This is a genomic window from Leucobacter sp. CX87, from assembly GCF_018682295.1.
Taxonomy (GTDB): domain Bacteria; phylum Actinomycetota; class Actinomycetes; order Actinomycetales; family Microbacteriaceae; genus Cx-87.
The window spans coordinates 569,343-627,013 of record NZ_JAFIRI010000001.1; the positions used below are offsets into that span (position 1 = coordinate 569,343).

Consider the following 57,671-nt stretch of genomic DNA (forward strand, 5'->3'; position numbering starts at 1 on the left):
TGTCCCATTCGGTCGCCGCGTTCGAGTGTACGAAGTAGAAACGTTCGTTCTCGATGCCGTCGAAGAGCACCGATCCTGCCGCCACCTCGACCGTGTTCCAGCCCATGTGCGGCAGCACCGGCGCCTCGAGCTCACGAACGGTGCCCGGCCAGCGAGCGAGGCCTGCGGTCTCAGCGCCGCGCTCGATGCCGCGGGAGAACAGAATCTGCTCGCCGACGCAGATGCCGAGCACCGGGCTGCCGGCGTCGAGCCGCCGCGCGATGATGGCGTCACCAGTCACGCTCTCGAGCTGCCGCATGACGGCGTCAAACGCACCGACGCCGGGAACCAACAGCCCGTCGGCCTCGGCGATCTCGACGGGGTCCCGGGTCAGGCTGACCTCGGCGCCGGCGCGCACCAGCGCTTTCACCGCAGAGTGCACATTGCCGGAACCGTACTCGAGGACGGCGACGCGCGGCAGGCTCACAGTGCGCCCTTGGTGGAGGGCACCCCCGCGACCCGCGGGTCCAGTTCCTTTGCCTGTCGGAAAGCGCGCGCGAACGCCTTGAACTCCGCCTCGGCGATGTGGTGCGGGTCGCGACCCTCGACGAGACGGACGTGCACCGTCAGGCGCGCGTTCAGCGTGATGGCCTCGAAGAAGTGACGCACCATTGAACCGGTGAAGTGACCGCCGATGAGGTGAAACTCGAAGCCGGCGGGCTCGCCGCTGTGCACGAGGTAGGGGCGCCCCGAGATGTCGACGACCGCCTGCGCGAGCGCCTCATCGAGCGGCACGAGGGCATCGCCGTACCGCGAGATCCCGCTCTTATCGCCGAGCGCCTCGAGCAGGGCCTGGCCGAGCAGGATCCCGGTGTCCTCGACGGTGTGGTGCACGTCGATGTGGATGTCACCCTTCGCGCGCACCGTGAGGTCGGTGAGCGAGTGGCGGGCGAACGCCGTCAGCATGTGATCGAAGAACGGCACGCCGGTCTCGATATCCGACTCGCCCGTGCCATCGAGGTTCACGGAAACGGTGATCTGGGACTCGCTCGTCGCACGCTCAAGCGTTGCGGTGCGGGGGGCTGCGCTCATGTGCACCATCCTAGCCAGAACGCCGGTCGCCCTAGCGGTCGTTCGGCGCCAGTTCGGTGAGCGCCGCGATCAGCGTCGTCGTCTCGGCTTCGGTTCCCGCCGTCATCCGCAGGTGGCCCTCGATCGCGAGATCGCGAATCAGGATGCCGCGTTCGCGAAGCGCCGTGAACGTCGCCGCCGGGTCAGCGAAGCCGCCGACGAGCAGGAAGTTCGCACCCGAGTCGTGGACGCGATAGCCGAGTTCCAGGAGCGCGACGGCGAGGCGGTCGCGCTGCACGCGAATGTCGGCCACCGTCGCGAGCATGGGGCCCGCGTGCCGGACGGCGGTGGTGGCCGCCGCCTGGGTGAGCGCGGACAGGTGGTAGGGCAGGCGCACCAGGCGGAGGGCGTCGACCACGGCGGCGTCCGCGGCGAGATAGCCGAGCCGCACGCCGGCGAAGGCGAACGCCTTGCTCATCGTGCGCGAGACCAGCAGGCGGGGGCGTCCGGGCAGCAGGGCGATCGCGCTCGGGTTCTCCGCGTCGAACTCGGCATACGCCTCGTCGACGATCAGGATCCCGTCGGTGGCGTCGTACGCCGCCGTAATGACGTCGGCCGTCGTCGTCGTGCCGGTCGGGTTGTTCGGCGTGCAGATGATCGTGATCGAAGGAGCGTGCTCGCGAATCGCCGCCTCGACGAACTCGGCGTCGAGCGCGTAGCCCTCGGGCCGCTCGATGCCGATCCATTCGGTGTCGGTTCCCGCGGCGAGCAAGGGGTACATCGAGTAGGTCGGGGTGAAGCTCAGGAGCGAACGACCCGGGCCACCGAACGCCTGCAGCACCTGCTGCAGCACCTCGTTCGACCCGTTGGCGGCCCACAACTGCGCTGCGGTCAGGCCGTGACCGAGATAGCCGGCGAGTCCCTCGCGCAGCTCGGTCGCCTCGCGATCGGGGTATCGGTTCACCCCGCGCACCGCCTCGACCAGGGCTGCTGCGATGTCCGCCACGACCTCTTCGGGCAGCGGATGGGTGTTCTCGTTGACGTTCAGGCTCACGGGCACGGCGTCTTGCGGTGCCCCATAGGGGCGCTTGCCCACCAGGTTGTCGCGGAGGGGAAGATCACTCAGGCTGGTCACCCAGCTAGTCTACGAGACCCGACCCCTTGACGACGCTCGGGTTGTCGGAGAACCGCAGCGGTACGGCCAGGGTCTGCCCGACCTCAACGTCGGAGCCCCCCAGCTGGTTCAGGCGCACGATCTCAGAGATCAGGTCGCGCGGATCGGCCTTCGGATCGAGCCCGCTCGAAATCTGCCAGAGCGAGTCGCCCGGCTGAACGACAAGGTAGCCGAACTCCTGCTGGCTCGACTCGCTCGACGCCTGGGCCTGAGCTGCGCCGAAGACCGCGCCGAACACGACGACGCCGAGGACGAGCAGCGATACGAACGCCGCAAGCACGATGCGCCCGCGGCGGGTAATCCGCAGCCGGGTGCGGGCGGTGGCTGATGACGCCGACATGCCCGACACGGGCAGTGAGATGACAGACATTGTTCCTCCTCGATCAGTACGTTCGAGACGCTCCGCACCAGTTCGATGCGAACATTTGTTTCGAATGTATCTTCGAACAAACGATTTCGCAAGCTCAAATTCGAACATCGTGACGATATATTCCTTGCGACACTCGAACAGATGTTTGTTTTTGCTCGAACATTGGGGCTAGTGTTTCGAACACGAGCTCACTGAACCACGGACCACCGACATTGACGTTTGCGCGGTGGTTCCGCCCGAAAGGACTGCACTATGGCCAGCTCCTCCACCCGGTCGAATGGCCGCGGTAAGCCGCTTTCCGAGAAGCAGCGGGCGATTCTCGAGTTCATCTCGCGCTCGGTCGAGAGCCGCGGCTATCCGCCGAGCATGCGCGAGATCGGCGACGCGGTCGGCCTCGCGTCACTGTCGAGCGTGACCCACCAGCTCGGCAACCTTGAGCTCGGCGGCTACATTCGCCGCGACCCAAACCGACCGCGCGCGCTCGAGGTGCTGGTCGAACTCGCCGAAAGCCGCAGCGCCCGCGAGGCCGAGAACGGCCCCGAGACCGGTGAAGCTCGCCTGGTTCCCCTCGTCGGCAGAATCGCCGCCGGCATTCCGATCACGGCCGAGCAGCAGGTCGAGGAGCTCGTGCCGCTCCCCCGCCAAATCGTCGGCGGCGGTCAGCTCTTCATGCTCCGCGTCGTCGGAGACTCGATGATCGATGCGGCGATCTGCGACGGCGACTACGTGGTGATCCGCCAGCAGAACACCGCCGAGAACGGCGACATCGTCGCCGCGATGCTCGACGAGGAAGCCACCGTCAAGGTCTTCCGGCAGCGCGACGGCCACACCTGGCTGCTCCCGCGCAACAGCGCGTTCGAACCCATCCTGGGCGACCACGCCGACATTCTCGGCAAGGTCGTAGCGGTCTTCCGCTCGGTCTAGGCCCGCACCGGGTCAGGGGTCAGCAGCCCGAGCTCTCGCAGCACCGCGAGCACCTGCTCGTGCCGGTTGAAGGTGTACAGGTGGATCGAGGGAGCGCCGCCCGCCAAAAGCTCGCGGGAAAGCGCGAGCGTGAACTCGACCCCGAGCTCGGGGGCGTACCCGCCCGCCTCTTCCAGCGCACGCTCGAGCGTTGCCGGCGCCGGTCGTCCGGCGAGCTGAGCCACACGACGCAGCTGCGCCGACGTCGACACCGGCATCAGCCCCGGCAGCACCGGGATCGTCAGCCCGGCCGCGCGCGCCTCGTCGACGAAGCCCAGGTATTCCTCCGCATGGAAGAACAGCTGCGTGATCGCGAGCGACGCCCCCGCCTCCTGCTTCGCGACGAGCCAGTCGAGGTCGGCCGAACGCGACCGCGTCGACGGGTGCCCGTTGGGGTACGCCGCCACGGCGGTGCGCCCCACGCTCGTAAACGCCGGGCGTTCGGAACGCACCTGCGTGACAAGGGCGGTGAGCTCGGCCGCCGAGATTGCGGAGGCAACGTCCGCCTCGCTCTGGCCCGCCGGCGGGTCGCCCCGCAGCGCCAAGAAGTCGTGAATGCCCGAGTCCATGAAGGCGTTGATCTGACGCCGTAGCTCGTCCCGGTCGTCCCCCACGGTCGTGAGGTGCGCGAGCGGCAACGCGTCGGTGTGCCGGCGCAGGTACTGCAACAGCTCCAGCGTGGCGTCTCGGTTCGTCCCGTTCGCGCCGTACGTCACCGAGATGAAGTCGGGCTCGGCCGCCGAGAGGTGCTGCACCGCGTGGCCGAGCGCGAGCGCCGCCGACGGCGTGCGGGCGGGAAACACCTCGAACGAGAATCGGGCGAGGGTTGGGCGGGATCCGGTGAGCAGCAGGGCGTTCACGAGGCAACCCCCGCGAGCTCGGCGCGTGCCAGCTCGGTGCCCCGAACGCGGGTCGCGATCTTCGCGAACGCCACCTCACGCGCAAAATCCGCCGAGCCATGACGCGGCTTGTCGTCGATGACGTACGGCGAGAAGCCGCAGTCGTCCGTTGAGCCGAGCCGCTCGGGCGGGACGAACCGGGCCGCCCGCACCAGTTGGTCGCGCACCTCCTCAGCCGTCTCGAGCCTCGGTGTGAGCGGGTTTGTGACGCCCAAGCGCACGTGCGGGGCCCGTTCACCCAGGCGAGTGATCTCGCGCCCCACGAGCGCGGCAACGCGATCGGGGTCGCGCTCGCTCGCCGCCTGCACGAGGAAGTACCCGGCCTCGATCTGGAACAGCTCCGGGATCAGTTCCGCGTAGTCCACCTCGGCGCTGTGCGCCGAGTCCCGGTCGCTTCCGGGACAGGTATGGACGCCGATCCTGGCGCGATCCTCGGCCGAGAACCGGTCGAGCACGCGGTTGATCAGCTCGATGAACCCACCGAGGCGCTCGCGGCCCGCCCACGGCTGCCGGGCGTCACGGCTCAGCGCAAGCCGGCCCTCGGTGAAGTCGATCGACACCCGGGTCGCGCCCGCAGCGAAGGCCCCGCCGATGTCGTCCGCGCACGCGTCGACCAGGTCGTCGTGGAACCGCTCGCGCGGGTAGTCCGGCAGCGCTCCCTCGAAGGGGTACATGAGCGACAGCATCGCGGGCGAGACGACCGCCTGCTTGAGCGGCAGATCGGTGTGCTGCCGGGCCAGGGTCAGGTCGTCCGCGGCCCATGCCCGGTACCGAAATGGCCCGAACGTCAGCCGAGGAAGCACGCGGTGATGCCCGTCCGCGAAGACCGCGAACACGTTCGCCGCGGCCTCCGCAGCGTCGTTGGCCCCTGAACCGCCGAGCGGATAGCTCGCGAAACTCTGCCGACGCTGCTCGCCGTCAGTGATGAGCGGCGACCCCGTCTCAGCAAAGCGGGCCAGCGTATCGGCGACGGCGTGATCCTGCTCGACTTGCAGCAGCGCAGGATCGGCGAGGCCCGCCTCGACGTCCAGCACCGTCCGCTGCAGACGCGACGGGCGCGGGATCGAGCCGACTGGTTCAGTGGGCAACACGACGGTGATCTCCTAGGCGCCGCGCACGGCGTGGGCCGCGCGCACGAGGTTGGTCAGGCTCTCGACGGTCTCGGCATAGCCGCGGGTCTTCAAGCCGCAATCGGGGTTCACCCAGAGCTGCTGACCGGGGACGTGCGCCGTGGCGATGCCGAGCAATTCGGTGAGCTCCTCGACGCTGGGCACGCGGGGCGAATGGATGTCGTAGACCCCCGGGCCGATCCCGCGTGAGAAACCCGTGCGACCGATCGGCTCAACGACGTCCATGCGGCTGCGCGCGGCCTCGATGCTCGTGACGTCGGCGTCAAGGCCGTCGACCGCGTCGATGATCTCGCCGAACTCCGAGTAACAGAGGTGCGTGTGGATCTGCACTCCCGCGGCCGCCGAACCCGTGGCGAGACGGAAGGCGCCCACCGACCAATCGAGATACGCGGCCTGACGGTCGGCATCGAGCGGCAGGAGTTCGCGCAGCGCCGGCTCGTCCACCTGGACAATGCCGGTGCCGGCCGCCGCCAGGTCGTCGATCTCGTCGCGCAGGGCGAGCGCGACCTGGGACGCCGTCTCACCGAGCGGCTGGTCGTCGCGAACGAAGGACCAGGCCAGGATCGTGACGGGACCCGTCAGCATGCCCTTCACCGGCTTCTCAGTGAGGGACTGGGCGTAGCTCGTCCATGCCACCGTGATCGGCGCGGGGCGCGACACATCGCCCCACAGGATCGAGGGCCGCGTCGCGCGTGTGCCATATGACTGCACCCAGCCGTGCTCGGTGACCGCGAAGCCGTCGAGGTGCTCGGCGAAGTACTGCACCATGTCGTTGCGCTCGGCCTCGCCGTGCACGAGGACATCGAGACCGATCTCCTCCTGCAGGCGGATGACGCGTGCGATCTCCTCGCGGAGGAAGCCGTCGTAGGCCACCTGGTCGATTTCGCCGCGGGTGAAGGCCGCACGTGCGGTGCGAATCTCGGTGGTCTGCGGGAAAGACCCGATGGTCGTCGTGGCGAGCTGGGGGATGCCGAGCGCCGCCTGCGCAGCGTGGCGATCGGCGTTCGCGGCGCGGTTGCGATCGGCCAAGCCGACTGCCGCCGCGCGGGCGCGCACGCCGCCGTCGCGCACCCCTGGGGCCGCGGCCCGGTCGGCCAGTGCCGCGTCGGTGTCGGCAAGCTCGACCTCGATGGCGTCACCGCCCTCGGCGAGTCCCTTGGCCAGGATCACGACCTGCTCGACCTTCTGGTCGGCGAACGCGAGCCAGGACGCGAGGCGGACGTCAAGCTTTGACTCCTCGTCAACGTCGTGCGGGACGTGTTGCAGGCTGACGGCGGTACCCGCGACGACCGCGATACCCGCATCCGCAAGCCGGGTCAGGGTGGCGAACGCCGCGCGCGAGTCGGTGCGCCAGACGTTTCGACCGTCGACCACGCCGGCGACGAGCTGAGTGCCCGCGAAGGCCTCGGCGAGCTCCCCCGAGGCGAGTGCTGATTCCGGCAACGTGCCGCGCACGAGGTCCGCCTGCACCGCCTCGACCGGGAGCCGGCCCAGTCGGGCCAGCGCCCGGGAGCTGTCGCCGTAGGGCGCGGTCAGCAGGATCGCGGGCCGGCTCGTGCGCACCTCGGCGGCGCCGAGCTGCGCGTAGGCGCGCTCCACGAGCGAAGCGATCTCTTCGCGCGACACGCTCAGCGAGTCCGAGACGAGCGCCGGCTCGTCGAGCTGCACCCAGGCAGCCCCGGCGGCGGCGAGTTCACGCAGCAGCTCGGCGTAGACCGGCACGAGCTCGTCGAGGCGCTCGATCGGGCGGAATCCCTCGGGCGCACCGTCTGCGGGCTTCGCGAGCAGCAGGAAGGTGACCGGGCCGACGAGCACCGGGCGCGACTCGACGCCGTCCTCGCGCGCTTCGGCGACGAGGGCCGTCAGCGCCGACGCGTTCGCCGCGAACGGCGTCTCGGCGTCGATCTCAGGCACGCTGAAGTGATAGTTCGTGTCGAACCACTTCGTCATCTCGAGGGGCTGGCGGTCGCGGTCACCGCGGGCGAGGGCGAAGGTGCGCTCAAGTGGGCTCCCCTCAATGCCGCGGAAGCGCTCGGGGATGGCGCCGACGGCGACGAGGGCGTCGAGCACCTGGTCGTAGTAGCTGAAGCTCTCGGGGATCGCCCCGCCGGTCGCGGAGAGGCCCAGGCCGGTCAGCCGGGCGCGCGTCGTCCGGCGCAGCGTCCGCGCGACGCCCTCGAGATCGGCCTGGGTCGAGGCGCCCTTCCAGAACGACTCGATCGCGCGCTTGAGCTCGCGACGGCGGCCGAGGCGGGGGTAGCCCAGGATGGTGGCGGGGGGAAGCAAGGGGGCAGACATCGGTGGCGGGTCCTCTGCAGTTGCTGCGTGGGCCGGGCTGACATTCCTGACAGGATCCCGGCGCCGTCGGGGTGAAATCCCTGGCGACAGGCCCAAGCTAACAACCGCATCGGCGCGCACGCACGCATGTGTCGTCCCGCGACATCACACGACGCAACACGGCGAAACGCTACGTCATATAGGGCGAAAGCTTGGCCAACATCTCGCCAGAAACAAACGCGTGCACGCGCGTGCCGTCCTCGACGTACTCGGTGTTCACCACCCGGTTGCGCTCGTGCATTTCAGCGACGAGTCCCCCCTTGTCGTAGGGCACCACGACGGTGACCTCGATGTCGGGCATGGGGAGGGTCGCGTCGATGCGCTCCTTGAGTTCCCGGAGGCCCTCGCCTGTGCGCGCGGAGACAAACACGGCGTCGGGGGCGAGCCCGTGCATGAGCAGGCGGCGGTCGTCGTCGATGAGGTCGGCCTTGTTGACCACCACGATCTCGGGGATCGCCTTGGCGTCTACCTCGGCGATGACATCGCGCACGGTTTTCAGCTGCGCTTCGGGGTCGGGGTGCGAGCCGTCGACGACGTGCAGGATCACATCGGCATCAGCGACCTCCTCGAAGGTCGAGCGGAACGCCTCGACCAGCTGATGCGGGAGGTTGCGCACAAAGCCCACCGTGTCGCTGTACGTGAAGGTGCGCCCGTCGGCGGTCTCGGACTGGCGCACGGCCGTGTCCAGGGTCGCGAACAGCTCGTTCTGCACGAGCTCGGCCGAACCGGTCAACCGGTTCAGCAGGCTCGACTTGCCGGCGTTCGTGTAGCCGGCGATGGCGACTGACGGCACCTCGCCGCGCTTGCGGTTCGCGCGCTTCGCGTCGCGGGCCGGAGTCATCTCCTTAATCTGCTTGCGCAGCTTGGCGATGCGCGTGTTGATCTTTCGGCGATCGAGCTCCATCTGCGTCTCGCCGGGGCCGCGCGAGCCCATGCCCGCGCCGGCACTACCGACCTGGCCACCGGCCTGGCGCGACATCGACTCGCCCCAGCCGCGCAGACGCGGCAGGAGGTACTGCAGCTGGGCGAGCTCGACCTGAGCCTTGCCCTCTCGGCTCTTCGCGTGCTGGCTGAAGATGTCGAGGATGACGGCGGTGCGGTCGATGACCTTCACTTTGACGACGTCCTCGAGCGCGCGGCGCTGGCTGGGCGCAAGTTCGGTGTCGGCGACCACGGTGTCCGCCTTCTGCGCGGCGACAAGTTCGGCGAGATCTGCGGCCTTGCCCTTGCCGAGGAAGGTCGCGGGATCTGGCTTGAGTCGACGCTGCAGCAGGCCGTCCAGCACCGTCGCCCCGGCGGTCTCGGCAAGCGCGGCGAGCTCGCGCAGCGAGTTCTCCGCCTCCTCGAGCCCGCGGGTCTGCGGGTAGATGCCGATCAAGATAATGTTCTCGATCCGCAACTCGCGGTTCTCAACCTCGGTGACGTCCTCGAGCTCCGTCGAGAGACTGCGCACACGCTTGAGCGACGCACGATCCTCGCGCTCCATGCGGATCGCGTCGAGATCGCTTGCGAGCTGATCGTGCGTGTCTGAGCCGAGCGCCTGGGCCCGGCCGTCGAGCACACCGCCCGAGCGGATCACGGGCGCCGGGTCTGACCCCGCGGCACGACCGATCACGCGATCAAGCAGGGCGTCCGTGCTGTCAGTACCCGATTCCTGGCTTGCAGCGGCCTCGTCGGTGGTTTCTCCGCGCTCGCGCGATTCGTGCTTCGTCATCTTCGTCCCAGTCTACGGGGCGCACGCGCCCATTTCGCGGGGAGCAGAATGCGGCTGCGCGCAGGATCCTGCCGGTGCCAGCCCCCACTCAATGGGATACTGGCTGACATGACGGATTCCGGGCAGCAGCACTATTTCTCAGCGACCCCGGAGGGCGAGTTCAAGACCCGCACCATCACGGCCGAACTCGCGGGCGCGCCCCGCGAACTCACCACCGCCGGCAGCACCTTCAGCCCCGAGCACCTCGACCAGGGCACCGAGATCCTGCTGCGCAAGATCCCCGAGGCCGAGGGTACCGGGGCGATTCTCGACCTCGGCTGCGGCTGGGGGCCCATCGCGCTCGCTGCGGCGCTCGAGGCGCCAGAGGTGACGGTCTGGGCGCTCGACGTCAACGAGCGCGCGCTCGAGCTGACGCGCCGCAACGCCCAGGCGCTCGGACTCGAAAACGTCCGCGCCGTGACGGCTGCTGAGATTCCCGACGATCTTCGCTTTGACGAGATTCGCTCGAACCCGCCGATTCGTGTGGGCAAGGAGGTCCTGCACGAGCTGCTGCGCACCTGGCTGCCGCGCCTCGTCCCCGGGGGCGTCGCCTACCTGGTTGTCGCGAAGCACCTCGGCGCCGACTCACTGCAGCGCTGGCTCGCCGAGGAGTTCCCCGAGCTCGAGGTGTACCGCCTCGGTCGCGACAAGGGCTTCCACATCATCTGCGCACAGGCGTAAACGCCCGTGGTCAACGGTCCGATGCGGCGCCTGGGCGCCCAGGGCCCGGCGCTCGTCATCCTGGCGCTGCTCTGCCAAGAGGTCGGCGCCTCGTTCGCGATCCTGGTCTTTCCCGTGGCCGGGCCGGTTGGCATGGTCGCCATTCGCCTGTGGTTCTCGGCGATCGTGCTCTGGATCCTGGTGCGCCCGAAGCTTCGCGGGCTGAGCCCCGCCGCTTGGCGGACGGTGCTCGGCTATGGCCTCGTGCTCACCGCAATGAACCTCACGTTCTATCTCTCGCTCGAGCGGCTGCCGCTCGGCACCGCGGTCACGATCGAAGTGCTCGGCCCGCTCGCGCTCAGCGTCATCACGGGGCGGCGCTGGCTGAGCCTCCTGTGGGCGCTCGTCGCGTTCGGCGGCGTCATGCTGCTGAGCTGGCAGCCGAACGCCGAACCGCTTGACCCCATTGGCGTCGGCTTCGCGCTCGCCGCCGCGGTGATGTGGGCGAGCTACATCCTGATGACGAAGCGCACGACCGAACACTTCAGCGGCATGACGGGGTTCACCCTCGGCATGACGGTCGGCGCGATCGTCGTCACCCCGCTCGCCGCGGCGACCACCGGGGCGAGCCTTTTCGAGCCGAACGTGCTCCTGATCGGCATCGCGATCGCGCTGCTTTCATCGGCCATCCCCTACGGGCTCGAGATGCGCGCGCTGCGTGTGCTGCCCGCGAGCACGTTCTCGGTGCTGCTCGCGCTGGCCCCCGCCATCGCCGCGCTCACCGGCGCGATCGTGCTGCAGCAGCACCTCACCCTCGCGGCCTATCTGGGAATCGCACTTGTCACCCTCGCCGGCATCGGCGCGGTGCGGGCTCGGCGTAGTCTGGAACAATCAGTCGAGGAGGCGCCATGAGCACATCAGTAGATTCCACCTATGACACGCAGGTTGCCGAGCTGCTGGCCGAGCTCGAATCGCTCGAGAACCCGAAGATGCGCGCCGTGAACGAAAAGCACGGCGACGACCACGGCGTGAACCTCGGCCAGCTTCGGGCCATCGCCAAGCGACTGAAGCCACAACCCGACCTCGCACGCGAGCTCTGGCGCACCGACGTGACGGCGGCGCAGCTGCTCTCGATCCTCATCAGCCGCCCCAAGCTGTTCACCGCCGACGAGCTCGATCAGATGCTGCGGGAAGCCCGTGCTCCCAAGGTGCACGGCTGGCTCGTCGAGTACATCGTGAAGAAGGGCCCGCACAAGGAAGGGCTCCGGAGGCTCTGGATGAATGATGCAGACCCCGTCGTCGCCAGCGCCGGCTGGGCGCTCACCAGTGAGCGTGCGGCCAAAGCCCCGGAAGGTCTCGACCTCCCCGCCCTCCTCGACACGATCGAGGCGGAGATGGTCGCCGCGCCCGAGCGCCTGCAATGGGCGATGAACCAGTGCCTCGCCGAGATCGGGATCGCGCACCCCGAGCTGCGCCCGCGCGCGCTCGACATCGGCGAGCGGCTCGAGGTACTGAAGGACTATCCCACCCCTCCGGGTTGCACCTCCCCCTTTGCGCCCGCCTGGATCCAAGAGATCGTGCGCCGCAACGAGGAAAAGGCACTCGCCGCGGGCGTCGTCTAGCGGGAAGCCACAACAACCGCGCGCGACTGCGGCGAGCGCTCCCTCCGCCACTACGCTGGCAGCCATGAGTGTCGTCGTCGCCCCACGTCAGGGATCAGCAGAGCGCCTGTCGCGCATGATCCAGCTGCCCACGGTCTCCGCCGAGTTGGCCGAGCGCGGGCGGGAGCCGTTCGAGGCGTTCGTCCTGCTCCTTGAGGAGCTGTACCCGCTCACCCACGCGGCGCTCGCGCGCGAGCGCATCACCGACTTCGGCCTCCTGTTTCGCTGGCCCGGGCAGGACGCGACGGCCGCGCCAGTCGTCCTGATGGCGCACTACGACGTCGTGCCGGTCGACGAGTCGGACGCCTGGACCTATCCGCCGTTCGCTGGCCGCATCGAGGGCGAGTTCGTGTACGGGCGCGGCGCGCTCGACGACAAGGGCCCGCTGCTCGTGATCCTGGAAGCGGTGGAGAACCTGCTCGCCTCAGGGTTCACCCCCGCCCGCGACGTCTACCTCTCGTTCGGCGGGAACGAAGAGAGCTTTGGCGACGCCGCGATTTCCATCGCGCAGACCTTCCAGGATCGCGGCATCGTGCCGTGGCTGGTGCTTGACGAGGGCGGGGCGGTTGTCGACGCGCCACTCCCGTTTGTCCAGGGCACCGCGGCCATGATCGGTGTGGGCGAGAAGGGTATTGCGACCGTGCGCCTCTCGGCTCGCGGCGACGGCGGGCACGCCTCTGCCCCGCCCAAGATCACCGCGGTGGGCCGCGTCTCCCGCGCCGTGCATCGGGTCACCCCCAGCACGTTCCCGGTGCGCACCCCCGCCGCAATCTCGCGCATGCTACAGCTCTTCTCCAACCGCACCCCGGGGCCCGCGCGGGCGCTCCTCCGGATCCTCGCCGCGGCGCGACCGCTCACGGGAGTGGTCTTCGCGGCCCTCGGCGGAGAGCCCGCGGCGCTCGTGCGCACGACGGTCGCCCCGACCATGCTGTCGGGAGGAACCGCGTCGAACGTGCTGCCCTCGCAGGCGAGTGCCACCATCAACCTGCGCATCGCCCTCGGCGAGACGGTGGCTGGGACGGCAGCGCGGATCCGGCGCCGTGTGCGCGACCCCTTGGTGTCCGTCGAGGTCGTCGAGGGCAGCGAGCCCTCGCCCGAGTCCGCGACGAACAATGCGCAATTCGCGATGCTCGCGCGCGCGGTGGGGGTCTCTCACCCCGAGGCGCAGGCGGTGCCGTACGTGATGATGGCGGCGACCGATTCGCGCCACTTCCACCGTTTCACGCCCGCCGTCTACCGCTTTGCGCCGCTCGCGATGTCCTCCGAGCTCCGAGCGACCATTCACGGCGTCGACGAGCGGGTGGCGATCGCCGAGCTCGCGCGCGGGGAACGCTTCCATCGCGAACTCATCGAACGGCTCGCGCCCGACACAAAGCGAGCAGCGACTGCAAGGGAGCAGTATGAGCACAACGGCTAAGTCCAGCACCACTCATGTCGCGAAGGTGACGCTGGGCACCCTTGCCAGCGTCGTCGGCTTTCTCGCCTTCGTTGAGTTCACGAGCGGGATCCTGCAGGGGTATTACACGCCCATGCTTACGGACATCGCGAGGCACCTCGGCATCCACGACGCCGACGTGAACTGGCTCGAAGGCTCGCAGCTCATGCTCTCTGCCCTCGTCGTGCCCGCCTTCGCGAAACTCGGCGACATGTATGGGCACAAGCGGATGCTCCTTATCTCGACCGCGCTCACCGCCGCAGCCTCGCTCGCGCTGCCCTTCACCGATTCGTTCGCGGTGTTCCTGGTGGCGTGGGCTCTCCAGGGCTTCTACGTCGTCTGGCTGCCCCTCGAGATCGCGCTGATCTGGTCTCGCAGCCGCGGGCGGGAGGGGCGTTCTCTCCTCACCGCCCGGTCCGCCGGCCTGCTCGTCGCCGCCCTCGAAGCGGGCGCCATCACCGGCGCGCTCCTGGGCGGTCAGCTCGTCGACACGCTGCCGCTGCGCGCCGTTTTGCTCGTCCCGGCAATCTGCGTCGTGCTGTGCTTCTTCGTGATCCTGTTCGGGGTGAAGGAGTCACCCGAGCAGACCCGCGGCAAGCTCGACCTCGTCGGGCTCAGCCTCATCTCGATCGCGCTCATCGCGTTCACGGGCGGCCTCAGCCTCATGCGACTGATGGGGCCGGGCAGCCTCGTCCCGTGGGGTGTCACCCTGCTCGGGGTACTCCTGGTTATTCCGTTCGCGCGCTGGGAGCTCAAGCACCCCGATCCGCTGATCGACGTGCGCATGTTCCGCTCCCCCGCGCTCGCCCCGGTGTTCCTCACCGCGGGACTCTTCGGCGTGAGCGTGCTCGGCGCCCAAGCTCCCCTGTCCACCTTCGCGCGGACCGACCCCGCCGAGGTCGGCTACGGTCTCGGCACCACCGGGTTCAGCACCTCGCTCATCATGGGCTTCTATCTCGTGGCCATGATCGTCGGCGCCCTCCTCTTCCCGAAGTTTGCGCGGCTCGCGACCCCGCGCGTCACTCTGATCTTCGCGGCCGCCCTCGTCGGCGTCGGCTACCTGCTGTTCGTGCCGTTCCACGGCAGCTACCTGCAGGTCACGATCAACATGGTCATCGCGGGCATCGGCTCGGGAGCACTCGTCGCCTCGCTGCCGGCCGCAGCGGCCGCCGCAGCCCCCGCGACACAGACGGGCGTCGCAACCGGGCTCACCAACTCGGTCAAGACCGTTGGTGGCGCGATCGCCTCCTGCGTCTTCGGCATCGCCCTCATGCAGGGAGTCGCGGGGGGCGCGTCAGAAACCGCGGGTTCACTCTCGGGCTATGTCACGGTGTGGCTCGTGTGTGGCCTGACCGCGCTCGCCGCAGCGGTGCTGCTGTGCTTCGTGCCGAAGAACGCGTTCCAGGATCAGTCAGCGGACGCGGTGCTGCCGTTGGGCGCGGCTTCGCCGTCTAGCGCCGCGTAAGGGTCGCCGGAAGTGCTACGCCGAGGTGCCCGCGCGCAGGTCGTCCAGAATCTCCGGCGCGAACGAGATCGTGTCGTGCACGGTGTGGACGAGGAGGCCGAGCCCCGGGGCGATGCCTGAGACGATGTCGCCGGCGCGCTTGGTCACTGCGAACCCTGCGAGCGCCGCAGTCTTCCTGAGCGCCTCGGTCGATGCCGCGACCACCATGAACGGCACACCCTCGATGTCCACGAACACGGGAGTGACCCCGGCCTCGCTGGGGTCAGTAGACGAGGGCAGCGCGACACTCAGCCCCAGAAACTCCGCGGCGAGCTCCGGTAGTTCCAGCCGGCCGGCCTTCGCTTCGCCAATCAATCGTTCCATGATGTCGTGATCGCTCATGCCCGCACTTTCCCTCGAGGTCACCCCTATTCTGCCAGGCTCCCCCGAGGGCGCGGCCCGCTAGACGATTCCGCGCGGGTTTCCGACGAATGCCGCCACTGAGGGCGGCACCGCGATGCCCGCGCGCAGGTCAGGCGCAGCCTCAGCCGTCGCACGCTGCGGCGCGAGCCGGATGACCCCGCCCCAGGCGTCCCCCGCGACGTCACGATCGTCGTCCTCGGCCCAGCCGTCCGAGATGCGCAGCGACCAGTCCGTGATCGGCATTTCAAGCAGCAGCGTGGCGGCGAGCTCTTTGCGCGAATTGCCGCGCAGTTCTTCGGACCGGCCGGGCAGGATCCGGTCTGTGAGCTGCACGAGCGCCGCGTCCAGGCGCTCGGGCTCCACCCGCGTGAAACGGCCGAAGAACACCGCGCTCTGGTAGTGAATCGAGGACTCGAACATCGAACGGGCCACAAGCACGCCGTTGAGGCGCGTGATGGTAACGCACGCGTCTTGCTCCTGGACCGCGCGCATCCAGCGAGAGCCGGTCGAGCCGTGGATGAGGAGCTTGTCGTCCTGGACCGCGAACGCCGTCGGCATCACCATGGGTCGCCCGTCGACGCTCAGCCCGACGTGGGCGAGCACCGTATCTGAGAGGAGCTGGTCCAGCGCGCCGCGGTCGCGGCTCATCAGTTCCGGCATCCGTTGCGGCTGCAGGTTCGGGCTTGAGGGTGCCTGGGTCATGACGTGTTCCTGTTCATATCTGTGCGCGCAGAGAAAGCCCTGCCCACCCAGAGTGGCCGAAGGCGGTCCCCCGCAACATGCCAGAACGAGTCGATACCACCGGACCAATTCTGACGAACCGCTCAGCTCTGCTGCGGCACCGGATCCAGCCTGGCCGCGCAGACTGCGCGGACGGCCTCGAGGCCCGCCGTGAGGCGCGGGATCGACTCCGCTCCGTACCCAATGACAAGCCCGTTCGCTCCTGGATTGCCGGAGGAGAACCCGCCCAGACTCTCCAGCCGCACTCCCCGCTCCGCCAGTTCGCGCACCAGCGCTCCGGCGTCAAGCTCGCGAGGCAAGGGGACGACGACGTGGAGCCCGCCCTCCGCGCCCGCCACGGGAATGCCGCCGGCACCGAGCACGCGCAAGACGAGGTCTCGGCGGTGCCGGTATTCGCGCTTGTTCCGCGCCACCGTGCGCTTGAAGTCGCCGTTCGACAGGTAGTCAGCCAGTGCGATCTGGGTGTGTGCGGACACGCTCGCCCCCGCGACAATGCGTGTGCCGGCGATCGCCTCACGCAGCGCGCCCGAGGCCCTGGGAAGCACAATCATTCCGCAGCGCAGCGACGGCGACAGCACCTTGTTGAGGGTCGCGATGTAGACGGTGATGCCGTGCGGGTCAAGCGACGCCATGGCGGGCAGCGCGGCCCCCGCATGCCGAAACTCGCTGTCGTAGTCGTCCTCGATGATGGTGACGTCGTGCCGGTGCGCCCAGTCGATCAGCGCCAGCCGCTCGTCCGCCGGGATCCTGCCCCCCAGCGGGTACTGATGGCTCGGCGTGAGCATCACCGCGTCGAGGCGGACGCGCCGGTGCAGCTCGGCGAGGTCGCGCACGGAGGTGCCATCGACCCCGACCGGCAGCGGGAAGAGCTCCGCCCCGGCACGCGACAGCGCCGCGGCACCCTCGGGATACCCGGGATCTTCCACGGCGATGCGGGACGACGCCCCGCCGCGCGCTTCGCGCATCGCGAGCCCCACCAGCAGCAGGGCTTCGGACGTCCCGGACGTGACGACCACGTCGTCCGCAGCGCAAGCCAGCCCCCGCGACACTCGAGCGTGCGTCGCGAATGCCTCGCGGAGGTGCGGGTCGCCGAGCGGATCGACCGAGTCCGAACTCCAGGGCACCCGCGCGGCGCGCGACAGCGCACGCACCCACGCCCGCGGCGCTTCGAGCGGGGCGAACGGTCGGCCCGCCGTCAGGTCGATTGGACGGGTCGATGGCACGCTCGCCCGCTCGGGCGCGCGGGGCGGAAGGCTAGCCGGAAGCGCTGTGTCCACCACCCAGCTCGGCAGCGTCGCCGAAACTCGGGTGCCCGCCCCCTGCCGGCTCTCGAGGAACGCCTCGCCCACGAGCTGCTCGTAGGCACCGACGACGACCGAGCGTGAGACGCCGAGCCGTTCGGCAAACGCGCGACTGGCGGGCACTGGCTCCCCCGGCCGCATGTGCCCCGCGGCGATCGCCGAGCGCAGCCCGCGCAGCAATTGCTCCGTCAGGGAGATCTCCGCGCCGCGGTCGATCGTGATCTGGGGAAAGGTGTCCATCGCGGCGCCCATCGTCGGGAAAATTGGTCTGCCAGAGCCTACCAAACTCGCCCGTTCACGGGACCACTGCACTCAGGCAGGATCCTGCTGCCCGTCCGCCGCGCGCTAGAGCGCAGGCAGCTGAATCTCGCCGCGGTACACGAGCTCTGCGGGGCCCGACAGCGAGACGTGCTCCCCCTCTTCCGTGGGGAACATGCGCACCGCGAGGCGCCCGCCGGGAATCTCGACACTCCAGCTGTTGGGCATGCCCTCGCCGCCCCAGTGCCGGAAGGCAAGCGCGGCCGCCGCAGTCCCGGTGCCGCACGAGAGGGTCTCGCCGACCCCGCGCTCGTGCACGCGCATCTTGATGCGCGCGACACCGTTGCTCACGAGCGGCTCTTCCGCGACGACAAATTCAACGTTCGCGCCATTCTCGGGCGTCGGATCAAGCACGGGGGCCACGCCGAGATCAATCGCATCCAGCTCGCCCTCGTGTGCGAGCGCCGTGACGACGTGGGGGTTGCCGAGGTCGATGCCGAGGCCCGGTCGGGCGACTTCGAGGCCCCGTGCGGCGACGAGGCGCTCCGGCGCGAGCCTCCAGCGACCAAGGTCGACCGTGTAGCCGGAGGCGCCCACCAGGACGTCCTTGACGCCCGCGCGGGTGCCGATCGGCAGTGTGTCGCGGCGCTCGGGCGCGACCAGGCCCTCCGAGATCAGGTAGTGCGCGTACACCCGCACCCCGTTGCCGCACATTTCGGCAGGCGTGCCGTCCGCGTTCCAATAGTCCATGAACCACTCGGCGTCCGGCTCCTCCGCCAGCACCGCCGCGCCCTCGGGAATCGCCCGCGAGCGCACGGCGCGAATGAACCCGTCTGCCCCCACCCCGAAGTGCCGGTCGCAGAGCCAGGAGATCTGCTCGGGGCTGAGGCTCAGCTCGCCCTCTGGGTCGGTGACGAGCACGAAGTCGTTGCCGGTGCCGTGGCCCTTGGTGAACGCGAGGGTAGTCATCCCCCAATTCTAGGCCGCGCGGAGCTCAGCCCACGCCTCCAGCAGCCGACGCATCACCTCAGGGTCGGAGCTTTCGGCGCTCGACACCCAGTGCACGTCGGGGAGCCGCTTGAACCAGCTCACCTGGCGACGCGCGTAGCGGCGGGTGAGCGCCTGCGTCGAGGCGATGGCCTCCGCCTCGCTGAGCTCACCGTTCAATTGTGCGAGCGCCTGCGCATAGCCGATCGCGCGCGATGCGGTCGGGCCCGCTGCGAGCCCCTCGGCGGCAAGCGCCTGCGCCTCGTCGAGCAGTCCCTCGGCCCACATCGCGTCGACGCGGCGGTCGAGCCGCTCGACGAGCACCGGGCGCTCCTCGTGCACGCCGACCACGAGACTCGGCCGCAATGGCACGGGCGCCTCGGGCAAGGATTCGGCGATCGGATGCCCGGTCACTTCCAGCACCTCGAGCGCGCGCACGACGCGGCGGGAGTTCTGCAGGTCGACGGTCGTTTCCGCAGCGGGATCGAGCGCGCGCAAGCGGTCGACCAGCGCGCGGAGTCCGCGCTCGATGAGGTCAGCCTCGAGTCGGGCGCGCACCACGGGGTCCGCGCCCGGAAAACGGAAGTCGTACAGGGCTGAGTTCACGTAGAGGCCGCTCCCGCCCACCAGGATCGGCACGTTTCCGCGCTCCCCGATCTCGTCGGCTGCGGCGCGGGCTGCCGGCTGGTACGCGGCGACCGTCGCTTCCTCTCGCACCTGCAGCACGTCGAAGAGGTGGTGCGGGATGCCCCGGCGCTCGCTCACGGGAAGCTTCGCGGTGCCGATGTCCATGCCGCGGTAGAGCTGCATGGCGTCGGCGTTGATGACCTCAGCGCCGAGCGCCTCCGCGTCGGCAAGTGCCTCGGCAAGCGCCAGCGCGAGCGCGCTTTTGCCCGTGCCTGTCGCACCGACCACCGCGATGAGCGGCGGGGGCGTGCGAGCGGTCATGCCCGGCGGACCGGGAGCCCGAGGCTCACGGGGCGCCGTTCTCCGGGTGCCGTGGGTGCGGGTGCGCCGCAGCTGTCGGCCTGCCGGCGGTCCCAAGCGTCACCGGCGCGGGTACGCCGAACGGCGTACGGCCCGGCCGGCGCGTGGTCGGCGATGAGGAAGTGCGGCGCGGCGCCCGAAATCAGCACCGTGACCACGTCACCCGGGCGCGGCACCTCTGCGCCGACCGGCACCTCGAAGTGCACGAGCCGCGAGTCTTCCGCGCGCCCCGACAGACGATGCGTCTGCTCGTCTTTGCGTCCCTCTCCGGCGGCCACGAGCACGTGCACCTCGCGGCCGATCTGGGCCTGGTTCTCCTCGTGCGAAATGCGCTCCTGCAGCTCAGCAAGGCGCACATACCGCTCCTGCACGACTGCTTTCGGCACTTGGTCGGCCATGGTGGCCGCTGGGGTGCCGGGGCGAATGGAGTATTGGTAAGTGAAAGCCGTCGCGAACCGCGAAGCCTCGACGACCCGCATGGTCTCGAGGAAGTCCGCCTCGGTTTCGCCGGGGAAACCCACGATGATGTCGGTGCTGATGGCGGCCTCGGGCATGCGCTCGCGCACGCGGTCGAGGATGCCGAGGAACTTCTTGCTGCGATACGAGCGACGCATCGCTTTGAGGAGCGCGTCCGAGCCCGACTGCAGGGGCATGTGGAGCTGCGGCATGACGTTGGGAGTCTCCGCCATCGCGTCGATGACGTCGTCCGTGAACGCCGCCGGGTGGGGGCTCGTGAATCGCACTCGCTCCAGGCCCTCGATCGCCCCCACTGCGCGCAACAGCTTGCTGAACGCGAAGCGATCGCCGAACTCGACGCCGTAGCTGTTGACGTTCTGCCCGAGCAGCGTGACCTCGATAGCCCCGTCGTCGACGAGCGCCTGCACCTCAGCAAGAATCTCGCCCGGGCGCCGATCCTTCTCCTTGCCGCGAAGGGTCGGCACGATGCAGAACGTGCACGTGTTGTTGCACCCCACTGAGATCGAGACCCAGCCGCTCGCAGCGGAGTCCCGCTTGGTCGGCAGGGTCGAGGGGAAAGTCTCGAGCGACTCGAGGATCTCGATCTGGGCCTCGGCGTTGTGGCGGGCCCGCTCGAGCAGGGCGGGGAGGGAACCCATGTTGTGGGTGCCGAAGACGACGTCGACCCACGGCGCCTTTTTCAGGATGACGCCCTGGTCCTTCTGGGCCAGGCATCCGCCGACCGCGATCTGCATTCCGTCGGGTCGTTCGCGCTTCTCGCTCGCGAGCTGGCCCAGGTTGCCGTAGAGCTTGTTGTCGGCGTTCTCGCGCACCGCGCAGGTATTAATGACCACCACGTCGGCGTCGGAGCCATCCGTCGAGGCAACATACCCGGCGGCCTCGAGCGAACCCGAGAGCCGCTCGGAGTCGTGCACGTTCATCTGGCAGCCGAAGGTGCGCACGTAGTAGGTGCGCGCACTCCCGTCCGCCCGCACGGCTGCTGGCGACGGCGAGATCTGAGGCGCTGCGGTTGCGGTCGTCATAGCCCTCATTCTATCGACGGACGCGGCTCGTTCCTCGCCACCGGAGCCCCTGCGCTATCGGCGCAGACCCACGGACTCAAGCGCCTCGTTCACGGCACTGCGCGCGGACTCGCCCGACCAACCGCGACGGGCGAGGAAGCCGAGCAGACGGCGCTCAGCTGTCACTCGGTCGAGATCACGCATGCGGCCGACCCGCTGCAGTGCGGCCTCCCGCACGAGCGCGACCTCGTCCTCGGCGTCCAACGCCGAAAGTGCTGCCTCGATCTCAACGTCGGGAAGCAATCGTTCCATGAGCTTGCGTCGAATCTGCGAACGACTCGCCTTGCTGCGCTCGCGGAGCGAAGAAGTGAGGGCGCGCGCTAGGTCTGCGTCGTCCAAGTAGCCGCTGCGGGAGAACTCAGCAAGAACGTCCTCCACTTCGGACTCGTCGTGCCCCAAGTCGAGCAGAGCACGCCTCACCTCGCCGGTCGAGCGAGCCCGGCGGGCGAGCACCCGCACCCCGTCCTCGGTCGCCGTGCGGGTCGGCGCGGAGATCTGCTCCGAGCCTCCCGCATCGGTGACCGCTCGGGGGCGACTGGACTGACGCTCGCTGGGAGCCCGGACTGCACTCAAGCGACGACGGGCTTCCTTGCGCGGAGGCTCGTCACCACCGGAGTCGCCCGGCCAGTGCTCGGCGTCGGTGCGTGCGACGGCGCCGAGCAACCGGCTGCGCAACTCGACCACCTCCGCGAGCCCCTCGCGCTCAGGCGCCGGATCGGGGTTCGCCTGTGCGTCCCGATCCGGCACCGGGAGAAACCGAACGACCATCGCGGGCTACGCGCCGATCCGTACCGGGGTGTCCCCCGCACCAGCGGTCTTAGCGGCCTTCGCGGCCTTCGCCGCTTCAAGGGCCGCGGCGTTCGCCGCGTCGACGGCGACCTGGCCGACGCCGAGCTTGACGAGGATCTTGTCCTCGATCTCTTGCGCGGTGTCGGGGTGCGAGAGCAGGAAACGACGAGCGTTCTCCATGCCCTGACCGAGCTGATCGCCGTTGTAGGTGAACCACGAGCCACTCTTCTTGACGATCTCGTGCTCGACACCGTAGTCGATCAGCGAGCCCTCGCGCGAGATGCCCGTGCCGTAGAGAATATCGAACTCGGCCTGCTTGAAGGGCGGGGCCATCTTGTTCTTGACGACCTTGACGCGGGTGCGGTTACCGACTGCGTCGGTGCCGTCCTTGAGCGTCTGAATGCGACGAATGTCGAGGCGAACCGACGCATAGAACTTCAGCGCCTTGCCACCGGCGGTCGTCTCGGGGCTCCCAAACATCACGCCGATCTTCTCGCGCAGCTGGTTAATGAAGATGATGGTGGTGTTCGTCTGGCTCAAGCCACCCGTAATCTTGCGCAGCGCCTGAGACATGAGGCGGGCCTGGAGGCCGACGTGACTGTCACCCATCTCGCCCTCGATCTCGGCCTTCGGCACGAGCGCGGCGACGGAGTCAATCACGATGAGATCGATCGAGCCGGATCGAATCAGCATGTCGGCGATCTCAAGCGCCTGCTCACCGGTGTCCGGCTGAGAAACGAGAAGCGCGTCGATGTCGACGCCAAGCTTCTGCGCGTAGGCGGGGTCGAGGGCGTGCTCCGCGTCAATGAAAGCCGCGATGCCACCCGCGCGCTGCGCGTTCGCAATTGCGTGCAGCGTCAGCGTCGTCTTGCCCGAAGACTCGGGCCCGTAGATCTCGACGACACGGCCGCGCGGCAGCCCGCCAATGCCGAGCGCGACGTCCAGCGCGATCGAACCGGTGGAGATGACCTCGACGGGCGCCCGCTCGTTGCTGCCGAGCCGCATCACCGAGCCCTTGCCGAACTGGCGATCGATCTGCGCGAGGGCCGATTCGAGGGACTTCTCGCGATCCTTGGGTGATGCCATAGTGCGTCTCCGATTCTTGCGGGCGGCTGAGCCACCGGGTTGCTGCCTACCGACTGTCGTGCACCGAGGTGGTGCTAACAAGGCTGGTGTCTGATGCCTGTAACGCTAGATCGCACCACCGACATTGAGCCGGGAGAATGCAATCTGCGCACAAGTCGCAATCAGGTTCACCTGTGAGTGACGATAGCAACCATCGAACACATATTCGAAGAACGCGCGGCGTGTCGCAAGAAAAACGGGTTAGGAGGGCGGGTCGACCAGGCCCCGGCCATGACGGCGGGAGACGGGGATTTGCAGGTCCTCACACAGGGCAATCCAGGCTTCGCGGGGACGGACGCCACGCGTCAGCGCGTCATCGACCGTTCCATCCAGCTGAGCGAGCCAGTGGTCGCGCGCGAGCACTCCCGCGTGCGCCTCGCCAAACTCTTCCGCCATCGCGCGACGGAACTCACTGAGCTTCACCTGCTACTGGCGCGCCATCAGCTCGCGGCCATAGCCAGAAACGAGATCGGCGGGAACCGTATCGGGGACACGGTCGCCCAGCTGGGCGCTCAGGCCCTCAACCAGAGCGAGGCGTCCGCTCACCTCACCCATGATCACGGAAAGAGGAGTATTGAGCGCGTCGGCAACCGCGGCGAGAATCTCGCTCGAAGCTTCCTTCTGGCCGCGCTCCACTTCGCTCAGGTAGCCGAGCGCAACGCTCGCCTCACCTGCGACCTGACGAAGGGTGCGACCCTTTTCCAGGCGGAAGTCACGCAGCACATCGCCAATCTCCTGACGCACTAGCACCATGTGCAACCTCCTCATTCACAACGATCTTGGATCGTTCGGGTTCTCTACCGTACTCCGAATACCTGCCATCAGCCTATTCGGTTCACCCGACATTTCACCTCGGGCGACACTGACTGTAACCACAGAATCCGCCGGGGTATTCCTGAGCATGAGCTGAATCTGCGTCAGAAGAGCTCAGCATTACCCCCGCGCGGTCCTCCCGATGGCGTGAGGCCCCTGAGTTCGTGATCCAGCGCGGCCAGCGCGGCCGCTACCGTGGCCGCGCGAATCTCCGCCCGCGAGCCGTCGAGCTGAAGCTCCACCGCACGCTCCCCCAGCGCTGAGCTCACTCCCACCCAAACCGTGCCCACCGGAGCCCCGGTCTGCGGGTCAGCATCGGGGCCGGCGACCCCGGTCGTCGCCAGTCCGACGTCCGCGGACAGCAGCTCGCCTTTCGGTCCAGGGACCGCGCACGCCCGGCGCACCCCGGCGGCCATCTGACGCGCGACTTCTGCATCGACTGGTCCGGTACGAGCCAGCAGCTCGCGGTCCACCCCGAGCAGGGTTGCTTTCAGCGCGGAGTCGTACGCGACGACGCCACCCGAGACGACAAGCGACGCGCCCGGAACTTCGATCAGCGCGGCGGCGAGCAGACCACCGGTCAGCGATTCCGCGACGGCGAGGCGCACCCCGAGCTCGGTGGCCCGCAGGATCGCGGTCGACGCGGCGGGCTTAGTCATGCAGCCGGCGACTTGCTCGGGTTTCGTCCGCGCAGGCGCCCCAGCTCGTAGTCAATGCCGCTCGCGATGGTGAGCACGACAGCGATCGTCATGGTGACCACGTTGATGGCCCAGAAGGTCACGGCGGGCCAGGAGCCCGCAGCAAAGAGACTGGCGAACGGGAACAGCGCGAACGCGATGGCCACCGACTGGGCGACCGTCTTGAGCTTGCCCATCCACGCGGCTGCCACGACGACCGAGTGCGCTTCGAAGAGCCGCTGCACGGTCACTCCGATCTCGCGGATCAACACGATAGCGGTGACCCACCACGGCAGCTCCGCGAGGATCGAGAGGCCGACCAGCGCCGCCCCCGTTAGGAACTTGTCCGCGATCGGGTCGAGGAGCTTGCCCAGGTCGGTGATGAGATGGTGCTTACGGGCGAGATAGCCGTCCCACGCGTCGGTCGCGATGGCGATCACGAAGAACGCCCCGGCCGCCCAGCGCAGGGCGCCCAGCTGTCCGTTGTCGGCCAGCAGCATCCAGATGAAGAACGGGGTGGCAACGATCCGCGCCGCCGTGATGATGTTGGGGGCGTTCCAGTTCGAGGGCTTCGCGGTCATATCTAGTCTCTCCCGGTGAGGCCCCAGGCGTCCTCGTCGGGTTCGGCCTCGACTTCTTCGAGACCCTCCTGGTGTCGCGCGATCGGGTCGTTATACGGATCGAACGCTGCGGTGACCTGCTGGTCAGGATCAGCGTATCCTCCTTGCGGCGCGAGCGGCTGTGCAGCGGCCGCCGGAGCCGGAGCGGCGGGTGCGGCAGGCTTTACTCCCCGCATGTCCGCGAGAACCCCGGCGAGCTGGTCGGGCGTGATGAGGACGTCTCGCGCCTTCGACCCCTCGGAGGGGCCGACAATGTCACGCGACTCCATGAGGTCCATGAGGCGGCCGGCCTTGGCAAAGCCCACGCGGAGCTTGCGCTGCAACATCGAGGTCGAGCCGAACTGCGAGCTCACCACTAGCTCGGCAGCGGCCATCAGCAGCTCGAGGTCGTCCCCGATATCCGCGTCGATCTCGCGCTTCTCGGCCACCTGGGCGACGTCGGCACGATACTCGGGTCGAGCCTGCTTCTTCACGTGCTCCACGACCCGCTGAATTTCGGCTTCCTGCACCCACGCGCCCTGCACGCGGACGGGCCGCGAGGTGCCCATCGGCAGGAAGAGCCCGTCTCCCTGCCCGATGAGCTTGTCGGCGCCGGGCTGGTCAAGGATGACGCGTGAGTCGGTAACCGAGGCGACCGCGAAGGCCAGTCGGCTCGGCACGTTGGCTTTGATCAGGCCGGTGACGACGTCGACGGAGGGGCGTTGCGTCGCGAGCACGAGGTGAATGCCTGCCGCGCGCGCGAGCTGCGTGATCCGGACGATGGACTCTTCCACGTCGCGCGGGGCGACCAACATCAGGTCGGCGAGCTCGTCCACCACGACGAGCAGGTAGGGGTAGGGCTTGAGCACGCGCTGGCTGCCCTCGGGCAGCTTCAGGGTGCCATTCTTCACAGCCTCGTTGAAGTCGTCGACGTGACGGAAACCGAAGCTCTCCAGGTCGTCGTAACGCATGTCCATCTCTTTCACGACCCACTGCAGCGCCTCGGCTGCCTTCTTCGGGTTCGTGATGATGGGGGTGATGAGGTGGGGCACACCCTGGTAAATCGTGAGTTCGACGCGCTTCGGGTCGACGAGCACCATGCGCACCTCGGCCGGCGTGGAGCGCATCAGGATGCTCGTGATCATCGAGTTCACGAAGCTCGACTTACCCGAGCCGGTCGAACCGGCGACGAGCAGGTGAGGCATCTTCGCAAGGTTCGCGACCACGAAACCGCCCTCGACGTCTTTGCCCACGCCGATGGTCAGCGGATGGGTGCTCCGCTGCGCCTTCGCAGAGCGCAGCACGTCGCCGAGCACGACGTTTTCGCGGTCCTTGTTCGGGATCTCGATGCCGATGGCGCTCTTCCCGGGAATCGGCGAGAGGATGCGGACCTCGCTCGAGGCGACCGCGTAGGACAGGTTCTTGGAGAGCGCGGTGACACGCTCCACCTTGACCCCCGGGCCGAGCTCGATCTCATACTGAGTGACCGTCGGGCCTCGCGAGAAACCGGTCACCTGCGCGTCGACCTTGAACTGGCCGAGCACCTCGGTGATGGCAGCCATAATCTCGTCGTTCGCGGCCGAGCGCGCCTTCGCGGGTTCGCCCGCCGCAAGCGTGTTCTGATCGGGCAGGTGGTACTCGCCAGCGGCGGGGTCGTGCGCCGGGGCCGCCGAGAAACTCGGCGCAGGAACGGCGACCGGGGCGGAAGCTGGGGTGGCTACGACCGCCGCATCACCGGCTGTGCCGAAGTCGCCATAGACCTCGGTGACGGCGTCGTCGCCGAGCCCGGAGCCGTGCAGCCCCGCTCCCGCGGCGGCGGCCTCCGCCTGGGCGAGGTCGTCAAACAGGCCGGCCGGGAATCCCAGGGAGTCTGTCGCCTGGGTCTGATCGTCTACGTCGTCGACGATGGCCTGGTCGAAGGCGCGGGCACGCGCCAGGCTGGCAGCGTCTGCAGCGGCGTCCTTGCCGTCGAGCACGTCGGCGAGCGCGGCACGATCGCCCGCGTACGCGGGATCTTCCTCGCGACCGGAAGCGTTTCGACGCCACCACGGCAGGCTCTTGCCGTCCCCGGCGTCGTCATCGTCGCCCGCTTGGTCCTCGATGTCGAAGAGGGTCGTCGAGGGGCCGGGGCGCCCAGCATCAGCCTCGGCGGGCGCCACGGGCTCCCCTGCGCCAAACAGGTAGCGGTAGGCCTCACCGATGCGGGCGCCGATCCGGCTCGGTGGGGTCTTGGTGATGATGAGGAGCGAGAGCGCGGTGATGATCGCGAGCACCGGAGCGGCCACCCACACCGTGAGCAGCGCGAGAGGCGCGCCGACCATCCAGCCGACCAGGCCACCGGCCTGTGCAAGCGCGGGCATGCCGTCCTGCGGGCTCGGCTGGCCGCCGAAGACGTGGCTGAGCCCCGACACCGACAGGATCGCCAGGCTCAGGCCGATCGCGATGCGGCGGTTGTCATGCACGCCCGAGGGGTGGTTGAAGAGCCAGAACGCGAAGCCAAACATGATGATCGGTAGGCCGAAGGCCACCCGCCCGAAAATCCCGCCGAAGGTCCATGCGTCGAGCTGGGTCGCGACGGGGTTACCGATCAAGAACCACTCGACGACCATGCCCGCGATCGCGAGCAGCACGAGGGCAAGAGGGATCCCGTCGCGGCGATCAGCAGGGTCGATCGGCTCCAGGCGGAAGGCGCGGGCAACACCGCCGACGGCGTGCGCAAGACCCTGCCAGGCGCGCACGACGCCGGACTCGGTGAGCTCAGGTTCGAACGCGACAGTCTTTGCCGTCGCCGGCGATCTCGTCGATTTCGTCCCCGTCGATTTCGATGCCGAGGAGCGGGAGGTGCCGCCACGGGCGGAACCACCGGATTTGCCCGCGGTACCGCGCGCCGAAGTCTTGCTGGCCATACCTCTACGGTACAAGCCGCCACCGACGACTGCCCCCTTGGTCGCGGCGTGGTCGGATATCCGGCCGCGCGGCAGGATCAGCGCCGGCGAAGCCCGCGCACGACCTTTTTGACGAGCGGCAGGCCGTGCGTCCACACGGAGTACCCGGGCCCGGGGCGATCCCAGGAACCAGCGAGCAGGTTCTCATGGGATGCGAAGCCCGTCTTGAACGTCGTGACACCGTCGTTGATCAGGCCGCCGAAGTCGTATCGGGTGATGCCGAGGCGCTTCATCTCGCGGATGGCGTGCCACTTGAGCCCGTAGTTTGCCCGCAGGCGCTGGCCGGTCTCGTTCATGCCGCCATAGAGCTCGAACGCCGTGCGGCCGCTCTTCGCGAGGAACAGGAACGCCACGGGCTTGCCCTCGACATAGCTCGCCCACACCGGGGCGTCGTCGCCGAGCAGCGAGAACGCGTCGTGGTAGTAGGAGTCCTCGTGCAGTCCGAAGTCGGCGCGCTCGCTCGTCTCGCGGTACACCTCGAGGCACTCGTCGAGCTGTTCGGCGGTGGTGACCGCGCGAATCTCGAGGGCCTCCTCGCGAGAGGACTTCCGGACGTACTGCCGATGCTTCTTGGACATGTCGCTCAGCAGCTCGTCCTCGCTGTGCGAGAGGTCAAGAATGAGGGTGCGCGCTGGCAGCACGGGCGTTGCGGCCTCGCGCCACACCGCGTTGAGCGGGAAGGTGCCGGCGTCCTCATCGGGCTCGATCGACAACGCGACTGCCTTGCGCGTCCGGCGCACGTATTCCGCGATCGCGTCCGCGACCTCACCTGGCGAGACGGCGTCGATCCTGACGCCCTCGGCATCGCGAGCGAGCACGGGACCGCGGGGCGCGTAGACGAAGCCGCCGAACGGGCTCGGGAGCTTGCGGGTGAGCATCTGCGCGGCACCCGCGACGGCGCCCTGTGCGTTTCGCGCCACCACGCGCTCCGCGCTCCACCGGTGCGCGGACTTCAGCTCGCCCCAGCCCCACAGCTGCAGCGGGTGGCCGCCATTCTCCTTGACGATGGCGTCCCACGCTGCAGGATCGGTGACGGGGGTTACGGTGAGGCTCACGAGCGGGTCCTTCCCAGTTTGCGCGCGGCGAACGCGGTGAGCTCGGCGAGCTCCGGCGAACGCAGCAGGCGGAGCGCGACGAGGTAGACCGCGCTCACGATGACGGCGACAAGTATCGCGAAAAGAATGGCGAACAGTGCGTTCGGGTTGGGGACGAGGGTCTGCGCGCCCCAGCTCGCCAGCAGGCCGAGGCCGAGCGCCGGGATCGCGGCGAGCACGTATTTGAGGAGGCTCTGGACAATGCGGCGCCCGTCGATCGATTCAATGCGGCGGCGCAGCAGCCAGACGGCAAGCAGCACCTGCACGATGGTTGCAAACGACCAGATTGCGGCAAACAGAATGCCGATCATATTTCGTGGAGCCATAAGCAAGGTCAAGGACAGCAGCACCACGATCGCCATTTGCACCGTGGTGAAGAAGAACGGGGTCTTCGTATCGGACAGCGCGTAGAAGGCGCGCTGCACCACGAACAGAAAGCTGTACGCAGCGAGGCTGATGACGTAGGCCTGCAGCGCGTACGAGAACTGCATCACCTGCCACTCGGTCGCAGCGAAGTTGATGATCCGAGAGATGAAGGGCGCGGCCGCGAAGATTGCGGCGGCCGCGAGCACCATCACCAGCGAAATCTGCCGCACAGAGGCCGAGAAATCGGTGCGGAACTCTTTCATGCGCCCTGCCTGACCCCACTCCGATAGCCGGGTGAAGTAGGCGGTGGCGAGCGACACCGCGATTACTGAGTGCGGCATCATAAAGATCAGCCAGACATTCTGCATGGCGCTGTTGGACACGCCAGAACCTGAGCCAAGCGAGACGATGCGGTTCGTGACGATGCCACCGAGCTGCATGACCACGATGGTGGCGAGGCTCCAGCCAGCGATACGGGCAGTCTGGCCCAGCCCCACACCCTTCCAGGCAAAATCTGGACGATAGCGAATCCCGGCCTTGTTCCAGGAGAACATCAGGATCGCAGCCTGGCCCAGCACACCCAACGTCGCAGTGCCCGCCAGCACCCCGATCGACAGCGGCGTCCAGTCCAACGCCGTGCGTTCGCCCGTTCCGTCCGCGCCAAACATGACAATAAAGACCACAATGCCGGCGATGCCGATGATGTTATTGACGACGGGCGCCCAGGTATACGGACCAAAGACGCTGCGTGCATTCAGCACCTCGCCGAGCACGGTGTACAGGCCGTAGAAGACAATCTGCGGCAAGCACCAGTAGGCGAATGCGGTCGCCAGGGCGAGCTGCGCCGGCGGCCAATCCATCGCAAGCAGCGAGATCAGGAACGGCGCGGCGAGCATCGCGATCACGGTCACCACGATCAGGGCGACCGAGACGAGGGTCATGATCTTGTTGATGTAGCCGCTGCCTCCGTCCGGGTTGCGCGCGGCTTTCACGATCTGGGGCACGAGCACAGCGTTCAGCATGCCGCCCATGAGCAAGACATACAGCGTGTTCGGCAGGAGGTTGCCGTTGGCAAACGCATCGGCGGATACCGAGGCTGTTGAGCCGATGGCATACGCCAGCAGCATCACCTTCAGGAGGCCGAGGATCCGAGACACCATCGTCCCCGACGCCATCACGGCGCTCGCGCGCAGGATACTGCTGCTCACTGAAAAGCCACCTTTCTCAACCAGCCGACAGACTCACCCCCGCCGGGGGCCGTATGCGCACTGCATCCGGCGTCCCCCAACGAGAAGCTCCTAATAGTACGAGTCGTGCTTGAGCGCGAGCGAGACCCGACGAGCGATGCGATCGCCAATCGTCTCCCACACCTTCGTCGCGAACCCGCGAAGCGGCAAGTCGAACACCCCAACATAGTCGGTGACGTCCTTCGAGAAGCGCAGCTTGTATTGCCCCACTCCGTACAGCGGGTGATCCCGATCGTCCATTTGGTCGCTGCGCGGGGCGCCGCAGAGGTCGTGCACGGTCGCGCCGTGCTCTCGGCCCCACAGGATCAGCTCCCACTGCATGCGGTTCATCGCGCCGTTGGGCAGGTCCCCTGCACGCGTCGAGGCGCCGTCCTTGTAGCAGCTCGTGTGGCCCGCGACGATCCCGAACATACCGGCAACCGCCACGCCGTCCGCGTAGCCGAGCACCAGCTGTCCTCGACCCGCCTCCTGGAAGGTCTGCCAGAACGTGCGGTAGTACTCGTACGGCCGAAGAGCGAAGCGTCCGTCGCCCGTCTCGCCGAGCAGCGCGTACATGATGCGGCAGTTCTCGTCGGTCGTCTCGACCCGACGCGCCTCAAAGCCGGTCTTGTCGGCCTTGCGGATCTTCGTGCGCGTGCTTGACGAAAAGCGGCCCATGACCTCGGCCTCGTCACCCGAGACGTCGAGCAGCACCGTCGACTCGTTCGGCAGGATCCGCACGTTCGCGCGGTATCCCGCCTGCGCGAACGCGGCGAGCGACTCCGCGGTCCGCAGCACGCGGGGCTCAATCTTGAGCAGGAACGCCCCCTGCGAGCGCGCGTACTTGGCCAACCGCGCGGACTGCGCGATCGTGCGCTCGGCACCCTCCGCGGCGGGGCCGCCAGGCACGTACCAGAGCTCACCGAGCAGTGGCACGCGCTTGACGAGCACGAGGGTGGCCGGGAAGCCATCGTCCCCGACGATCAGGCGTTCCCGGTACCCCTGGAACGCCTTGGCGGCGGCGTACTCGCGGGTCTGCCAGACTTCCCCGCCTCCGGGGGTGTCCGCAATGAGTTCCGACCAGCGAGCGGCCTCGGCCTCGCTGGCGATGCGCAGCGAGGCCGTATCGAGCACCACCTTGCTAGACCTCCACTACGACGGGCACAATCATTGCCTTGCGGCGCAGCTTGGTGCCGACCCAGCGGCCGATCGTGCGACGAATCACCTGCTGCAGGGACCGCTGGTCCCACTTACCGGACGCGATCGCTTCCTCGAGCTCCTTCTTAAGCTTGGGCTTGATCTCGTTGAAGACGCGGTTGCTCTCGGCAACACCCTTGGTCTGGATGTCCGGGCCGGAGATGATCTTGCCGGATGCCTTCTCCACGACCGTGATGACCGAGACAAAGCCCTCCTCGGCGAGCACGCGGCGGTCCTTGAGGTCCGCCTCGGTCACCTGGCCGACGGTCGAGCCGTCGACGTAGATGAAGCCGATCTCGATCTGCCCGACCTGGCGAGCGACGCCGCCCTCGAGGTCGACGATCGTGCCGTTCTCGGCGATGATCGTGCGGTTGGCCGGCACGCCGGTCTCGATCGCGAGCTTCGCGTTCGCGACCAGGTGACGGAACTCGCCGTGGATCGGCATGACGTTCTTCGGCTTGACGATGTTGTAGCAGTAAAGCAGCTCGCCCGCCGAGGCGTGGCCCGAGACGTGCACCTTGGCGTTGCCCTTGTGGACAACGTCGGCGCCGAGCTTGATCAGGCCGTCGATAATGCGGTACACCGCGTTCTCGTTGCCGGGGATCAGGCTCGAGGCGAGGATGACGGTGTCGCCCTTGCCCACCTCGATCTGGTGCTCCTGGTTGACCATGCGCGCGAGCACGGCCATCGGCTCGCCCTGCGAACCGGTCGACATGTAGACGATGCGGTCGTCGGGGATGTCGCCGCTCTTCTTGAGGTCGACGAGCACACCGGCGGGAACCTTGAGGTAGCCGAGCTCCTCAGCGATGCCCATGTTGCGCACCATGGAACGGCCGAGCAGCACGACGCGACGGCCGTTCGCCACGGCGGCGTCGAGGACCTGCTGCACGCGGTGCACGTGGCTTGAGAAGCTCGCGACGACGACCTTGCCGGTCGCGCGGGACATGACCTGCGCAAGCACGGGTCCGATGTCCTTCTCGGGCTGGGTGAAGCCCGGGACGTCGGCGTTGGTCGAGTCGGTCATGAAGAGGTCGACGCCCTCTTCGCCCAGGCGAGCGAAGGCGCGAAGGTCGGTCAGGCGGCCGTCGAGCGGCAGCTGATCCATCTTGAAGTCGCCCGTGCCAATCACGAGGCCGGCCGAGGTGCGAATCGCGACTGCGAGCGCGTCGGGGATCGAGTGGTTCACCGTGATGAACTCGAGCTCGAACGGGCCGAAGGTGAGGATGTCGTCCTCGTCGACCACCTCGACGACGGGCTTGATCCGGTGCTCCTTGAGCTTTGCCGTGATCAGCGCGAGAGTGAGCTTCGAGCCCACCAGCGGGATGTCGCTGCGGCGCTTGAGCAGGTACGGCACGCCGCCGATGTGGTCCTCGTGGCCGTGGGTCAGCACGACCGCGACGATGTCCGTCAGGCGCGACTCGAGCATGGCCATGTCGGGCAGGATCAGGTCAACGCCGGGCTGGTGCTCTTCAGGGAAGAGTACGCCGCAGTCGACGATGAGCAGTTTTCCGTCAATTTCGTAGACGGTCATGTTCCGCCCGATCTCACCGAGGCCGCCGAGCGGCGTCACCCGGAGGATACCGGGCTTGAGAGCGGGAGGAGCGTACAGGTCGTTTGGCACGGGGCCTCCTGTGGTTGTGGTTAGCGGGTGGTGCCCGCGACCTTGGGCAATGCGCCGCCAGCGGCGGCATTGCGGTCGGGGCGGAAGTTCGTGAGATCGACGCCGTCAAGGGCGCCTACGAGGGCGAGTTCGTCCTCGATCATTGCGGCCTCCCACTCCTCCGGCCCCACGAGGGGCAGGCGGACGCGGGGGCTTCCAATACGGCCGAGGCCGTGCAGGATGTACTTGGCTGCGACCGTACCGGGCACGTGCGTCATGACGGCACGCACGAGTGGCTCGAGGCGCTGGTGCTCGGCCTTCGCCGTGTCCAGGTCACCGCGATTCACTGCGTCAACGATGGTGCGGTACGGAGCCGCGGTGACGTTTGCGGTGACACCGATCAGGCCGGAGGCGCCAATCGCGAGGTGCGGCAACACATTGGCGTCGTCACCCGAGAAGTAGAGCAGGTCAGTCTGGTTCAGCACGCGGCTGACCTCGCTGAAGTCGCCCTTTGCGTCCTTCACCGCCATGATGTTCGGGTGCTTCGCGAGCCGCAGGATCGTCTCGTACTTGATGGGCACACCGGTGCGACCCGGGATGTCGTACAGGATGACGGGGAGATCCGTTGCGTCCGCGATCATGCGGAAGTGCGTGAGCAGGCCCGCCTGGGTGGGCTTGTTGTAGTAGGGCGTGACGATCATGACGCCGTCAGCGCCGGCCTTCTCTGAGGCCTTGTAGAGCTCGATCGCGTGCGCCGTCTCGTTTGAGCCGCCGCCCGTGATCACCTTTGCGCGGCCGCCGGAAACCGACTTCGCCACCTCGACCAGCTTGAGTTTCTCGGGGTCGGTCAGCGTCGAAGTCTCACCGGTGGTGCCGGTCACCACGATGCCATCGGCACCACGCGAAATGCAATCATCGATGTGCTTCTCAGTCGCCGCCCAGTCGACCTCGCCGTCGGCGTGGAAGGGGGTGATGAGCGCGACCAGCACCTGGCCGAAAGGATTGGGGGAAGTCGTCACTCCCCTAGGCTACCCGACCAGCCGGTGCATCTCGTTCAGCCTGGGCGATGGTAACGCTCAAAACGGTACTCGAGACCGGCCTCAGAGACCAGCCACTCCCCCGGATCCGTGAGTTCCCAGGCGTCATCAATCTCGGGCGCGAACGTATCGGCATCGGGCACGTCGAGCCCGATCCTGGTCACGACGAGCTCGCTCGCCATCGGAAGCGCTGAGCGATACAGCTCGCCGCCGCCAATCACCCAGACGGGTTCTCCGGGCGCAATCGTCGACAGCGCGGCCTCCAGCCCGGTCGCGGTCTCGGCTCCCTCTGCGACGAGCCCGGGATCACGCGAGATCACGATATTGCGTCGACCCGGCAGCGGGCGGAAGCGCTCGGGAAGGGAAAACCAGGTGCGCCGTCCCATCAGTACGGGCGCGCCGAGCGTGACGCGCTTGAAGTGCGCGAGGTCCTCCGGCAAGTGCCACGGCATCACGCCGTCCTTGCCGATCGCACCGCCGCGTGCCTCTGCCCAGATCATTCCGATAGTCACGGTCGAGCCTCCTTCGGTTCATACTGCAGTTCGAGCGCACGTTCGCCGCCTCCGACGAAGCAAGCAGAGATCGTTCGGCGCCTCCGCTGCGAAACAGCTCCTACGAGCCGAACGCGCTGACCTAGACCGCGACCGGTGCTTTGATGCCGGGGTGGTGCTCATACCCGATGACTGAAATATCGTCGAGGGTGTAGTCGAAGATCGAGTCGCGCGGCGCAAGCTCAAGCCTCGGGTAAGCGTACGGCTCGCGAGACAGCTGCCGCTCCACCTGCTCGACATGGTTGTCGTACACGTGGCAGTCACCGCCGGTCCAAATGAACTCGCCGACCTCAAGCCCGGTCTGCGCCGCGACCATGTGAGTGAGCAGCGCGTACGAGGCAATGTTGAACGGGACGCCGAGGAACATGTCCGCCGAGCGCTGATACAGCTGGCAGGAAAGCTTGCCGTCGGCGACGTAGAACTGGAAGAACGCGTGGCACGGGGCCAACGCCATCTTCGACAGCTCAGACACGTTCCAGGCCGAAACGATAAGGCGTCGCGAGTCCGGGTTGTGCGTGATCTCGTCGATGACCTGCGAGATCTGGTCGATGTGTGCACCGTCGGGCGTCGGCCACGAGCGCCACTGCACCCCGTATACGGGACCCAGGTCGCCCTGCTCGTTTGCCCACTCGTCCCAGATCGTCACGCCGTGTTCGCGCAGGAACTCGACGTTGCTCTCGCCGCGCAGGAACCAGAGCAGTTCGACCGCGATCGACTTCATGTGCACCCGTTTGGTCGTAATGAGCGGGAACGAATCGGCCAGGTTAAAACGAATCTGTCGGCCGAACAGGCTGCGCGTTCCCGTGCCCGTGCGGTCGGACTTCGGCGTACCCGTTTCCAGCACCTCCCGGAGGAGATCCTCGTACGGGGTGGCGATCGGTTGCTGCGCGCTGGTCATGGTGTCCAATCTACCGGGCCCAAGTTTCTTTGCTGGGGAAAACGCGGCGGCCGGGTGAGACATTCCCCACCCGGCCGCCGCGCGTTTCTGCGGATCGACTACTCCGCGATATCGAACTCCACCGCGTCCGCCGAGCGAACCACCTGGCTGTCATCGCCGGTGCGCAGGATCTGGCCACGGAAGAATGCGGGGCGCACCCGCGACTGCCAGATCATGATGATCGCGCCGATCAGTAGGACGCTGACGCCCAGCACGAACACGAGGCCGATGCCGCCGATGTTCGAGCCCGAGCCGAAGTCGGGCTTGGTGCTGTCGATCATCGTCTGCACGAACACGACGAGCAGCAAGAGTCCGCCGAGACCCGGCAGCACGATCTTGCTGAAGCCCTGCCAGATGCCCTCGCGGAACGCCGTCTTGCGGAAGTACCACGCACTCGAGAGCGCCGTGAGGCCGTAGTAGAAGCACACCATGATGCCGAGCGAGGTAATGGTGTCCCAGAGCACGTTGTAGCTAACGAAGCGCATGATCGCGTAGAACAGCGCCGCCACGATCGTCGACGCCAACAGCGCGACGTAGGGCGACTTGTACTTCGGGTGGATCTTCTTCAGCGCCTGCGGCATGGCACCGTAGTGCGCCATCGCGAGCAGGGTGCGGGCGGGCGAGATAGCGGTCGAGTTGATCGATGCCATCGCGCTGACCAGCACCCCCAGGAACAGGAAGATCGCCATCGGCCCCATCACGGGGTGCGCGATCGCGGCGAAGACGTTCTCCTGGATCGCGCTGTTGCTCAGGCCCGTGGGGCCGTCGCCGACGCCCGAGAACGCGACGGTCGCGGTCGCGGTGCCCGCGTACAGGACGACGAGCATGACCACGAGGATCATCGCGGCCTTGCTCGCGGTCGACATGCGGCCCTTCGACGGCTTCGTCTCCTCACCCATCGTGAGTACGGTGTCCCAGCCCCAGTACACGAAGATCGAGACGGCGATGCCGGCGGCGAATGCGCTAAAGCTGTCAACCTCGAGCGGGTTGAACCACGATAGCTGCGGAGTCAGAGCCTCAGTATTTGCCGGGTTTGCCGCGCCCACGAACATCGCGATGATGAACCAGATCAGGACGGCGAGCTGGAAGAAGACGGTGACGTACTGGAAGATCTTCGTCGAGGTCATGCCGCGGTACGAGATGAAGGCTGCGAGCGCCAGGAATCCGAGGCAGACCGCGATATTCAGGAAGATGTTGCCGTCCTCGCCCGACACCAGGGTGTGGAAGTTGGGATCACCAATCACCTCGCCGATCGATTGGAACAGGAACTCGACGGCGATACCCGCCAAGTTCGACAGCACGAGCACGGTCGCGGCGATCAGGCCCCAGCCGGCCATCCAGCCGACCCACGGGCCAAATGCGCGGGTGCCCCAGGTGAACGAGGTGCCCGAATCGGGCATCGCATCGTTCAGCGCACGGTAGCCGAACGCCACAAGCAGCATCGGGACAAAACCGACGAGGAAGATCGCGGGCGTCTGTACCCCGACCTCGCTCGCGGCAGGGCCGATCGCCGAGGTCAGCGTGTACGCCGGCGCACAGACGGAGAGGCCAACCACAATGGCGCCCAGTACCCCGATCGTGCCGCCGGGAAGACCCTTGCGGCTCATTCCGGTCATCGAGTCGAGCGCCCGCGTGGGAGGGCTATCGGCCTTCGGCTGTTGAGACATCGTGATACACACGTCACTTTCCGGCGCCGAGTGAGCGCCATCTCGCCGGTGCCGACCATCGTGGGGGGCACCTGAACTCTGATCGCGGACTTCCGCGGGGGCTGGCGCCAACAATGGCGAAACCAACGCCTGATTGTAGATCCACTTCAGATGAATTGCTAATCGGAAGTAGAGGGTCCACCGCCAGGCTGACGTTCCAGCGAGATTGCGCGACGAATCGCTGCACGGGCACGTGTGCGGTCCCCACACGCGTCGTACACAATACCGAGCCGCATCCAGGCCTCCCACGAGTCAGGATCCGCCTCGGCGGCCTCGCGGTAGCGTGGGAACGCGGCGTCGGCCTGCCCTCGAACGGGCCGCCCGGACGGGAGCGTATCCACCTCTTCTTCGGGCAGTCGACCGGCGCTTTCGAGTCGGTCCATGAGTCGGGTTGCCCCACGGCCGAAGGCCAGCTCGCGCCAGAGCGCCCAGCCTCCGATCAGTGGCAGCACAATGAGCGCGACCCCCATCGCGATCGCAATTGGGGTACCCGAGGCAAAGAGCGCGAAGGCGCGCGTGAGGGCAAAGCCGAAATAGATGACGAGCAGCGCGCTCATCACGGCGACCATCGTGATCGCCCGGGCCCTGCGGCTCATGCGCGCGCCCCAAAGTACCCGTCGAGGCCGAGGACCCGATCAAGTCCGACCGTCATCCCGGGAATCGTGCCCGCCGCCTGCAGGGCGGCGCGGATCCCGGGCCGGTACGCCTCATCCGACTGCGTGTCGTGGGTGATCGAGAGCACCTCACCGGGGCCACCGAAACGCACCTCCTGCTTCGCGAGCACGCCCGCGAGGCGAAGGCTGTGCACGGGGATTCCCGCGACGAGCTCGCCGCGCGCTTCCTGGTCGGCGAACGGGGCATCAATCGCCCGGCCCTGGCGCTCCCCCGCGATCAGCTCCGCGGTGCGCACCGCAGTGCCCGAGGGCGAGTCGACCTTGCCCGGGTGGTGCGCCTCGATGATCTCGACGGCGTCGAAGTGCGGCGCTGCGATACGCGCGAGCACGGTTCCGAGCACCGAGCCGAGCGAGAAGTTCGGGACGACGAGCACGCTAGCGGGTCCGCCGCCTCGCCGCGTGGCCGAAGAGACAGACGTTTCCAGCTCCGCCAGGCGCTCAGCAGACCAGCCGCTCGTGCCGACGATGACGCTCTGGCCATTCCCGAGCGCGCGGGCGACGATCGCCGGCGACTGCTCGGGGTGCGTCACGTCGATCAAGATGTCGGCCTCGGCGCCCTCGGCTGGCTGGGACGCGCGGCCGAGGCGGGCCACTAGCTCGAAGCCCGGCGTCGCTTCCACGACCGCGCAGACGAGCGCGCCGAGGCGGCCCGAGGCGCCGGCCACGGCGACGGTCTGTGTCGATCCGGGTTCCGTGTGTCCGGCCGAGACCGGTTGGACAATGGCTGCGGGGGCAGAGTGCTTCGCGTTCACCTGCTCAGGGTATCGCGGTCGCAGAATACTGCGTCTGGGAAGGGGCGGAGTTACCCGCGCGCCGCGTCGACGCCGAGTGCTGGCTCGGGCAGCCCGAAGTCGCGCCGAAGCGCATCTCGAGCCGCGTACCAACCCGCGAGCCCGTGCACCCCAGGGCCGGGGGCAACCGACGCCGAGGCGAGATAGAGCCCCGGGACCGGGGTGCGCCAGGGGGCAGGCCCGGCCGAGGGACGTGCGAGCAGTTGCGGCAGGGTGATGGCGCCCGCGCCAATGTCACCACCGAGATAGTTGGCGTTGTACTGCGAGAACTCGAGCGCGCTCGTCGTGCGAATCGCCACGATGCGGTCGCGGAACCCCGGCGCGAAACGTTCGATCTGCCGGATCACCGCCGCAGACTCGTCCCCCGCCCACCCCGTGGGCACATGGGTATAGCTCCAAATCGCGATGCGACCAGCGCGGTTTCGTGCCGTGTCCCACGCGTCCGGCTGGGCGAGCAGCACGAACGGCGATTCGCTCCGCTTGCCGCGTGTGACGTCACGTTCGCTCGCGGCAATCTCTGCCCGCGTCCCGCCCAGGTGCACGGTCGGCGAGAGCGCCACGCGCTCGTCCCGCCACGGAATGGGGCCGTCCAGCTCGAAGTCGACCTTGCACGCCCCGGGCCCCGGGCGCACACGGGCGAGCCGCCGTCGATAGGACGACGGCAGCTGACGACGCGCGATAGCGGCGAGTCCGCGCGCAGATGTGTCGCAGATCACCGTCCCAAATTCCCCGTAGGCCCGCAGCTCGGCTAGGTCGCCGATCGTCGTGTCGGTGACGATCGAGCCCCCGTGCGCGAGCAGGTCAGCGGTCATCGCATCCGCGATCGACTGGGAACCACCGATCGGCACTGGCCAGCCACGTGCGTGCGCGTGCGTGGCGAGCACAAGCCCCACGCCCGCCGCGGCAAGAGAGGGAAGGCGCGTCATGCCGTGCGCGAACGCGCCCGCCAAGAGTGCTGGCGCCGCGTCGCCCCGAAATCGAGCGTTCCAGAGCCCGGTGCCCTGCTCGAGTGCCCGAAGACCAACGGCGAACGCGGTGAATGCTGAGTCCGGGACGCGCAGCATCCCGCCGCCCATTGCGAACTCCTGGACCTGATCGACTCGGCGTACGAGCGGCGCGAGCAACGACCGGAAGGCGCCACCATCGCGGCCGAGCTCATCCGCGGTCCGTGCGAGCGAACGATACGCGATCGCGGCCTCCCCGGCGCCGCTCCCCACTCCCGCGTCGAGTGGATGCGCGTACGACGCTTCGGGAACCGCGAACTCAATCCTGCGCTCGAGCTCGAATCTGCGAAAAAACTCGGACGCCAGCGCCATCGGGTGGATCGCGGAACAGAGGTCGTGGCGAAGGCCGGGCGCGACCGGCTCCCCGGTCCGCATGCCGCCGCCGACCTGCGGGGCGGACTCGAACACCGTGACCGGGACCCCGGCTCGAGCAAGCGTGATTGCGGCGGCGAGCCCGTTCGGGCCGGAACCCACAATCGCCGCCCCCTGGTTCACGCGGGCGCGCCGCCGGTCACGCGCGCGGAACCGGCCAGATCCTGCGCAGCCTCCGCAGCAACGAGTGCGGTCGCCGGGCTCGGACGGCTCGCGGGATCGTGCCGCGGCTCGCTTGCCTGCAGGCCCGACCGTGATACCTCGCCGACGGCGACCACCGTCAGCGGTCGTTCTGCCAGGAACTGCGCGACCTCGACGATGTCGTCGCGGGTGACCGCAGCGAATCGAGCGAGCGTCGCGTCGAGGTCCATCAGCTCCCCCGTGCCGAGTTCGGCGCGCGCGAGCCGACCCATGCGCGTATCGGAGTCTTCGAGGGCTAGGGCAGAAGAGCCGGCGATCTGGCCGAGCGCGCGCTGCTGCTCTTCGGCGGTGATCCCGTGGCGCGCCATCTTCGCGAGTTCCGCGATCGAGAGGTCCACGACCTCGAGCGCCTTCTGCGGGGCGCAGGCGGCATACATTCCGAACAGACCGCCGTCCGAGTAGCTGGCGCCGAATGAGTAGGCCGTATACGCCAGGCCTCGCTTCTCGCGGATCTCCTGGAAGAGGCGGCTTGCCATCCCCCCGCCCAGCACGGAGTTCATCACGCCGAAGGCGAAGCGCCGATCATCGCCACCAATAAAGCCGCGCGAGCCGATCATGAGGTTCACCTGCTCGCTCGGACGCTCGACCACGTCAATGACGCGCACGTCGGCCGGGTCACTCGTCGTATCGACTCGGGCGCGGCGCGGTGCGGGTGCCGAGAGCGCGTCTGGGTGCCAGCGGGGCTCGTTCGAGGCGGCGAGGGCGTCGAGCACCTGGGCGACGAGGCGATCGTGGTCGACCGCCCCCGCCACCGTGACCACCAGCGTCGACGGCAGGTACCGGTCCCGGTAGTGGCGATCGACATCGTCACGACGCGCGGCACGGATCATCTCGGGCAGGCCACCGATCGGGCGCCCCAGCGGGTGATCGCCCAGCACTGCCTCGAAGAAGCGCTCGTTCGCGACGTCAGAGAGGTCGTCTGAGGCCATGGCGAGCTCTTCGAGGATGACCTCGCGCTCATTCTCAAACTCGTCGGCATCAATCACGGACGAGGTCACCATGTCCGCAAGGACGGTGACCGCAAGGTCGACGTCTGCGTCGCGCACCTTCGCGTAATAGCAGGTGTATTCCTTGGCCGTAAGGGCATTGTGCTCAGCCCCGATGCCGTCGAAGCTCGTCGCGATTTCGTACGCGCTCCGCGCGGGAGTGCCCTTGAAGAGGAGGTGTTCGAGGAAGTGGGTCGACCCCAGGCTGCCCGGCGCGTCCCCGCGCTCGGCCTGCTCATCGCGCGAGCCGACGCCGACCCAGAAACCGATGCTCGCGCTGCGGGCACCGGGAACGCGCTCGGTCAGGATCCGGAGCCCGCTCGGGTGCACCGTGCGGCGCATGAAACCGCCGCCCAACTCGGCCGAGAGTTCGGGACCATCAAGAGGCAGCGCGGTGACATCAGACATGGCTCCAGCCTATGCCCAGCGCCGGCGAACTTCCGGGCCGCAAGTCGTGGAGGCCGCCGCGGCGTCCGTCACGCCGGTCTGCGCTCGCAGGGCGCCGTCTGGCCGGTCGGTGTACTCCGCCCCGCTCGGGCTCGTCCAGACGAACACCCCGCCCGCGTCCTGCCGGACCCGCCACTGGATCTGATGCGCGAGGTCCGGGTGCTTGAGCAGGTGGTGTTTAGGGCACAGGTGTCCCAAGTTCGATACTGCAGTCGGCCCACCCGCCGCCCACTCGATCGTATGGTCGATCTCGCACGATCGTGTCGGGATTACGCAGCCCGGAAACCTGCAGTGCTGGTCGCGAGTCCGCAAGACTCGTTTCATCGCCTCGGTCGGCTGCCGCCGATCGGTCGAGAGAACCTGCCCGTCGGAATCGATCGTGATGGCGTCCCAGCCGGGCGCGACCGCGGCAAGCTGGCGGGCCGTGGTCGAATCGATCGGGCCGTAGCCTTCGAGCGTGGCAGTTCCGCCCACCGGGAAGATGATCGAGATACTTGCGCGGATATGAGGCGCAACCCGCTGCGCCGTCGTTGTCCCCTCGGCGTTGCCCAGCACCCCGGTCAGCAGCAATTCAGCAAACACATCGGCACGATAGGTGCCGAGAGCGCGCTCCTCGCGGGCACGAGCCGCTCGCGGCCCCGTCGGAGGCGCAAGCGTGAGGCCGATCGCTTCCGCAATCGTCGGACTGCTGAACGCGACAGACTGCGGAATGGGCGCCGCAGCCCCGGCCCACGCCGCTTCCTCGCTCGCGACCTCACGCCTCAGGGCTTTCGCAATGTTCTGCACTCGGTCGCGGATGCCGTACGCCAGTGGTGCGGGTAGAATCGCGCCGAGCTCGGCCATGCCGTCGGGAAGCTCGCGCACCCAGACGCAACGCTGGGACGCAGCGATCGCGTGGCGCTCGTCGAGGCCGCGGGGCTGGAGTTCTTGCACGATCTGCGTCGCCCCTGCGCGGAGGCGTCCCGCCGAGACCTGCACCGCCATCTCGAGGCAACGCGCTTCGTAGGTCTCGCGCAGCCGGTGGTCTACGCTCGAGCCCTCCGCTACGACGACCCTTGCGTGCTGGAACGTGATCTTACCCTCCTCGACCGCAGCAATCACGGCCGGGTACGCGGAGACGAGGGTGTGCGCTTCGGCCATCTGCCCCAGCACCGTTCGTTCGCTGATGCCCATCGCGGCGGCGCATTCTGCGGCGCGCGAGTGCAAGGTCAGGCTGATCTCTGCATCAGAACTGCTATTTACGATGGCATGTTCTTGGAGCAACGCAAACGCGCGAGCCCGCTCAGCCTCCGCCAGCGCACACCGCCGTGATGCCGCGATGACGGCGTCCCGCAGCGTCCCGACCTCGCGCGCCTTGCGCGACCCAATCTCAGTCGGCTCGAAACGCACCCGTGACGGCCGACGCCGCGGCGCGGCCTCGTGAGTCTGTTCGTCATCTCGGGGCGTGAGTTCCATACCCGCAGTACATACTGAACCACCGACAAAACAGGCCCGAAAACGGCCAGTTCGGAATGCGCCGAGAATCTTCTCGGAACTCAACAAAATAGACGCCAGAGCTTGATTGAGGACCCTACAACTCCGAACCGACCCAGCTGGGGCACGGCGACAACGCGAACGACCTAGTCGACCTGGCGGTTCAGCTCTCGATTGCGGCGTCGTTCAGGCGCGCTCACGCGGTCGAGATCGGCGATCTCCTCAGGGTCGAGCAGCAGGGTCGTCGCGGCCGCCAACTCGTCGACATGCACGAGCGAATCGGCGCTCACGACGGGGGCAACGACGCCAGGGCGGGCCAGCAGCCACGCGAGCGCGATGCGGGCGGTGGACACTCCGCGTTGCGCGGAGATGCGATCGAGCACGGAGAGCACGCGGAGGCCGCGCCGGTTGAGATACTGTCCCGCGCGGGCACGCCGGGCATTGCCAATCCCATCTGCGCGGCGACGATACGCGCCGCCGAGAAAACCGTGTGCCAGAGCGTAGTGGGGCAGCACGCCAAGCCCCTGCGAGCCCGCCGCGAGGGAGATGTCTGCCTCGTATTCCTCGCGGTGCATCAAGTTGTAGTGCTCTTGAATCGTTTCGAAGCGGGGCAGGCCCATCGCCGAGAGCACCCTCGCCTCGACCAGTCGGGCGCCCGTGAAGTTGGAGGCGCCGAGCACTCGCACCTTGCCCGCCTGGATCAGCTCATGCGCGGCAGCCAGCGAGTCCTCGAGCGGCACTGCCCGATCCTCGATGTGGAAGTAGAGCACGTCCACGTGATCCGTGCCCAGGCGCTCGAGCGAGGCGTCGACGGCACCGTGAATGGCCGCGCGGCCCAGTCCGGGGAACTCGCTCCCCCGACCCACCTTGGTGGCGAGGGTGACGCGGTCTCGGGCGCGGCGGGCGCGCATCCAATTGCCGATCATCGTCTCGGACATCCCGGCGGCGTAGTTATCGGCAGTGTCGATGAACTCTCCGCCGACGTCGACGTAGTGGTCAAGCACCGCGACGCTCGTAGGGCGATCCATCGTCCACCCGAACACGCTCGTCCCGAGCGCCACGGGAGGGATCACGATATCGGAGTGACCGATGCGACGACGGGGAACATCGGCCAGACTTCCGGGACGCACCTCTACCGGGCGCGTCACGGCGGGAACCCCGGGCGCGTGCCTCCCGGACGCTTCGTGACGAGACGCCACCTGAGTCGCACGCCGTAACGACAGCGCGAGCTCGTTCAGCCGCTCGCCATTGGTTCCCACAAAGCCGCCTTCCGTCACCAGGCCTTGCTTTCGAGCATAGGACCGCGAACGCCGAGCGCCTGCGGGCTCGCCGAAAACGTTACCAAGCCGCTCCCGTATCGACCGCAGAACGGCCCAGACAGCAAAACGGGCCCCGTGCGTGTCGCACGGAGCCCGTTTCAGTTGCGCGAGAGTTACTCGGCTGCTGCCTCTTCGGCAGCGGCCTCCTCCAACACGGGGGCGAGCGAGAGCTTGCCACGATCGTCAACCTTCGTGATCACCACGAGGATCTTCTGACCGATCGAGAGCACGTCGTCCACGTTCTCCACGCGCTTGCCACCGGCAAGCTTGCGGACCTCGGAGATGTGCAGCAGGCCGTCCTTACCGGGCAGCAGCGAGATGAAGGCGCCGAACGTGGCGTTCTTCACAACGGTGCCGAGGTACTGCTCGCCGACCTCGGGGTTCTGCGGGTTCGCGATGGCGTTGACCGCCGCGCGAGCCGCTTCAGCCGCCGGGCCGTCGACCGCACCGATGTAGACGGTGCCGTCGTCGTCGATCGAGATGTCGGCGCCGGTCTCGTCCTGGATACCGTTGATCGTCTTGCCCTTGGGGCCGATCAGCTCACCGATCTTGTCGACGGGGATGTTCACAGTGATCACGCGGGGCGCGGTCGGTGCCATCTCGTCGGGTGCGTCGATTGCCTGGTTCAGCACGTCAAGGATCGTGAGGCGCGCCTCGTGAGCCTGCGCCAGCGCGCCCTTCAGCACGTCGGACGGAAGTCCGTCGAGCTTCGTGTCGAGCTGGATGGCCGTGATGAACTCCGACGTACCGGCGACCTTGAAGTCCATGTCGCCGAGCGCGTCCTCAGCACCGAGAATGTCGGTGAGTGCCGCGTAGCGGGTCTCACCATTGTGCTGATCCGACACGAGACCCATCGCGATGCCCGCGACCGGTGCGCGCAGCGGCACACCAGCGTTGAGCAGCGAGAGGGTCGACGCGCAGACCGAGCCCATCGAGGTCGAGCCGTTCGAGCTCAGCGCCTCGGAGACCTGGCGGATGGCGTACGGGAATTCCTCGCGCGACGGGAGCACCGGCACGAGGGCGCGCTCGGCGAGGAAGCCGTGCCCAATCTCGCGACGCTTCGGGCTGCCCACGCGGCCGGTCTCACCGGTCGAGTAGGGCGGGAAGTTGTAGTGGTGCAGGTAACGCTTGCTCTTGATGGGCGACAGCGAATCGATCTGCTGCTCCATCTTGAGCATGTTCAGCGTGGTGACACCCAGGATCTGGGTCTCGCCGCGCTGGAAGATAGCCGAACCGTGCACGCGCGGGATGACCTGGACTTCAGCGTCAAGCGCACGGATGTCGCTCAGGCCGCGGCCGTCCATGCGAACGCCCTCTGCGAGGACGCGGCCGCGGACGATGTCCTTGGTCACGCTCTTGTACGCAGCGGAGACCTGGTTGTTGGCGTCTGCCGGCAGCTCGCCAGCCTCAACCTTGGCCGCGATGGCCTCCTTGACGCGCGCCTTCAGGGCGTCGTCAGCGTTCTGGCGCTCCTGCTTGTCGGCGATCAGGTAGATCGGGGCAAGCTCCTCGCGGGCGAGGGCGTCGACGGCGGCGAGGGTCTCGTCCGAGTACGGCGGGAACACCGGGTAGAAGGCGATCTCCTTCGCCGACTGAGCGGCGAGCTCCGACTGAGCCTTGACGAGCTGCGCGATGAACGGCTTTGCCGCGTCCAGGCCCTCGGCGACGACGGCCTCGTTGGGCTTGGTTGCGCCGCCGCGGATGAGCTCCCAGCTGTGCTCGGTGGCCTCAGCCTCGACCATCATGATCGCGACGTCTTCGTTGCCCTGGGCGTCGGTGACAACGCGGCCCGCAACGACGAGGTCGAAGACAGCCTCCGAGAGCTGCTCAACGTTCGGGAACGCGACCCACTGGGTACCGATCAGTGCGAGACGCACGCCGGCAATGGGGCCGGAGAAGGGCAGGCCCGAGATCTGCGTCGACGCCGAGGCGGCGTTGATCGCGAGTGCGTCGTAGAACTCGCCCGGGGCGATCGACAGCACGGTAATGACAACCTGAACCTCGTTGCGGAGGCCGGCGACGAACGACGGGCGCAGCGGCCGGTCGATCAGGCGGCAGACCAGGATCGCCTCGGTCGAGGGGCGGCCCTCGCGGCGGAAGAACGAGCCGGGGATCTTGCCGGCGGCGTACGAACGCTCTTCGACGTCAATCGTCAGCGGGAAGAAGTCGAAGTGATCCTTCGGCTGCTTCGATGCGCTGGTAGCGGAGAGGAGCATCGTCTCCTCATCCAGGTACGCAGCGACGGCACCCTGTGCCTGCTGCGCGAGACGGCCAGTCTCGAAGCGGATCGTCCGCTTTCCGTACTTGCCGTTGTCGAGGACTGCCTCGGCGAACTTGATTTCAGGACCCTCCACGGGATCTCCATTCGTCTCGGAGCACCCCAGCGGGCAGAGCGCGACGCGTGTTGCGCCGCAGTTGCTGATCAACAGTAGAAAGCCACCCTCGAGCGCAATTCATCCGAGAGGAGTTCACCACCGAAGACCAGCGCACCTGCCGGCGTGCTCGTTGCTTCGTTGATTGCGGTATCGACACACGACACCACATTCCTCAGCGTATCACGCACGCCCAGGATTCCCCGGGATTCCGGTCCCGCACCGCGCGTTCGGCAGAAACAGCTCTGCCCCCGGCGCGCGGGCGCCGGGGGCAGAGCAAGAAACTGAAAACCTAGCCGCCGAGCAGGTCGACCACGCGCACCTCGTCGGTGCCGATCGCGGTGCGCAGCTGAGCCACGAGCTCCTCCGAAACAGGCGAGTCGACCGAGAGGACGCTGAGCGCGGTGCCGCGCTTCTCATCCCGTGCGATCTGCAGGCCGGCAATGTTCACGCCAGCCTCACCGAGCAGCCCGCCATAGGCGGCCACGATGCCGGGGCGATCCGAGTACGTAAACACGATGAGGTGGTCGGCGAACGGGAGCTCGAGGTCGTACCCGTTCACCTCGACGATCTTCTCGATCTGCTTCGGGCCGGTCAGCGTGCCCGACACCGAAATCTGCGTGCCGTCCTCCAGCGCACCGCGGAGCGAGATCACGTTGCGGTAGTCCTCGGCCTCGGCCTCGGTGATCAGCCGCACCGCGACGCCGCGCTGCTCCGCGAGCAGCGGGGCGTTCACGTACGACACCGGCTCGCTGACGATCTGCGCGAACAGGCCCTTGAGCGCGGCCAACTGCAGCACCTTGACGTCGTGTTCCTGCAATTCGCCCTGCACGACCACGTCGAGCGAGGTGATCCGGCCCGAGGCGAGGCCGGCGAAGACCTGACCGAGCTTTTCCGTGAGGGGCAACCCGGGGCGGACGTACTCGTCGATCGCGCCGCCGGCGACGTTCACGGCGTCCGGGACGAGCTCGCCGGCGAGCGCCAGGCGCACCGACTTCGCGACCGAGACGCCAGCCTTTTCCTGGGCCTCGTCGGTCGAGGCGCCGAGGTGCGGGGTCACGTTGACGTTGGGCAGGCCCGTGAGGCTGTTGTCCGCCGGGGGCTCCTGCACGAAGACGTCGAGTGCGGCACCGGCGATCTCGCCGGCCTGCAGCGCCTCGGCGAGGGCCGCCTCGTCGATGAGGCCGCCGCGGGCGACGTTCACGACATAGGCGGTCGACTTCATTGCCTTGAGCTCCGCGGCACCGATCATGCCGAGCGTCTCGGGAGTGCGGGGCATGTGGATGGTGAGGAAGTCGGCGCGGGCGACGAGGTCTTCCAGGGAGACGAGGTGCACGCCGAGCTGCTGGGCGCGGGCGGCCGTCACGTAGGGGTCAAACGCGATGAGCTCGACGCCGAAACCGCGCAGGCGCTCTGCAACGAGCGCGCCGATGCGGCCGAGGCCGACGATGCCGACGGTCTTCTCGTACAGCTCAATGCCGGTGAACGACGAGCGCTTCCAGAGGCCCTCAGACAGCGACTGGTGCGCGCGCGGCAGGTGGCGGGCCAGCCCCAGGATGTGGGTGACCGTCAGCTCGGCGGCGCTGATGATGTTCGAGGTGGGTGCGTTGACCACCATGACACCGGCCTGCGTAGCCGCCTTGATGTCAACGTTGTCGAGACCGACGCCCGCGCGGGCCACGACCTTGAGCTTCGGGGCGGCGGCAATCGCCTCGGCGTCGACCTGGGTCGCCGAGCGGACGAGAATCGCATCCGCGTTTGCGAGGGCCGACAGGAGCGCCGGACGGTCGGTTCCGTCAACGTTCACGACCTCGAAATCTGGGCCAAGGGCCGAGATGGTTGCGGGCGAAAGTACTTCGGCGATCAGCACGACCGGCTTCGACACAGGCGATTCCTTCGGGTTCGGCAACTTGTCCCGGGTGCCCGGGCACCATTTGAGTATATTCCGTGACGGAGCACCCAAATGCCGCTGCTACGCCGTGTGACGGGCGCGCGGCAGCGCTACGCGAAGAAGCTGGACTGCGGGATGACGTGCATGATGTCGAGCTGCAGCACCGCGACGACGCAGAGCCCTGTCGCGAGCAGCAGGATCCTGGCCCAGCCGGGGCGCCGTCGGGAGATCACGAGGGCGACCACGTAGACCAGTACGGGCAGCGCGACGCCGAGCGAGAGCCAGGCCCAGCCGGCAGCCGAGACGCCCAGTCCAAGTGCCGCGGCGATGCCGGGAATACCGAGGAGGTTTCCCACTGCCGCCACCACTGCGTAGCCGTACATCAGGGTGACCAGGCCGCCGATCGTCCACACGATCCAGCCGGCCTTCTTCGGCGCGCTCACGCGACGACTCCCGACACCAGCATGGGCAGCGGGATCAGCACGATCGCCCCGACAACGAGGGCGAGGGCGAGACGGCCGGTCCCGCGGCCGCGCGTCAACAGGATCGCGGTAACGAGCCATGCCGCGGGGGCCACCGGGGCGGCCCAGAAGATGATCTGCTGCAGCACCCCGCCGACAATCCCGCTGCCGGCCGCTGTCGAGGAGTTCACCGCGGAGTATGCCTGGGCTACGATGAACCAACCCCAGGAGTAGAGCAAGTAGATGCCGCCGAACGCACCCAACAGCACGATCGCGGCGTTGCTGAGCCCGTCGGTCTCGTCGGCGGCTGCACCCTCGTCGGCCAGTTCTCCCCCGGCAGGATCCTGCCCGAGCGCTGGGTCCGCCAGATGTGAGGTGGGCGCTGGCGTCAGGTCCGATTCGAGGGCGTCGCCCTCGACGGTCCAGCCGCTGGCGAGAGCGCTCTCGCGCGCCTCCCGTGGTGTCCGTTTCCGCATACTCCCAGACTATCGAAGCGTCCCTGAGCCATTGCCCGGTGCGGCACCCCTGCCGGGCGCACCCACTGTCGACTAGTCTTTCGATCAGTGAGCGGGTGGACCAGTTCGTCCACCCTGCTTGAGATGTGTGAGTACTTACAGACCCGAAGGGAACCGCCGTGACGGAGCCGTCAAGGAAGAAGAAGGTCGTCCGCGTCGAGTCGGCGCCGAAGGCCGAGGCCCCTGCGGGCTCGCCGCGTGCGGCGAAGACGGAGTCCGGCGGGGCGAGTGGCGCCGGGAACGGGGTCACCTGGGCGCCGACCGCGGAGGCAAAGTCGCAGGCGACGCGCCTGCGCATCTTCGCCTGGGTTGCCTGGGTCGCCGCCATTGGCCTCGAGGCCTGGGCCATCTTCGGCGTCCTACGCCAGAACCCCGTCACGATGTGGTTGCTCATTCTTCTCATCGTCGTGATTGGCGCACTTGCCGTCACCGGCTCGCTGCTGTGGAAGCAGGCGAACCGAGTCGACCCGGCGTCGCGCGAAGACTCGATTCGGTTCTTCGTGCAGAATCAGCTCGGCGCAATCGTGACGGTCATCGCGTTCCTGCCGCTCATCATCCTGATCTTCCTCAACAAGGACATGAGCGGCAAGCAGAAGGCGCTCGCGGGCGGGCTCGGCATCGTCGTGTTGCTCGTCGCTGGCTTCCTCGGCACCTCAATCAACCCGCCCTCGGTCGAGCAGTACTCGGCGGAGTCGAACACGATCCAGCAGCTCACGGGCGAGGACCTCGTGTTCTGGACTAAGTCCGGCACGGTCTTCCACGTCTGCGCCGACGTGCCCGACGTCAACAAGGAGTCGCAGGACGGCACGATCTACTCGGGCACCGTCGCCGACGCTCACGCCGCAAACAAGGATCGTCTCACCAAGCGGTGGGAGTCAGAGGCAGTGAAGTACTGCGGCTACACGCAGGAGCAGGTGGACGCCGTCCTCGCGGGCGGCGACACCGCCCCTACCGACGAGGGCACCACCCCGGAGGAAACCCCGAGCGAGGCACCCGCGGAGTAGTCCCGCGTGGGCCCACCGCGTGCCGGGCCACGGACCTCCTCCTAGGATGAAGTTCGTGGCCCGGCATTTTTTTGATCTCGACGCGATCGGCGCCGGGCTCGTCGTAGCCGCGGCACGCCCCGAACTCGAGCGCGCGGCGCAGGTCGGCGCGATGGTCGTGACAGCCCCGCCCGGTACCGGCAAGACCACCTTCGTCCCGCCCCTCGTCGCACATCTCGTCGCTGAGCGCGCGGCCCGCCAGGGCGCCGACGCGCCGCCCCCGCGGGTGCTCCTCACCCAGCCGCGCCGCGTTGCGGTGCGCGCAGCGGCGCGCCGAATCGCCCAGCTCGACCGCAGCGACCTCGGCGGCGCGGTCGGGTTCACGGTGCGCGGAGAGCGCACCGTCGGCCGCGACACACAGCTCGAGGTGCTCACGCCCGGCGTGCTGCTCCGCCGGCTCATCTCCGACCCGAGCCTCGAGAACGTCGGCGCCGTCATCCTCGACGAGATCCACGAGCGCTCCGTCGACGGGGACTTGCTTCTCGGGCTCGTCTCCGAGGTACGGGCGCTGCGCGATGATCTGATCGTCGTGGCAATGTCGGCCACCCTCGACGCCGGACATGTCGCTGAGGTGCTGGGAGCCGCAGCGGGGACGGGCCCCGCCCAGATCGTGGAGATCCCCTCGGCGCTCTTTCCGCTGGACATCGAGCACGCGCCGTTCGACGGACCACGGCTCGACGAGCGCGGGGTCACCCGGGGGTTCCTGGCGCATCTAGCCGCCGTGACGCTGTCCTCGCAGCGCGCCGTCGGCACCGACGCGCTCGTATTCGTGCCCGGTGCCCGCGAGGTCGACGAGGTCGTGCGGCTCCTGCGCACGGGCGCTTCGGGCTCGCAGGCGGTCGAGATCCTCCCGCTCCATGGCAGGATCCCGGCTCGCGAGCAGGACCGCGCCGTGCAGGGGCGCGCCCACCCAGATGAGCCAGCGCGAATCGTCGTGAGCACCTCGCTCGCCGAGAGCGCACTGACCGTGCCGGGGGTGCGCCTCGTCGTCGACTCCGGGCTCTCGCGCGAGGTGCGCCGCGACCGGGCCCGTGACATGACCGGGCTCGTGACGGTCAGTTCCTCCCGGGCCAGCGCCGAGCAGCGCGCGGGCCGCGCGGCCCGCCAGGGCCCAGGACGCGCGGTACGCGCGTACTCAGAGACCGACTTTGCTCGAATGCCGGCCGCTTCGAATCCGGAGATTTCCTCCGCTGATCTCACCGACGCTGCGCTGCTGTTGGCCGCTTGGGGCGCCCCCGGCGGGCGCGGGATCGTGCTGCCCACTCCCCCGCCGCCCGCCTCGATGGCGCAGGCCGAGACCGTGCTGCACACCCTCGAACTCGTGGACGACACCGGTCACGTCACGGCCCTCGGCAACCGGGTCGTGCGCATGCCCGTAGGCGTTCGCGAGGCCCGCGCATTGCTCGCGGGTGCCCGCGAACTCGGCGATCCCGCGCTCGCGGCGGAGGTCGTCGCGGCGTTTTCCGACGACCATCGCGACGCGGGCGCTGACCTCCACGCGCTCCTCAGAGAACTCCGCACCGGCCGCACCCCCGGAGCGGATCGCTGGCGTCGCGAGCGCCGCAGACTTGAAGGGATCGCGTCCGAAGCGAGCGTCGGGCCATCGCCCGAGCGCACGGACACCTCCACCATCGGCAGCGCGCCAGCCAGCAGCGGTGCGATCGCCGGGATCGTCACCGCACTCGCCCGCCCAGAATGGATCGCGCGCCGCGTCAGCGAGCATTCCCGCACGTACTTGTTGGCGAGCGGCACACGGGCCGCGCTGCCCGAGGGCAGCGGGCTCCTGGGAAGCGAATGGCTCGCCGTGCGCGAGGTGCAGCGCAGCGATGCGCGCACAGCCGACGGCACCGGGGCCGTGATCCGGCTCGCGGCGTCTCTCGCCGAGGACGACGCCTTCCGCCTCGCCGGGCCGCTGCTCACACAAGCTCGTCACGCCAGCATCCAAGCCGGTCGCGTGCGCGTGCGCGAGGAACGACGCCTCGGCGCGATCCTGCTCTCCTCGACACCGACCGCCGCGCGGGCAGAGGATGCAGGTCCCGCCTTCGCCGCGGAGCTTCGCGCGACCGGGCTGTCTGCGCTGCGCTGGTCTGAGGCTGCAACCGCCTTACGGGCTCGGCTCGCTCTCGTTCACCGGGCGCTCGGCGCACCCTGGCCCGCGATGACGGACGAGTCGCTGATTCACCACCTCGACGACTGGCTCGGGCCCGCACTCAGCGGTCTTCGCGCAGGCGAATCGCTGCACGCCATCAGCGTCGCTGCCGCCCTGCGGGGTCTGCTCCCCTGGCCCGAGGCCGCAAGACTCGACGCACTCGCGCCCGAGCGACTCGCGCTGCCGTCGGGATCGACGGCTCAGATTCAATACCCCGACGCCGAAGACTCGGCGGCGCCCCCGGTCGTCGCGGTGAAGCTGCAGGAACTCTTCGGGCTCGCCGAATCTCCGACGCTGGTCGACGGTCGAGTGTCGATCCTGTTTCACTTGCTCTCCCCGGCACGCAAGCCGCTTGCCGTCACGAGCGACCTCGTGTCGTTTTGGAACGGCCCGTATCAGGACGTTCGGAAGGAGATGCGTGGCCGCTACCCGAAGCATCCGTGGCCCGAGGATCCCTGGACCGCACAGGCCACAGCGCTGACGAAGCGGCGCCTGGGCCAATAGCCGTTGCCTCGGCGGATCGGGGAGGCCGTCGCACGCAAAAGACCCGCCCCGAAGAAACTCGGAGCGGGTCTTTCAGACTGCGAAACTAGCGTGCGGCCGAGCCGTCCACGTAGTCTTCGTCGGTCGACTTCCACGCGAAGAGACCGCGCAGCTCGCGGCCAACAGCCTCGATCGGGTGAGCCTCAGCCTTGGCGCGGAGCTCCGCGAACTCCTTGCCGCCGTTGTCCTGGTCCTCGATGAAGCGACGAGCGAACGCGCCATTCTGGATGTCGGCGAGAACGGCCTGCATGTTCTCCTTGACGCTGGGGTCCACCACGCGGGGGCCCGAAACGTAGTCGCCGTACTCGGCCGTGTCGGAGACCGACCAGCGCTGCTTGGCGATGCCGCCCTCCCACATGAGGTCGACGATGAGCTTGAGCTCGTGCAGCACCTCGAAGTAGGCGATCTCGGGCTGGTAGCCAGCCTCGGTCAGGGTCTCGAAGCCGTACTGCACGAGCTGCGAGACGCCGCCGCAGAGCACTGCCTGCTCGCCGAAGAGGTCCGTCTCGGTCTCTTCGGTGAAGGTCGTCTTGATGACGCCGGCGCGGGTGCCGCCGATTGCCTTCGCGTACGACTTGGCGATGTCCCAGGCGTGGCCCGAGGCGTCGCGCTCGACCGCGATGATGTCGGGGATGCCGCGGCCTGCGACGAACTCGCGACGCACCGTGTGGCCGGGAGCCTTCGGGGCGACGAGGATCACGTCGACGCCCTCGGGCGCCTCAATGTAGCCGAAGCGGATGTTGAAGCCGTGCGCGAACGCGAGGACCTTGCCCGCGGTCAGGTGACCCTTGATCTCGTCGTTGTAGATCGCGCGCTGGTGCTGATCCGGCGCGAGGATCATGATGAGGTCAGCCCACTCGGCAGCAGCGGCGACCGTCATGACGGTGAAGCCGGCTTCTTCCGCCTTCTGGATCGACTTCGACTCAGCCTTGAGCGCGATGCGGACATCAACGCCGGAGTCGCGAAGGTTCATCGCGTGGGCGTGGCCCTGCGAGCCGTAGCCCACAACAGCAACCTTCATGCCCTGAACGATCGACAGGTCAGCGTCAGCGTCGTAATAGATCTCTGCCACGGTATTACTCTCCTTGGTTGGGGTGTGACCCGCGCGGTGGGGCGCGGAGCTTGAGGCCGAAGGCGTCTGCCCTCGGCAGTGAACTAGTTCTTGAAGACGCGCTCGGTAATCGACTTGGACCCGCGGCCCACGGCGATGAGGCCGGACTGCACGATCTCCTTGATACCAAACGGCTCGAGGACCTTGAGAAAGGCCTCGATCTTGCCCGAATCTCCGGTGACCTCGATCACGAGCGCATCGGTGACCACGTCGACGACACGGGCGCGGAAAAGGTTGACCGCTTCGAGCACCTGCGAGCGGGTCTGGTGGTCAACGCGAACCTTGATGAGCACGTGTTCGCGCTGCACCGACTGGCTCGTTTCGAGCTCGACGACCTTGATGACGTTGACGAGCTTGTTCAGCTGCTTCGTCACCTGTTCGAAGGGCAGCTCGGCCTCGTCGACGACGACCGTGATGCGCGAGAGGCCCGCGATCTCGGTCGGGCCGACGGCGAGCGACTCGATGTTGAAGCTGCGGCGGGCGAACAGGCCAGCGACGCGGGTCAAGAGACCCGGCTTGTCCTCGACGAGGAGGCTCAATACGTGACGAGTCATGGCTTATTCATCCCCCCATTCCGGGCTGTGATCTTTGGCATATTGGACTTCACTGTTCGAAACACCCTGCGGGACCATCGGCCACACCATCGCGTCCGCGCTCACGACGAAGTCGATCACCACGGGGCGATCGTTCGTCTCGAGCGCCAGCTTGATGGCGGCGTCAATCTCGTCTTCGCGCTCCACCCGAATCGCGAGGCAACCGTAGGCCTCGCCGAGCTTCACGAAGTCGGGCACCCGCTGGCTCCCGTGACCGGTGTTCAGCTCGGTGTTCGAGTAGCGCTTGTCGTAGAACAGCGTCTGCCACTGACGCACCATCCCGAGCGACGAGTTGTTGATCACGGCAACCTTGATCGGGATGTCGTTGATCACACAGGTCGCAAGTTCCTGGTTGGTCATCTGGAAGCAGCCGTCGCCGTCGATTGCCCACACGTCTCGCTGCGGCTCGGCAACCTTCGCCCCCATTGCGGCGGGTACGGAGTAGCCCATGGTGCCGGCGCCGCCCGAGTTCAGCCAGGCGTTCGGGCGCTCATACTTGATGAACTGCGCCGACCACATCTGGTGCTGACCCACGCCCGCGGCAAAAATGCCCTCGGGTCCGGTGAGTTCGCCGATGCGCTGGATGACGTGCTGCGGGCTGAGCAGACCGTCGGTCGGCTGGGTGAAGCCGAGCGGGAATTCCTCGCGGAGGCCGTTCAGGCGTTCCCACCACACGCTCTGGTCGGCGAGTCCGCTCTCGCGCTGGATCGCGCCAACGGCGCTCGCCAGGTCTACCATCACGTCGCGGACGTCGCCCACGATCGGGACATCGGCGACACGGATCTTCGAGATCTCCGCGGGATCGATGTCGACGTGGATGACCTTTGCCTCGGGGGCGAACAGCTCGGCCCGCCCGGTCACGCGGTCGTCAAACCGCGCGCCCAGCGTGATCAGCAGGTCAGCCTCCTGCAGTGCAAGCACCGCGGGAACGGTGCCGTGCATGCCCGGCATCCCGAGCTGCTGCTGGTGCGAGTCGGGGAACGCCCCACGCGCCATGAGGGTGGTGACCACGGGGGCACCGACGAGCTCGACGAGCTGCATGAGCTCCTCGGACGCGCGGCCGCGCACGATTCCACCACCGACGTAGAACACGGGGCGCTCGGCGCGGGCGATGAGATCGGCAGCGGCCTGGATCTGCTTGCTGTTCGCCTTCGTGACCGGGCGATACCCGGGAAGGTCGACCCGCGGGTCCCAGACGAAGTCCAGTTCAGCCTGCTGAGCGTCCTTAGTGATGTCCACGAGCACGGGGCCGGGGCGACCGGTCGAGGCAATGTGGTACGCCGCGGCAATCGCCTTCGGGATCTCCGCAGCGTTCTTCACCAGGATCGAGTGCTTCGTAATCGGCATCGTGATGCCGACGATGTCCGCCTCCTGGAACGCGTCGGTTCCCATGAGCGTCGAGAAGACCTGCCCCGTGATGGCGAGCATGGGCACGGAGTCCATGTACGCGTCGGCGATGGCCGTCACGAGGTTCGTCGCGCCCGGGCCGGACGTCGCGATGCAGACCCCGACCTTGCCGCTCGCCGAGGCATAGCCCTCGGCGGCGTGGCCGGCGCCCTGTTCGTGACGCACAAGGATGTGGCGCAAGCGGGTGCTGTCCATCAGCGGGTCGTAGACCGGGAGGATCGCGCCTCCGGGAAGCCCGAAGACGTCTGTCACCCCCAGCTCTTCCAAGCTGCGGACGACCGCTTGCGCGCCCGTCATTCGTTCACCGCGCGCGCTCGATCGTGCCGAGCCGGGTGTGGGAACAGCGGAAACTGATTCCGGAGTCATCTCTGGCTTTCTGTTGCAGGTGTGTGTCGGACGCGTGCGACGTTAGCCCGTAATTGCGCCCTCAGACGCAGAATGCACGAGCTTCGAGTACTTGGCGAGAACGCCACGCGTGTACCGCGGGGGAAGCGGAGCCCAGCCGGATCGGCGGGCTGCTAACTCTGCGGGATCCACCAGCAGGTC

At 67.9% G+C, this 57,671-nt stretch carries 51 protein-coding genes (2 of these 51 cut by a window edge); 8 read left to right on the top strand and 43 right to left on the bottom strand.

All coding sequences use genetic code 11. The annotated features are described in order from the left end of the window. The 4 genes in view from hisH to KOE53_RS02740 are tightly spaced (at most 31 nt apart) and all read right to left on the bottom strand, a layout consistent with a single transcriptional unit that may run on beyond the window. A protein-coding gene (gene hisH, locus KOE53_RS02725) for an imidazole glycerol phosphate synthase subunit HisH (RefSeq protein WP_188057260.1) crosses the window boundary here: on the bottom strand, window positions 1–466 show its 5' portion. The gene continues 167 nt to the left of window position 1, outside the view; the window shows 466 of its 633 coding nt (coding positions 1–466); its start codon is at window positions 464–466; its stop codon lies beyond the left edge, outside the window. Continuing rightward, window positions 463–1,071, bottom strand: a complete 609-nt coding sequence (hisB, locus tag KOE53_RS02730) for an imidazoleglycerol-phosphate dehydratase HisB (protein ID WP_188044033.1) — start codon at window positions 1,069–1,071, stop codon at window positions 463–465. Before hisB ends, hisH begins: the two co-directional genes overlap by 4 nt. A gap of 31 nt (window positions 1,072–1,102) precedes the next feature. Beyond that, window positions 1,103–2,185, bottom strand: coding sequence for a histidinol-phosphate transaminase (locus KOE53_RS02735; protein ID WP_188057261.1), 1,083 nt, complete (start codon window positions 2,183–2,185; stop codon window positions 1,103–1,105). Window positions 2,186–2,189: 4 nt separating this feature from the next. Then, on the bottom strand, window positions 2,190–2,594 hold the full coding sequence (locus KOE53_RS02740) for a LysM peptidoglycan-binding domain-containing protein (protein ID WP_188044035.1): 405 nt from the start codon (window positions 2,592–2,594) through the stop codon (window positions 2,190–2,192). A gap of 252 nt (window positions 2,595–2,846) precedes the next feature. On the opposite strand from KOE53_RS02740, the gene lexA reads away from it, so the two are divergent. Continuing rightward, entirely contained in the window at window positions 2,847–3,518 is a 672-nt protein-coding gene (gene lexA, locus KOE53_RS02745; RefSeq protein ID WP_188044036.1) for a transcriptional repressor LexA, read from the top strand. Here lexA and KOE53_RS02750 read toward each other — a convergent pair. The 4 genes from KOE53_RS02750 to hflX all read right to left on the bottom strand — a co-directional run bounded on the left by KOE53_RS02750 (window position 3,515) and on the right by hflX (window position 9,637). Continuing rightward, window positions 3,515–4,417: a methylenetetrahydrofolate reductase gene (locus tag KOE53_RS02750; protein WP_188057262.1), complete on the bottom strand. Its 903-nt coding sequence runs from the start codon at window positions 4,415–4,417 to the stop codon at window positions 3,515–3,517. The two genes, lexA and KOE53_RS02750, sit on opposite strands and share 4 nt — an antisense overlap. After that, a complete protein-coding gene (locus tag KOE53_RS02755; protein WP_353055563.1) occupies window positions 4,414–5,547 on the bottom strand; it encodes a uroporphyrinogen decarboxylase/cobalamine-independent methonine synthase family protein in 1,134 nt (377 codons plus the stop codon). Before KOE53_RS02755 ends, KOE53_RS02750 begins: the two co-directional genes overlap by 4 nt. Before the next feature lie 12 nt (window positions 5,548–5,559). Beyond that, window positions 5,560–7,884: a 5-methyltetrahydropteroyltriglutamate--homocysteine S-methyltransferase gene (gene metE / locus KOE53_RS02760; RefSeq protein ID WP_188057263.1), complete on the bottom strand. Its 2,325-nt coding sequence runs from the start codon at window positions 7,882–7,884 to the stop codon at window positions 5,560–5,562. A gap of 169 nt (window positions 7,885–8,053) precedes the next feature. Further along, window positions 8,054–9,637 (bottom strand): GTPase HflX, encoded by a 1,584-nt coding sequence (gene hflX / locus KOE53_RS02765; RefSeq protein ID WP_188044042.1) that lies wholly within the window; start codon window positions 9,635–9,637, stop codon window positions 8,054–8,056. A gap of 108 nt (window positions 9,638–9,745) precedes the next feature. Here hflX and KOE53_RS02770 point away from each other — a divergent pair, with 108 nt between their 5' ends. The 5 genes from KOE53_RS02770 to KOE53_RS02790 all read left to right on the top strand — a co-directional run bounded on the left by KOE53_RS02770 (window position 9,746) and on the right by KOE53_RS02790 (window position 14,897). After that, window positions 9,746–10,357 carry a class I SAM-dependent methyltransferase gene (locus KOE53_RS02770; protein WP_188057264.1) on the top strand — a complete coding sequence of 204 codons (612 nt, stop codon included), beginning with the start codon at window positions 9,746–9,748 and terminating at the stop codon, window positions 10,355–10,357. Window positions 10,358–10,363: 6 nt separating this feature from the next. After that, entirely contained in the window at window positions 10,364–11,248 is an 885-nt protein-coding gene (locus KOE53_RS02775) for an EamA family transporter (RefSeq protein WP_241095382.1), read from the top strand. Continuing rightward, window positions 11,245–11,958 carry a DNA alkylation repair protein gene (locus KOE53_RS02780; protein WP_188057265.1) on the top strand — a complete coding sequence of 238 codons (714 nt, stop codon included), beginning with the start codon at window positions 11,245–11,247 and terminating at the stop codon, window positions 11,956–11,958. The genes KOE53_RS02775 and KOE53_RS02780 overlap by 4 nt, the downstream gene beginning before the upstream one ends. 64 nt (window positions 11,959–12,022) lie before the next feature. Continuing rightward, the gene (locus KOE53_RS02785) at window positions 12,023–13,414 is read left to right on the top strand and encodes a M20/M25/M40 family metallo-hydrolase (protein WP_188057266.1); all 1,392 of its coding nucleotides are present in this window, start codon (window positions 12,023–12,025) and stop codon (window positions 13,412–13,414) included. Then, window positions 13,398–14,897 (top strand): MFS transporter, encoded by a 1,500-nt coding sequence (locus KOE53_RS02790; RefSeq protein WP_188057267.1) that lies wholly within the window; start codon window positions 13,398–13,400, stop codon window positions 14,895–14,897. The genes KOE53_RS02785 and KOE53_RS02790 overlap by 17 nt, the downstream gene beginning before the upstream one ends. 15 nt (window positions 14,898–14,912) lie before the next feature. Here KOE53_RS02790 and KOE53_RS02795 read toward each other — a convergent pair whose 3' ends face one another. From KOE53_RS02795 to KOE53_RS02945, 31 genes are all read right to left on the bottom strand, one after another. Next, a complete protein-coding gene (locus tag KOE53_RS02795) occupies window positions 14,913–15,278 on the bottom strand; it encodes a hypothetical protein (RefSeq protein ID WP_188057268.1) in 366 nt (121 codons plus the stop codon). Between the two features lie 60 nt (window positions 15,279–15,338). After that, complete coding sequence (locus tag KOE53_RS02800; RefSeq protein ID WP_241095383.1) at window positions 15,339–16,001, bottom strand: pyridoxamine 5'-phosphate oxidase family protein; 663 nt, start codon at window positions 15,999–16,001, stop codon at window positions 15,339–15,341. A gap of 122 nt (window positions 16,002–16,123) precedes the next feature. Beyond that, window positions 16,124–17,581 (bottom strand): MocR-like pyridoxine biosynthesis transcription factor PdxR, encoded by a 1,458-nt coding sequence (gene pdxR / locus KOE53_RS02805; RefSeq protein ID WP_188057269.1) that lies wholly within the window; start codon window positions 17,579–17,581, stop codon window positions 16,124–16,126. A 105-nt stretch (window positions 17,582–17,686) separates the two neighbouring features. Next, the gene (gene dapF, locus KOE53_RS02810) at window positions 17,687–18,568 is read right to left on the bottom strand and encodes a diaminopimelate epimerase (RefSeq protein WP_188057270.1); all 882 of its coding nucleotides are present in this window, start codon (window positions 18,566–18,568) and stop codon (window positions 17,687–17,689) included. Window positions 18,569–18,577: 9 nt separating this feature from the next. Beyond that, a complete protein-coding gene (miaA, locus tag KOE53_RS02815) occupies window positions 18,578–19,534 on the bottom strand; it encodes a tRNA (adenosine(37)-N6)-dimethylallyltransferase MiaA (RefSeq protein ID WP_188044057.1) in 957 nt (318 codons plus the stop codon). Beyond that, entirely contained in the window at window positions 19,531–21,072 is a 1,542-nt protein-coding gene (miaB, locus tag KOE53_RS02820) for a tRNA (N6-isopentenyl adenosine(37)-C2)-methylthiotransferase MiaB (protein ID WP_188044058.1), read from the bottom strand. The genes miaA and miaB overlap by 4 nt, the downstream gene beginning before the upstream one ends. Window positions 21,073–21,126: 54 nt before the next feature. Next, entirely contained in the window at window positions 21,127–21,879 is a 753-nt protein-coding gene (locus tag KOE53_RS02825; protein ID WP_188057271.1) for a regulatory protein RecX, read from the bottom strand. A gap of 6 nt (window positions 21,880–21,885) precedes the next feature. Then, window positions 21,886–22,986, bottom strand: coding sequence for a recombinase RecA (gene recA / locus KOE53_RS02830; RefSeq protein ID WP_188044060.1), 1,101 nt, complete (start codon window positions 22,984–22,986; stop codon window positions 21,886–21,888). Window positions 22,987–23,226: 240 nt separating this feature from the next. Next, on the bottom strand, window positions 23,227–23,448 hold the full coding sequence (locus KOE53_RS02835) for a DUF3046 domain-containing protein (protein WP_188044062.1): 222 nt from the start codon (window positions 23,446–23,448) through the stop codon (window positions 23,227–23,229). Between the two features lie 3 nt (window positions 23,449–23,451). After that, the gene (locus tag KOE53_RS02840) at window positions 23,452–23,778 is read right to left on the bottom strand and encodes a helix-turn-helix domain-containing protein (protein ID WP_188044064.1); all 327 of its coding nucleotides are present in this window, start codon (window positions 23,776–23,778) and stop codon (window positions 23,452–23,454) included. A 164-nt stretch (window positions 23,779–23,942) separates the two neighbouring features. Next, window positions 23,943–24,497, bottom strand: a complete 555-nt coding sequence (locus KOE53_RS02845; protein ID WP_188057272.1) for a CinA family protein — start codon at window positions 24,495–24,497, stop codon at window positions 23,943–23,945. Then, complete coding sequence (gene pgsA, locus KOE53_RS02850) at window positions 24,494–25,096, bottom strand: CDP-diacylglycerol--glycerol-3-phosphate 3-phosphatidyltransferase (RefSeq protein ID WP_188057273.1); 603 nt, start codon at window positions 25,094–25,096, stop codon at window positions 24,494–24,496. The genes KOE53_RS02845 and pgsA overlap by 4 nt, the downstream gene beginning before the upstream one ends. 2 nt (window positions 25,097–25,098) lie before the next feature. Further along, the gene (locus KOE53_RS02855; RefSeq protein WP_188057274.1) at window positions 25,099–28,020 is read right to left on the bottom strand and encodes an FtsK/SpoIIIE family DNA translocase; all 2,922 of its coding nucleotides are present in this window, start codon (window positions 28,018–28,020) and stop codon (window positions 25,099–25,101) included. A gap of 77 nt (window positions 28,021–28,097) precedes the next feature. Continuing rightward, entirely contained in the window at window positions 28,098–29,114 is a 1,017-nt protein-coding gene (locus KOE53_RS02860) for a lipid II:glycine glycyltransferase FemX (protein WP_188057275.1), read from the bottom strand. Next, complete coding sequence (gene murJ / locus KOE53_RS02865) at window positions 29,111–30,727, bottom strand: murein biosynthesis integral membrane protein MurJ (RefSeq protein WP_188057276.1); 1,617 nt, start codon at window positions 30,725–30,727, stop codon at window positions 29,111–29,113. The genes KOE53_RS02860 and murJ overlap by 4 nt, the downstream gene beginning before the upstream one ends. Window positions 30,728–30,817: 90 nt before the next feature. After that, a complete protein-coding gene (locus tag KOE53_RS02870; RefSeq protein ID WP_188057277.1) occupies window positions 30,818–31,882 on the bottom strand; it encodes a lipid II:glycine glycyltransferase FemX in 1,065 nt (354 codons plus the stop codon). A 4-nt stretch (window positions 31,883–31,886) separates the two neighbouring features. After that, on the bottom strand, window positions 31,887–33,563 hold the full coding sequence (locus KOE53_RS02875) for a ribonuclease J (protein ID WP_188044074.1): 1,677 nt from the start codon (window positions 33,561–33,563) through the stop codon (window positions 31,887–31,889). Window positions 33,564–33,583: 20 nt separating this feature from the next. Beyond that, a complete protein-coding gene (dapA, locus tag KOE53_RS02880) occupies window positions 33,584–34,561 on the bottom strand; it encodes a 4-hydroxy-tetrahydrodipicolinate synthase (protein ID WP_188044075.1) in 978 nt (325 codons plus the stop codon). Window positions 34,562–34,596: 35 nt separating this feature from the next. After that, window positions 34,597–35,079 carry a dihydrofolate reductase gene (locus KOE53_RS02885; RefSeq protein WP_188057334.1) on the bottom strand — a complete coding sequence of 161 codons (483 nt, stop codon included), beginning with the start codon at window positions 35,077–35,079 and terminating at the stop codon, window positions 34,597–34,599. Between the two features lie 133 nt (window positions 35,080–35,212). Continuing rightward, a complete protein-coding gene (locus KOE53_RS02890; protein ID WP_188044076.1) occupies window positions 35,213–36,028 on the bottom strand; it encodes a thymidylate synthase in 816 nt (271 codons plus the stop codon). Between the two features lie 98 nt (window positions 36,029–36,126). Continuing rightward, window positions 36,127–37,734, bottom strand: a complete 1,608-nt coding sequence (locus tag KOE53_RS02895; protein WP_188044077.1) for an APC family permease — start codon at window positions 37,732–37,734, stop codon at window positions 36,127–36,129. A gap of 158 nt (window positions 37,735–37,892) precedes the next feature. Beyond that, on the bottom strand, window positions 37,893–38,369 hold the full coding sequence (locus KOE53_RS02900; RefSeq protein ID WP_188057278.1) for a tetratricopeptide repeat protein: 477 nt from the start codon (window positions 38,367–38,369) through the stop codon (window positions 37,893–37,895). Next, the gene (gene dapB / locus KOE53_RS02905) at window positions 38,366–39,112 is read right to left on the bottom strand and encodes a 4-hydroxy-tetrahydrodipicolinate reductase (RefSeq protein ID WP_188057335.1); all 747 of its coding nucleotides are present in this window, start codon (window positions 39,110–39,112) and stop codon (window positions 38,366–38,368) included. The genes KOE53_RS02900 and dapB overlap by 4 nt, the downstream gene beginning before the upstream one ends. Window positions 39,113–39,249: 137 nt before the next feature. Further along, window positions 39,250–40,737, bottom strand: a complete 1,488-nt coding sequence (locus KOE53_RS02910; protein WP_188057279.1) for a phytoene desaturase family protein — start codon at window positions 40,735–40,737, stop codon at window positions 39,250–39,252. Then, the gene (locus KOE53_RS02915; protein WP_188057280.1) at window positions 40,734–42,209 is read right to left on the bottom strand and encodes a M16 family metallopeptidase; all 1,476 of its coding nucleotides are present in this window, start codon (window positions 42,207–42,209) and stop codon (window positions 40,734–40,736) included. The genes KOE53_RS02910 and KOE53_RS02915 overlap by 4 nt, the downstream gene beginning before the upstream one ends. 9 nt (window positions 42,210–42,218) lie before the next feature. Beyond that, window positions 42,219–43,703: an HNH endonuclease signature motif containing protein gene (locus KOE53_RS02920; protein ID WP_188057281.1), complete on the bottom strand. Its 1,485-nt coding sequence runs from the start codon at window positions 43,701–43,703 to the stop codon at window positions 42,219–42,221. Window positions 43,704–43,867: 164 nt separating this feature from the next. After that, a complete protein-coding gene (locus KOE53_RS02925) occupies window positions 43,868–44,869 on the bottom strand; it encodes an aldo/keto reductase (protein ID WP_353055564.1) in 1,002 nt (333 codons plus the stop codon). Between the two features lie 284 nt (window positions 44,870–45,153). Beyond that, a complete protein-coding gene (locus KOE53_RS02930; protein WP_188044082.1) occupies window positions 45,154–47,394 on the bottom strand; it encodes a polyribonucleotide nucleotidyltransferase in 2,241 nt (746 codons plus the stop codon). A gap of 310 nt (window positions 47,395–47,704) precedes the next feature. After that, window positions 47,705–49,297, bottom strand: a complete 1,593-nt coding sequence (gene serA, locus KOE53_RS02935) for a phosphoglycerate dehydrogenase (RefSeq protein WP_188044083.1) — start codon at window positions 49,295–49,297, stop codon at window positions 47,705–47,707. Between the two features lie 116 nt (window positions 49,298–49,413). Continuing rightward, the gene (locus KOE53_RS02940) at window positions 49,414–49,746 is read right to left on the bottom strand and encodes a hypothetical protein (protein ID WP_241095385.1); all 333 of its coding nucleotides are present in this window, start codon (window positions 49,744–49,746) and stop codon (window positions 49,414–49,416) included. Beyond that, complete coding sequence (locus KOE53_RS02945; RefSeq protein ID WP_188057282.1) at window positions 49,743–50,240, bottom strand: hypothetical protein; 498 nt, start codon at window positions 50,238–50,240, stop codon at window positions 49,743–49,745. The genes KOE53_RS02940 and KOE53_RS02945 overlap by 4 nt, the downstream gene beginning before the upstream one ends. 158 nt (window positions 50,241–50,398) lie before the next feature. Here KOE53_RS02945 and KOE53_RS02950 point away from each other — a divergent pair, with 158 nt between their 5' ends. Further along, complete coding sequence (locus tag KOE53_RS02950) at window positions 50,399–51,283, top strand: mechanosensitive ion channel family protein (RefSeq protein WP_188057283.1); 885 nt, start codon at window positions 50,399–50,401, stop codon at window positions 51,281–51,283. Between the two features lie 46 nt (window positions 51,284–51,329). Next, window positions 51,330–53,975: an ATP-dependent helicase HrpB gene (hrpB, locus tag KOE53_RS02955; protein WP_188057284.1), complete on the top strand. Its 2,646-nt coding sequence runs from the start codon at window positions 51,330–51,332 to the stop codon at window positions 53,973–53,975. 85 nt (window positions 53,976–54,060) lie between these two features. Here the strand turns inward: hrpB and ilvC are convergent, their stop codons facing one another. From ilvC to ilvD, 4 genes are all read right to left on the bottom strand, one after another. Continuing rightward, on the bottom strand, window positions 54,061–55,086 hold the full coding sequence (ilvC, locus tag KOE53_RS02960) for a ketol-acid reductoisomerase (protein ID WP_188057285.1): 1,026 nt from the start codon (window positions 55,084–55,086) through the stop codon (window positions 54,061–54,063). Between the two features lie 83 nt (window positions 55,087–55,169). Further along, window positions 55,170–55,679: an acetolactate synthase small subunit gene (gene ilvN / locus KOE53_RS02965; protein ID WP_188044088.1), complete on the bottom strand. Its 510-nt coding sequence runs from the start codon at window positions 55,677–55,679 to the stop codon at window positions 55,170–55,172. Window positions 55,680–55,682: 3 nt separating this feature from the next. Next, window positions 55,683–57,491, bottom strand: coding sequence for an acetolactate synthase large subunit (locus tag KOE53_RS02970; RefSeq protein ID WP_188057286.1), 1,809 nt, complete (start codon window positions 57,489–57,491; stop codon window positions 55,683–55,685). Between the two features lie 42 nt (window positions 57,492–57,533). Further along, window positions 57,534–57,671, bottom strand: partial view of a dihydroxy-acid dehydratase gene (gene ilvD / locus KOE53_RS02975; RefSeq protein WP_188057287.1) — the end only. The gene runs 1,557 nt beyond the window's last position; the window shows 138 of its 1,695 coding nt (coding positions 1,558–1,695); its start codon lies beyond the right edge, outside the window; it ends in the stop codon at window positions 57,534–57,536.

What these genes read in the sequence shown, in the direction of transcription:
- hisB (WP_188044033.1), bottom strand. Translation starts at nt 1,071, where the DNA reads ATGAGCGCAGCCCCCCGCACCGCAACGCTTGAGCGTGCGACGAGCGAG.
- KOE53_RS02740 (WP_188044035.1), bottom strand. Translation starts at nt 2,594, where the DNA reads ATGTCTGTCATCTCACTGCCCGTGTCGGGCATGTCGGCGTCATCAGCC.
- lexA (WP_188044036.1), top strand. Translation starts at nt 2,847, where the DNA reads ATGGCCAGCTCCTCCACCCGGTCGAATGGCCGCGGTAAGCCGCTTTCC.
- metE (WP_188057263.1), bottom strand. Translation starts at nt 7,884, where the DNA reads ATGTCTGCCCCCTTGCTTCCCCCCGCCACCATCCTGGGCTACCCCCGC.
- hflX (WP_188044042.1), bottom strand. Translation starts at nt 9,637, where the DNA reads ATGACGAAGCACGAATCGCGCGAGCGCGGAGAAACCACCGACGAGGCC.
- KOE53_RS02770 (WP_188057264.1), top strand. Translation starts at nt 9,746, where the DNA reads ATGACGGATTCCGGGCAGCAGCACTATTTCTCAGCGACCCCGGAGGGC.
- KOE53_RS02780 (WP_188057265.1), top strand. Translation starts at nt 11,245, where the DNA reads ATGAGCACATCAGTAGATTCCACCTATGACACGCAGGTTGCCGAGCTG.
- KOE53_RS02785 (WP_188057266.1), top strand. Translation starts at nt 12,023, where the DNA reads ATGAGTGTCGTCGTCGCCCCACGTCAGGGATCAGCAGAGCGCCTGTCG.
- KOE53_RS02790 (WP_188057267.1), top strand. Translation starts at nt 13,398, where the DNA reads ATGAGCACAACGGCTAAGTCCAGCACCACTCATGTCGCGAAGGTGACG.
- KOE53_RS02795 (WP_188057268.1), bottom strand. Translation starts at nt 15,278, where the DNA reads ATGAGCGATCACGACATCATGGAACGATTGATTGGCGAAGCGAAGGCC.
- KOE53_RS02800 (WP_241095383.1), bottom strand. Translation starts at nt 16,001, where the DNA reads ATGACCCAGGCACCCTCAAGCCCGAACCTGCAGCCGCAACGGATGCCG.
- pdxR (WP_188057269.1), bottom strand. Translation starts at nt 17,581, where the DNA reads ATGGACACCTTTCCCCAGATCACGATCGACCGCGGCGCGGAGATCTCC.
- dapF (WP_188057270.1), bottom strand. Translation starts at nt 18,568, where the DNA reads ATGACTACCCTCGCGTTCACCAAGGGCCACGGCACCGGCAACGACTTC.
- miaA (WP_188044057.1), bottom strand. Translation starts at nt 19,534, where the DNA reads ATGACCGCTCGCACGCCCCCGCCGCTCATCGCGGTGGTCGGTGCGACA.
- miaB (WP_188044058.1), bottom strand. Translation starts at nt 21,072, where the DNA reads ATGACGACCGCAACCGCAGCGCCTCAGATCTCGCCGTCGCCAGCAGCC.
- KOE53_RS02825 (WP_188057271.1), bottom strand. Translation starts at nt 21,879, where the DNA reads ATGGTCGTTCGGTTTCTCCCGGTGCCGGATCGGGACGCACAGGCGAAC.
- recA (WP_188044060.1), bottom strand. Translation starts at nt 22,986, where the DNA reads ATGGCATCACCCAAGGATCGCGAGAAGTCCCTCGAATCGGCCCTCGCG.
- KOE53_RS02840 (WP_188044064.1), bottom strand. Translation starts at nt 23,778, where the DNA reads ATGGTGCTAGTGCGTCAGGAGATTGGCGATGTGCTGCGTGACTTCCGC.
- KOE53_RS02845 (WP_188057272.1), bottom strand. Translation starts at nt 24,497, where the DNA reads ATGACTAAGCCCGCCGCGTCGACCGCGATCCTGCGGGCCACCGAGCTC.
- pgsA (WP_188057273.1), bottom strand. Translation starts at nt 25,096, where the DNA reads ATGACCGCGAAGCCCTCGAACTGGAACGCCCCCAACATCATCACGGCG.
- KOE53_RS02855 (WP_188057274.1), bottom strand. Translation starts at nt 28,020, where the DNA reads ATGGCCAGCAAGACTTCGGCGCGCGGTACCGCGGGCAAATCCGGTGGT.
- KOE53_RS02885 (WP_188057334.1), bottom strand. Translation starts at nt 35,079, where the DNA reads ATGATCTGGGCAGAGGCACGCGGCGGTGCGATCGGCAAGGACGGCGTG.
- KOE53_RS02890 (WP_188044076.1), bottom strand. Translation starts at nt 36,028, where the DNA reads ATGACCAGCGCGCAGCAACCGATCGCCACCCCGTACGAGGATCTCCTC.
- KOE53_RS02895 (WP_188044077.1), bottom strand. Translation starts at nt 37,734, where the DNA reads ATGTCTCAACAGCCGAAGGCCGATAGCCCTCCCACGCGGGCGCTCGAC.
- KOE53_RS02900 (WP_188057278.1), bottom strand. Translation starts at nt 38,369, where the DNA reads ATGAGCCGCAGGGCCCGGGCGATCACGATGGTCGCCGTGATGAGCGCG.
- KOE53_RS02915 (WP_188057280.1), bottom strand. Translation starts at nt 42,209, where the DNA reads ATGTCTGATGTCACCGCGCTGCCTCTTGATGGTCCCGAACTCTCGGCC.
- KOE53_RS02920 (WP_188057281.1), bottom strand. Translation starts at nt 43,703, where the DNA reads ATGGAACTCACGCCCCGAGATGACGAACAGACTCACGAGGCCGCGCCG.
- KOE53_RS02945 (WP_188057282.1), bottom strand. Translation starts at nt 50,240, where the DNA reads ATGCGGAAACGGACACCACGGGAGGCGCGCGAGAGCGCTCTCGCCAGC.
- hrpB (WP_188057284.1), top strand. Translation starts at nt 51,330, where the DNA reads ATGAAGTTCGTGGCCCGGCATTTTTTTGATCTCGACGCGATCGGCGCC.
- ilvN (WP_188044088.1), bottom strand. Translation starts at nt 55,679, where the DNA reads ATGACTCGTCACGTATTGAGCCTCCTCGTCGAGGACAAGCCGGGTCTC.
- KOE53_RS02970 (WP_188057286.1), bottom strand. Translation starts at nt 57,491, where the DNA reads ATGACTCCGGAATCAGTTTCCGCTGTTCCCACACCCGGCTCGGCACGA.